General features: G+C 39.6%; 60 protein-coding genes (2 of these 60 running past the window's edge). 41 read left to right on the plus strand and 19 right to left on the minus strand.

Translation table 11 applies throughout. The annotated features are described in order from the left end of the window. Both AC5WOC_RS14665 and AC5WOC_RS14670 read left to right on the plus strand, forming a co-directional pair. Window positions 1–394 carry the final stretch of an ABC transporter ATP-binding protein gene (locus AC5WOC_RS14665; protein ID WP_496056154.1) on the plus strand. Its footprint begins 1,331 nt before the window's first position, so the window shows 394 of its 1,725 coding nt (coding positions 1,332–1,725); its start codon lies off the left edge, out of view; it ends in the stop codon at window positions 392–394. Between the two features lie 431 nt (window positions 395–825). Further along, window positions 826–1,662, plus strand: a complete 837-nt coding sequence (locus tag AC5WOC_RS14670; protein ID WP_496056155.1) for an AAC(3) family N-acetyltransferase — start codon at window positions 826–828, stop codon at window positions 1,660–1,662. A gap of 1,043 nt (window positions 1,663–2,705) precedes the next feature. Here the strand turns inward: AC5WOC_RS14670 and AC5WOC_RS14675 are convergent. Together AC5WOC_RS14675 and AC5WOC_RS14680 are read right to left on the minus strand one after the other, a co-directional pair. Continuing rightward, window positions 2,706–3,020 carry a hypothetical protein gene (locus tag AC5WOC_RS14675; protein WP_496056156.1) on the minus strand — a complete coding sequence of 105 codons (315 nt, stop codon included), beginning with the start codon at window positions 3,018–3,020 and terminating at the stop codon, window positions 2,706–2,708. Window positions 3,021–3,149: 129 nt separating this feature from the next. Further along, window positions 3,150–3,428 carry a hypothetical protein gene (locus tag AC5WOC_RS14680; RefSeq protein WP_496056157.1) on the minus strand — a complete coding sequence of 93 codons (279 nt, stop codon included), beginning with the start codon at window positions 3,426–3,428 and terminating at the stop codon, window positions 3,150–3,152. Between the two features lie 90 nt (window positions 3,429–3,518). Here AC5WOC_RS14680 and AC5WOC_RS14685 point away from each other — a divergent pair, with 90 nt between their 5' ends. Continuing rightward, complete coding sequence (locus AC5WOC_RS14685) at window positions 3,519–4,055, plus strand: CYTH domain-containing protein (RefSeq protein ID WP_496056158.1); 537 nt, start codon at window positions 3,519–3,521, stop codon at window positions 4,053–4,055. A gap of 48 nt (window positions 4,056–4,103) precedes the next feature. On the opposite strand, the gene AC5WOC_RS14690 is transcribed toward AC5WOC_RS14685, so the two are convergent. Together AC5WOC_RS14690 and AC5WOC_RS14695 are read right to left on the minus strand one after the other, a co-directional pair. After that, complete coding sequence (locus tag AC5WOC_RS14690) at window positions 4,104–4,265, minus strand: hypothetical protein (protein ID WP_496056159.1); 162 nt, start codon at window positions 4,263–4,265, stop codon at window positions 4,104–4,106. Window positions 4,266–4,419: 154 nt separating this feature from the next. Beyond that, window positions 4,420–4,659 carry a hypothetical protein gene (locus tag AC5WOC_RS14695; protein WP_496056160.1) on the minus strand — a complete coding sequence of 80 codons (240 nt, stop codon included), beginning with the start codon at window positions 4,657–4,659 and terminating at the stop codon, window positions 4,420–4,422. A gap of 143 nt (window positions 4,660–4,802) precedes the next feature. Between AC5WOC_RS14695 and AC5WOC_RS14700 the strand changes: the two genes are divergently transcribed. From AC5WOC_RS14700 to AC5WOC_RS14710, 3 genes are all read left to right on the plus strand, one after another. Beyond that, the gene (locus tag AC5WOC_RS14700; protein WP_496056161.1) at window positions 4,803–5,675 is read left to right on the plus strand and encodes a diacylglycerol/lipid kinase family protein; all 873 of its coding nucleotides are present in this window, start codon (window positions 4,803–4,805) and stop codon (window positions 5,673–5,675) included. 80 nt (window positions 5,676–5,755) lie between these two features. Beyond that, a complete protein-coding gene (locus tag AC5WOC_RS14705) occupies window positions 5,756–6,004 on the plus strand; it encodes a hypothetical protein (RefSeq protein ID WP_496056162.1) in 249 nt (82 codons plus the stop codon). A gap of 58 nt (window positions 6,005–6,062) precedes the next feature. Next, the gene (locus tag AC5WOC_RS14710; RefSeq protein ID WP_496056163.1) at window positions 6,063–6,380 is read left to right on the plus strand and encodes a hypothetical protein; all 318 of its coding nucleotides are present in this window, start codon (window positions 6,063–6,065) and stop codon (window positions 6,378–6,380) included. Between the two features lie 51 nt (window positions 6,381–6,431). Here AC5WOC_RS14710 and AC5WOC_RS14715 read toward each other — a convergent pair whose 3' ends face one another. The 3 genes from AC5WOC_RS14715 to AC5WOC_RS14725 form a co-directional block, all read right to left on the minus strand. Then, window positions 6,432–6,770 (minus strand): hypothetical protein, encoded by a 339-nt coding sequence (locus AC5WOC_RS14715; RefSeq protein ID WP_496056164.1) that lies wholly within the window; start codon window positions 6,768–6,770, stop codon window positions 6,432–6,434. Between the two features lie 106 nt (window positions 6,771–6,876). Continuing rightward, complete coding sequence (locus AC5WOC_RS14720; protein WP_496056165.1) at window positions 6,877–7,668, minus strand: hypothetical protein; 792 nt, start codon at window positions 7,666–7,668, stop codon at window positions 6,877–6,879. A 352-nt stretch (window positions 7,669–8,020) separates the two neighbouring features. Next, the gene (locus AC5WOC_RS14725; RefSeq protein ID WP_496056166.1) at window positions 8,021–8,791 is read right to left on the minus strand and encodes a hypothetical protein; all 771 of its coding nucleotides are present in this window, start codon (window positions 8,789–8,791) and stop codon (window positions 8,021–8,023) included. A 134-nt stretch (window positions 8,792–8,925) separates the two neighbouring features. Here AC5WOC_RS14725 and AC5WOC_RS14730 point away from each other — a divergent pair, with 134 nt between their 5' ends. The 5 genes from AC5WOC_RS14730 (at window position 8,926) to AC5WOC_RS14750 (ending at window position 15,870) form a co-directional block, all read left to right on the plus strand. Continuing rightward, window positions 8,926–10,293, plus strand: coding sequence for a 3' terminal RNA ribose 2'-O-methyltransferase Hen1 (locus tag AC5WOC_RS14730; protein WP_496056167.1), 1,368 nt, complete (start codon window positions 8,926–8,928; stop codon window positions 10,291–10,293). Beyond that, the gene (locus AC5WOC_RS14735; protein WP_496056168.1) at window positions 10,286–12,886 is read left to right on the plus strand and encodes a polynucleotide kinase-phosphatase; all 2,601 of its coding nucleotides are present in this window, start codon (window positions 10,286–10,288) and stop codon (window positions 12,884–12,886) included. The genes AC5WOC_RS14730 and AC5WOC_RS14735 overlap by 8 nt, the downstream gene beginning before the upstream one ends. 86 nt (window positions 12,887–12,972) lie before the next feature. After that, window positions 12,973–14,574, plus strand: coding sequence for a glutamate synthase-related protein (locus AC5WOC_RS14740; protein ID WP_496056169.1), 1,602 nt, complete (start codon window positions 12,973–12,975; stop codon window positions 14,572–14,574). Window positions 14,575–14,837: 263 nt separating this feature from the next. Next, complete coding sequence (locus tag AC5WOC_RS14745) at window positions 14,838–15,188, plus strand: hypothetical protein (protein ID WP_496056170.1); 351 nt, start codon at window positions 14,838–14,840, stop codon at window positions 15,186–15,188. Window positions 15,189–15,417: 229 nt separating this feature from the next. Further along, a complete protein-coding gene (locus AC5WOC_RS14750) occupies window positions 15,418–15,870 on the plus strand; it encodes a PepSY domain-containing protein (RefSeq protein ID WP_496056171.1) in 453 nt (150 codons plus the stop codon). 115 nt (window positions 15,871–15,985) lie between these two features. Here the strand turns inward: AC5WOC_RS14750 and AC5WOC_RS14755 are convergent, their stop codons facing one another. Continuing rightward, entirely contained in the window at window positions 15,986–16,345 is a 360-nt protein-coding gene (locus AC5WOC_RS14755; RefSeq protein ID WP_496056172.1) for a GIY-YIG nuclease family protein, read from the minus strand. Window positions 16,346–16,380: 35 nt separating this feature from the next. Further along, window positions 16,381–16,860, minus strand: coding sequence for a DUF6530 family protein (locus tag AC5WOC_RS14760; protein WP_496056173.1), 480 nt, complete (start codon window positions 16,858–16,860; stop codon window positions 16,381–16,383). Between the two features lie 221 nt (window positions 16,861–17,081). On the opposite strand from AC5WOC_RS14760, the gene AC5WOC_RS14765 reads away from it, so the two are divergent. The 14 genes from AC5WOC_RS14765 (at window position 17,082) to AC5WOC_RS14830 (ending at window position 32,581) form a co-directional block, all read left to right on the plus strand. After that, window positions 17,082–17,606 carry a PepSY domain-containing protein gene (locus AC5WOC_RS14765; protein ID WP_496056174.1) on the plus strand — a complete coding sequence of 175 codons (525 nt, stop codon included), beginning with the start codon at window positions 17,082–17,084 and terminating at the stop codon, window positions 17,604–17,606. A 167-nt stretch (window positions 17,607–17,773) separates the two neighbouring features. After that, complete coding sequence (locus AC5WOC_RS14770; RefSeq protein WP_496056175.1) at window positions 17,774–18,448, plus strand: response regulator transcription factor; 675 nt, start codon at window positions 17,774–17,776, stop codon at window positions 18,446–18,448. Between the two features lies 1 nt (window position 18,449). Then, window positions 18,450–19,718, plus strand: coding sequence for a sensor histidine kinase (locus tag AC5WOC_RS14775; protein ID WP_496056176.1), 1,269 nt, complete (start codon window positions 18,450–18,452; stop codon window positions 19,716–19,718). Window positions 19,719–19,816: 98 nt separating this feature from the next. Then, complete coding sequence (locus AC5WOC_RS14780; RefSeq protein WP_496056177.1) at window positions 19,817–20,380, plus strand: PepSY-associated TM helix domain-containing protein; 564 nt, start codon at window positions 19,817–19,819, stop codon at window positions 20,378–20,380. A 54-nt stretch (window positions 20,381–20,434) separates the two neighbouring features. Continuing rightward, window positions 20,435–21,118, plus strand: coding sequence for a response regulator transcription factor (locus tag AC5WOC_RS14785; RefSeq protein WP_496056178.1), 684 nt, complete (start codon window positions 20,435–20,437; stop codon window positions 21,116–21,118). Next, a complete protein-coding gene (locus AC5WOC_RS14790) occupies window positions 21,115–22,581 on the plus strand; it encodes a sensor histidine kinase (RefSeq protein WP_496056179.1) in 1,467 nt (488 codons plus the stop codon). The genes AC5WOC_RS14785 and AC5WOC_RS14790 overlap by 4 nt, the downstream gene beginning before the upstream one ends. A gap of 167 nt (window positions 22,582–22,748) precedes the next feature. Next, complete coding sequence (locus AC5WOC_RS14795; protein ID WP_496056180.1) at window positions 22,749–24,950, plus strand: ArnT family glycosyltransferase; 2,202 nt, start codon at window positions 22,749–22,751, stop codon at window positions 24,948–24,950. Between the two features lie 18 nt (window positions 24,951–24,968). Beyond that, the gene (locus tag AC5WOC_RS14800; RefSeq protein ID WP_496056181.1) at window positions 24,969–25,946 is read left to right on the plus strand and encodes a glycosyltransferase family 2 protein; all 978 of its coding nucleotides are present in this window, start codon (window positions 24,969–24,971) and stop codon (window positions 25,944–25,946) included. Beyond that, window positions 25,933–26,343: a GtrA family protein gene (locus AC5WOC_RS14805; protein ID WP_496056182.1), complete on the plus strand. Its 411-nt coding sequence runs from the start codon at window positions 25,933–25,935 to the stop codon at window positions 26,341–26,343. The genes AC5WOC_RS14800 and AC5WOC_RS14805 overlap by 14 nt, the downstream gene beginning before the upstream one ends. After that, window positions 26,333–27,226, plus strand: a complete 894-nt coding sequence (gene galU, locus AC5WOC_RS14810) for a UTP--glucose-1-phosphate uridylyltransferase GalU (protein ID WP_496056183.1) — start codon at window positions 26,333–26,335, stop codon at window positions 27,224–27,226. The genes AC5WOC_RS14805 and galU overlap by 11 nt, the downstream gene beginning before the upstream one ends. Then, window positions 27,223–28,230, plus strand: a complete 1,008-nt coding sequence (gene galE, locus AC5WOC_RS14815; protein ID WP_496056184.1) for a UDP-glucose 4-epimerase GalE — start codon at window positions 27,223–27,225, stop codon at window positions 28,228–28,230. The genes galU and galE overlap by 4 nt, the downstream gene beginning before the upstream one ends. A gap of 19 nt (window positions 28,231–28,249) precedes the next feature. Beyond that, on the plus strand, window positions 28,250–29,959 hold the full coding sequence (locus AC5WOC_RS14820; RefSeq protein WP_496056185.1) for a phospho-sugar mutase: 1,710 nt from the start codon (window positions 28,250–28,252) through the stop codon (window positions 29,957–29,959). Between the two features lie 258 nt (window positions 29,960–30,217). Further along, window positions 30,218–31,576 (plus strand): glycosyltransferase family 39 protein, encoded by a 1,359-nt coding sequence (locus AC5WOC_RS14825; protein ID WP_496056186.1) that lies wholly within the window; start codon window positions 30,218–30,220, stop codon window positions 31,574–31,576. An 81-nt stretch (window positions 31,577–31,657) separates the two neighbouring features. Next, window positions 31,658–32,581: an ADP-ribosylglycohydrolase family protein gene (locus tag AC5WOC_RS14830; RefSeq protein WP_496056187.1), complete on the plus strand. Its 924-nt coding sequence runs from the start codon at window positions 31,658–31,660 to the stop codon at window positions 32,579–32,581. A gap of 182 nt (window positions 32,582–32,763) precedes the next feature. Here the strand turns inward: AC5WOC_RS14830 and AC5WOC_RS14835 are convergent, their stop codons facing one another. After that, on the minus strand, window positions 32,764–33,141 hold the full coding sequence (locus tag AC5WOC_RS14835; RefSeq protein ID WP_496056188.1) for an EthD family reductase: 378 nt from the start codon (window positions 33,139–33,141) through the stop codon (window positions 32,764–32,766). A 148-nt stretch (window positions 33,142–33,289) separates the two neighbouring features. Here AC5WOC_RS14835 and AC5WOC_RS14840 point away from each other — a divergent pair, with 148 nt between their 5' ends. Beyond that, window positions 33,290–34,456 carry a cytochrome P450 gene (locus tag AC5WOC_RS14840; protein WP_496056189.1) on the plus strand — a complete coding sequence of 389 codons (1,167 nt, stop codon included), beginning with the start codon at window positions 33,290–33,292 and terminating at the stop codon, window positions 34,454–34,456. Between the two features lie 51 nt (window positions 34,457–34,507). Here the strand turns inward: AC5WOC_RS14840 and AC5WOC_RS14845 are convergent, their stop codons facing one another. The 3 genes from AC5WOC_RS14845 to AC5WOC_RS14855 all read right to left on the minus strand — a co-directional run bounded on the left by AC5WOC_RS14845 (window position 34,508) and on the right by AC5WOC_RS14855 (window position 38,622). After that, entirely contained in the window at window positions 34,508–34,873 is a 366-nt protein-coding gene (locus tag AC5WOC_RS14845) for a hypothetical protein (protein ID WP_496056190.1), read from the minus strand. 678 nt (window positions 34,874–35,551) lie between these two features. Then, window positions 35,552–37,750, minus strand: coding sequence for a cell wall-binding repeat-containing protein (locus AC5WOC_RS14850; RefSeq protein WP_496056191.1), 2,199 nt, complete (start codon window positions 37,748–37,750; stop codon window positions 35,552–35,554). 395 nt (window positions 37,751–38,145) lie between these two features. After that, window positions 38,146–38,622: a hypothetical protein gene (locus tag AC5WOC_RS14855; RefSeq protein ID WP_496056192.1), complete on the minus strand. Its 477-nt coding sequence runs from the start codon at window positions 38,620–38,622 to the stop codon at window positions 38,146–38,148. A gap of 207 nt (window positions 38,623–38,829) precedes the next feature. Between AC5WOC_RS14855 and AC5WOC_RS14860 the strand changes: the two genes are divergently transcribed. Continuing rightward, window positions 38,830–39,096 (plus strand): inositol monophosphatase family protein, encoded by a 267-nt coding sequence (locus tag AC5WOC_RS14860; protein ID WP_496056193.1) that lies wholly within the window; start codon window positions 38,830–38,832, stop codon window positions 39,094–39,096. A 368-nt stretch (window positions 39,097–39,464) separates the two neighbouring features. Further along, window positions 39,465–40,763: an MFS transporter gene (locus AC5WOC_RS14865; protein WP_496056194.1), complete on the plus strand. Its 1,299-nt coding sequence runs from the start codon at window positions 39,465–39,467 to the stop codon at window positions 40,761–40,763. A gap of 282 nt (window positions 40,764–41,045) precedes the next feature. On the opposite strand, the gene AC5WOC_RS14870 is transcribed toward AC5WOC_RS14865, so the two are convergent. Then, window positions 41,046–42,257 carry an FAD-dependent monooxygenase gene (locus AC5WOC_RS14870; RefSeq protein ID WP_496056195.1) on the minus strand — a complete coding sequence of 404 codons (1,212 nt, stop codon included), beginning with the start codon at window positions 42,255–42,257 and terminating at the stop codon, window positions 41,046–41,048. A 15-nt stretch (window positions 42,258–42,272) separates the two neighbouring features. After that, window positions 42,273–42,929, minus strand: a complete 657-nt coding sequence (locus AC5WOC_RS14875) for a TetR/AcrR family transcriptional regulator C-terminal domain-containing protein (protein ID WP_496056196.1) — start codon at window positions 42,927–42,929, stop codon at window positions 42,273–42,275. 142 nt (window positions 42,930–43,071) lie between these two features. Between AC5WOC_RS14875 and AC5WOC_RS14880 the strand changes: the two genes are divergently transcribed. Further along, complete coding sequence (locus AC5WOC_RS14880) at window positions 43,072–43,197, plus strand: hypothetical protein (protein WP_496056197.1); 126 nt, start codon at window positions 43,072–43,074, stop codon at window positions 43,195–43,197. Window positions 43,198–43,387: 190 nt separating this feature from the next. On the opposite strand, the gene AC5WOC_RS14885 is transcribed toward AC5WOC_RS14880, so the two are convergent. From AC5WOC_RS14885 to AC5WOC_RS14895, 3 genes are all read right to left on the minus strand, one after another. Then, window positions 43,388–43,975: an NAD(P)H-dependent oxidoreductase gene (locus AC5WOC_RS14885; RefSeq protein WP_496056198.1), complete on the minus strand. Its 588-nt coding sequence runs from the start codon at window positions 43,973–43,975 to the stop codon at window positions 43,388–43,390. 56 nt (window positions 43,976–44,031) lie between these two features. After that, the gene (locus AC5WOC_RS14890) at window positions 44,032–44,454 is read right to left on the minus strand and encodes a MarR family winged helix-turn-helix transcriptional regulator (protein WP_496056199.1); all 423 of its coding nucleotides are present in this window, start codon (window positions 44,452–44,454) and stop codon (window positions 44,032–44,034) included. A 278-nt stretch (window positions 44,455–44,732) separates the two neighbouring features. Continuing rightward, on the minus strand, window positions 44,733–45,572 hold the full coding sequence (locus AC5WOC_RS14895) for an SDR family NAD(P)-dependent oxidoreductase (protein WP_496056200.1): 840 nt from the start codon (window positions 45,570–45,572) through the stop codon (window positions 44,733–44,735). A 108-nt stretch (window positions 45,573–45,680) separates the two neighbouring features. Between AC5WOC_RS14895 and AC5WOC_RS14900 the strand changes: the two genes are divergently transcribed. The 7 genes from AC5WOC_RS14900 (at window position 45,681) to qoxD (ending at window position 51,865) form a co-directional block, all read left to right on the plus strand. After that, a complete protein-coding gene (locus AC5WOC_RS14900) occupies window positions 45,681–46,649 on the plus strand; it encodes a helix-turn-helix transcriptional regulator (protein WP_496056201.1) in 969 nt (322 codons plus the stop codon). A 155-nt stretch (window positions 46,650–46,804) separates the two neighbouring features. Beyond that, entirely contained in the window at window positions 46,805–47,068 is a 264-nt protein-coding gene (locus AC5WOC_RS14905) for a hypothetical protein (RefSeq protein ID WP_496056202.1), read from the plus strand. Window positions 47,069–47,328: 260 nt separating this feature from the next. Beyond that, on the plus strand, window positions 47,329–47,637 hold the full coding sequence (locus AC5WOC_RS14910) for a hypothetical protein (RefSeq protein WP_496056203.1): 309 nt from the start codon (window positions 47,329–47,331) through the stop codon (window positions 47,635–47,637). Between the two features lie 403 nt (window positions 47,638–48,040). Next, entirely contained in the window at window positions 48,041–48,970 is a 930-nt protein-coding gene (gene qoxA / locus AC5WOC_RS14915) for a cytochrome aa3 quinol oxidase subunit II (RefSeq protein WP_496056204.1), read from the plus strand. Window positions 48,971–49,010: 40 nt separating this feature from the next. After that, window positions 49,011–50,957: a cytochrome aa3 quinol oxidase subunit I gene (gene qoxB, locus AC5WOC_RS14920; protein ID WP_496056230.1), complete on the plus strand. Its 1,947-nt coding sequence runs from the start codon at window positions 49,011–49,013 to the stop codon at window positions 50,955–50,957. 2 nt (window positions 50,958–50,959) lie between these two features. Next, window positions 50,960–51,568 carry a cytochrome aa3 quinol oxidase subunit III gene (qoxC, locus tag AC5WOC_RS14925; protein WP_496056205.1) on the plus strand — a complete coding sequence of 203 codons (609 nt, stop codon included), beginning with the start codon at window positions 50,960–50,962 and terminating at the stop codon, window positions 51,566–51,568. Then, entirely contained in the window at window positions 51,569–51,865 is a 297-nt protein-coding gene (gene qoxD, locus AC5WOC_RS14930; RefSeq protein WP_496056206.1) for a cytochrome aa3 quinol oxidase subunit IV, read from the plus strand. A gap of 147 nt (window positions 51,866–52,012) precedes the next feature. Here qoxD and AC5WOC_RS14935 read toward each other — a convergent pair whose 3' ends face one another. Continuing rightward, window positions 52,013–52,885 (minus strand): NmrA family NAD(P)-binding protein, encoded by an 873-nt coding sequence (locus AC5WOC_RS14935; protein ID WP_496056207.1) that lies wholly within the window; start codon window positions 52,883–52,885, stop codon window positions 52,013–52,015. Window positions 52,886–53,214: 329 nt separating this feature from the next. On the opposite strand from AC5WOC_RS14935, the gene AC5WOC_RS14940 reads away from it, so the two are divergent. The 5 genes from AC5WOC_RS14940 to AC5WOC_RS14960 all read left to right on the plus strand — a co-directional run. After that, window positions 53,215–53,799, plus strand: coding sequence for a TetR family transcriptional regulator (locus tag AC5WOC_RS14940; protein WP_496056208.1), 585 nt, complete (start codon window positions 53,215–53,217; stop codon window positions 53,797–53,799). 424 nt (window positions 53,800–54,223) lie between these two features. Continuing rightward, on the plus strand, window positions 54,224–55,525 hold the full coding sequence (locus AC5WOC_RS14945; protein WP_496056209.1) for a homoserine dehydrogenase: 1,302 nt from the start codon (window positions 54,224–54,226) through the stop codon (window positions 55,523–55,525). Continuing rightward, window positions 55,522–56,595, plus strand: coding sequence for a threonine synthase (thrC, locus tag AC5WOC_RS14950; protein WP_496056210.1), 1,074 nt, complete (start codon window positions 55,522–55,524; stop codon window positions 56,593–56,595). Before AC5WOC_RS14945 ends, thrC begins: the two co-directional genes overlap by 4 nt. Window positions 56,596–56,612: 17 nt before the next feature. Next, a complete protein-coding gene (gene thrB, locus AC5WOC_RS14955; RefSeq protein WP_496056211.1) occupies window positions 56,613–57,530 on the plus strand; it encodes a homoserine kinase in 918 nt (305 codons plus the stop codon). Between the two features lie 119 nt (window positions 57,531–57,649). Beyond that, window positions 57,650–57,671, plus strand: partial view of a hypothetical protein gene (locus AC5WOC_RS14960; RefSeq protein ID WP_496056212.1) — the beginning only. 209 nt of this gene lie beyond the right edge of the window; only the first 22 of its 231 coding nucleotides appear in the window; the start codon lies at window positions 57,650–57,652; the stop codon falls past the right edge of the window.

Below are 57,671 nucleotides of genomic sequence, written 5' to 3' on the forward strand. Positions count from 1 at the left end.
ATGTCAAGAGGCGCAAATTCTCGATTTTATTCAGCAGCTGCCAAAAGGTTTTGAGACGATCATTGGCGAACGAGGAGTGAAACTATCTGGAGGGGAGAAGCAGCGGTTAGGAATCGCACAAATGCTGTTGCGGAATCCACAAATCATTCTCTTGGATGAACCAACATCAGCACTAGATGCCAGTACAGAAGCATTGCTGCAAGAGCGTTTTGAACAGTTATTTCGAGGGAAAACGAGAATTGTTGTTGCTCATCGGTTAGCTACGATTCAAAAGGCTGATCGGATCATGGTGATGGAGCACGGGAAATTGGTCGAGATGGGTACACATGAGATGTTGATGGAGAGGAGAGGAATTTATTATAAGCTCTATTCAGAGCAGGTTTTACTTATTTGATTTGGCACCAGCCCATTTGGTGACGATATGTATCAAATGGGCTGGCGCTGGTCCATCTGATCATGATAATCAAATGAACCAGTTGTCAATTATTTCGGTATCCTGTATTACTTCTTGCTAAGGATATAATATTTGCCAAGTCTGAAATAAGAAAGGTATACAAGGTCGTTACGTTTCTTTACCGTCTTAAAGATGATCTCTGTGACGATGAGCTTATGCCCCTTTCTTGCCGCTGGGAGTTTGTCAGGGTCAGTGATAACCCCTTCCGGTTCCAACCGAACCGTCTTGGTGCCATCCCTATACTCGATGGTGTCATGCTTAACATGGTTGTGATACTGATGCTGCATCTTTTGTCCTTCATGTAGGATGTTTTTGGACGTTTATAGTTTATCTTACGAATACAATCGTTGTAAATGAAAGGATACAGGTAGATGAGCGAACAAGCAGTTATCCAACAAACAACAAAACTGCACACAAAAAATAGTCTTATCGATGAATTCAGACAACTAGGATTGAAAGCAGGAATGAACCTTATTGTTCACTCTTCCCTCAGTTCCATTGGATATGTAAGCGGGGGAGCGGTGACGGTTGTACAAGCGTTGATGTCAGTGATAACACCAACTGGCACAATCGTTATGCCTACACATACAAGTGATAACTCCGACCCATCCTTATGGGAGAATCCACCTGTGCCTGAAGCATGGTGGAAAACAATGCGCCAGACGATGCCAGCGTTTCACCCTCAATATACGCCAACAAGAGGAATGGGCAAGATTGCGGAAGTTTTTCGGACGTTTCCAGATGTGAAGAGAAGCAATCATCCTACCGTTTCGTTTGCAGCATGGGGAAAATATGCAGAACATATCACAAATAATCACCCCCTTAATAATCCGATGGGAGAGGATTCGCCTTTAGCAAGGTTCTATAATTTGCAAGGGCATATTCTGTTGATCGGTGTTGGCTACGACAGTAATTCTTCGTTGCACCTTGCAGAATACCGAAGCAGACAGCCGATAAAAATCACAGAATCTGCTGCGATGGAACAAAATGGAAAACGAGTGTGGGTGAATTTTGAAAATATTGCATATCAAACAGAGTTGTTTCCGGATATCGGTAGAGATTACGAAGCTAGTAAGGAAATCGTAATAGGGAAGGTAGGAAATGCTGAGGTGCGCTTACTCTCACAAGCAGCGTTAGTAGATTTTGCAGTAGAGTGGTTTAATGAAAAAGGCAGAAATGAGGCGGGACAGGGTCAAAAATATTTTTGACCCTGCCCCCATGCGAGCAGCGTATGCTCACATATGACCAAACCTATCGCTTGAAATCATTTACAATATATACCGGAGGCCTGCCCTTGGGCATATCAACAGTAGAACCTGGAGAGACAACATCGGTTCGTCCCTGCTGCTTGGCTTCCTGACGCACATCATCTTCAACGATGAATACAAGATTCAGCTTAGGATTTGCCTTTGGAATGTCACTCGCCCTCCTAGCATACGCTACCTGAGTGAAATTGCTAAGAGTCCCCTCGTGGAAGTAATGGAGCGGGCTCTCGTTGGTGTAGTTTCGATAGTTATCCAGCATGGGAATCCAATCGTAGGAATGGTCTTGTACATATTTATTTTAAAAGACAACGATAGCTTTGTATACTAAATATTTCGAGACTGATAGATTCATTGCAAAACTATCAGTCTCGAGTAGAGAAACTTATCTTTTGCTAAAAACGAAACATTGATTCAAGATAAATGTTTCTGCCGCGATAGTGGGTAGCTCCGTTCACAAAATCAGGAGTACAAACATCTTTGCGACTAAGCTTTTACGCTACATGATAAACCATCTATGTAACAATATAGATAATTTCTTCTTCTGAATCAGGAAGTCCAACGATGTGTACTACTTGCGCGTGTCCCTGTGATGCGGGTTCTTTTTCTACTCTATTCTCGGAATCGAAGTAAAAATGTATCTGTTGTATAGTAGTTTTAAATTCATTTTTCCTCTGATTCTATAGGAAAAAGGCTTTTTTATTTTATTTTCAAATGAAGTTGTTTGTAAAGTAAATTCAAATAAAGGAAGATATTATGTTGGCAATTGAATATCAAATAGAGTAATTTGCGGATATTGGGATAGATCATGTAAGCAAGTAAGGAGATTGTGATAGGGAAGTTAGTCAATGTAGAGGCGAGCTTGTTTTCACAAATAACATTAGTAGATTTTGCAGTAGATTGGCAAAATAATAGTGAGGTGGGACAGGGGTAAAATATTTTTCAGCCCTGTCCCCATGTGAGCAGTGTATGCTCACATACAACCAAACCTAGCGCTTAAAGCTCCTCGCGGAATAGACAGTAGGATTTCCCGGGACCATATGAACTGCCTTTTCGCCAAGGGAGACGACGTCCTTCCGGTTTTTCTTTTCCTTAAGGAACTTACGTACATCATCAGGAACGATGAAGGTCTGTCCATTGGTGGGATCGGGGAATTCTTTCATCTCCCCATATTCGATCACCTTGACTTCCCCATTGATGATTGTGGCAACGCCTCTGGAGACTGCGGGGCAGAGATCTTTTGATCCATCAACAACGTAGAAGATCAGGCTCTCATCCGCATAGTTCTGAAAGTTATCCGACATGGGAATCCAATCGTAGGAATGTTTTGTACATATTTATTTTAAAAGACATCGATATCTTTGTATACGAAATATTGCGAGACTGATAGATTTTCAAGTATGAGCTATCAGTCTCAAGAAACTTATTTCTTTCTAAAAACGGAACATGGATTCAATATAAATATTCCTGCCGCGATAGTGTGTAGCTCCGTTCACAAAGTCAGGAGTACAGACATCTTTGCGACCTTGCTTTTTCGCTACGTGATAAACCATCTGTGTAACAATATAGATGACTCCTTCTTCCGGATGAGGAAGTCCAACGATTTGCCCTTTTACTACTTGCGCGTGTCCCTTTGAGGAGAGTTCTTTTTCTTCTCCATTCACAGAATCGAAGTAATAAAAGGTATCTATTGTATAGTAGTTTTGATACATTTTTCCTCTGTTTCTATAGGAAAAGGACATTTTTATTTTAATTTCAAATGGAGTTGTTTGTAAAGTAAATTCAAAATGAAAGAAGATGTTATGTTGGCAATTGAATATGAAGCACGGATACTGGAGATTGATCCGGATGACATGAAGCAGCGGATTTTATCCCTTGGAGGAGAAGCGATTCGCGAATCGCTGATGCGGCGTTATGTATATGCTGTTAACCAGCATGATTTGAATAAGTTCATTCGCCTTCGTGATACTGGTTTTGAAGTGACACTTACCTATAAAGTAATTCATCATGATGGGATTGATGGTACAGAAGAAGTGGAACTGATTGTTGATGATTTTGCAAAGACAAACGAATTTTTAGGACAATTGGGGTATCAAACAAAATGGTATCAAGAAAACTTTCGCTCTAGTTTTCGCATTGGAAAGGTACGAATCGAAATCGATCATTGGCCGATGATCCCTCCGTATTTGGAGATTGAAGCAGACTCCTATACAGAAGTAGTAGAAATGGCACAGCAATGCGGTTTTCATGAGGAACAGTTGGTAGGGGAAAATACGTTAAAAATATATCGTAAATATGGTATCAATTTAAAGGAAATACAAGACTTGCGGTTTCCATAAGAGGAAAGTTCGGTGGCTCTATCTCAAGGGATAGAGCCACTTGCCTGCCTAGGAGTTGTTTTTCTCACCCAGTGCTGCTCGAAGCAGAGCCAGCTTAGTACTTAGCTCAGTAGAACGGGCTGCAAGGGTATCCTTGCGCTGAAGGGCTTCGATTCCCTCGATCTGCTCCTTCAGTTCCGCTTCGCTCAGATGGGTATAAGGGTTACTCATGATGCTCCTTAGAGGCAGGGTTTGTTTTTCTAATTTTAAAATACCAGAGGTGTCAATACATCACAATCTTTTTTTATTTTTCTGTGTATTTCTCGTTTGCGTTTTTTGCGATGTTTGTCCAAATATGGAACCCATCGCTTTTGTGAAAATGGTATTATTTTTTTGGTCCATAAGCTTCAGGAGTGTTTGGATCGACTACTTCTGATTTTGCATTCTTTGCGTTAAATACTTCCTCAGCAATCATTTGAAATAGATCTGGATTATAATCTCTGTTGATTGCTTTGTTGCCTACAAAAACGCGAAAAGGAGATCTGTTCTTCTGTTCTTGTTCTTCAATGGCAATTACCGTAAGGTTGCGTAGTGTATACCTGCGATATATGAACCGTGAACTCACTTTCTCTCCCTTTGATCGAATCGATAGACAACTATATTATATAGAATATTCAGAATGAAATATATAAAAAATTGATTTTGTTACTGCTTTTCTCCTTTTGCCCTTATAATAAAGAAAAGGCTTCCTGGGAAAGGGAGAATATGGTGTATTTATTTATTGTGAACCCACATGCTGGGAGAGGGAAAGGGCTTAACGTCTGGCAGCAAGTGGAAGCCATAGTCAAAAAGGAGAATATTCCTTATGTCGTTCAGTTTACAAAAGGAAAAGGAGAAGCGGTTACGCTGACAAAAGATGCTGCTGGTAAACAATCATGGACTGCAGTTATTGCTGTCGGTGGAGATGGAACAGTGCATGAAGTAGCAAATGGATTATATGGCAGTGATTTCCCGCTTGGTTATATTCCTGCTGGTACAGGCAATGATTTTGCAAGGGAATGGGGGATTCCATTTGACCCAGTTGCTGCATGGCAGCGAATTGTGTTACATGAAGTGAAAAAAGCGGATGTTTTTTTATCAGGAGAACGTGTTGTCTTAAGTTATATCAGCGCTGGCTTTGATGGATATGTTTCCCGTCGTGTTGATGCGTCACGTTGGAAGAAGATTCTGGGGAATGCCAGTTATTTTGTCGGTGCGCTGCTTTCATTAAATAGCTTTCGACCATTTCATTTGCAGTTACGCGTAGATGACACGGACTACGAATTTGCAGATGTATGGTTAGTGACTCTATCAAATGGCAAAAGTTTTGGTGGAGGCATGATGATCACGCCTCATGCAAATCCAACGGATGGATGGATAGATATATGTATTGTTCACAAATTATCGAAACTGGATTTTTTACGTGTATTTCCGAAAATTTATGCTGGAAAACATGCCAAACATAAGGCGGTAACGTTTGTAAAAGGGAAGAAATTAGCAGTGAAAACTATTCCAGCTATGTGGGCTTTTGCGGATGGTGAAGAAGTTGGCAATCATTCGATGGATGTGGAAATAGTACCAAATGGACTTTTTCTTCTATAATTCATTAAATAGAGAATTAATTTACAAATAATAATTATTATGTTAATTTGAATGGAGCAGTCTCATTTTTGGAGGGTTCGTTGTCTCAAAAGTCAGCAATGACCGAGTACCGTGGCAAGCTCACTGTAAAGCAGCAACGAAGCGGAGAGGAAGTTATTGAAGTAATTTCCGAACAGCGGCTGCCTCAGTACCGCAATAATGGTGTGCGGGTGACTGCTGTTGACAATCCGAAAGAAGAGTATCTCCTTTATCACGAGGAGATTATCAACGTCGAACGTGATCCGCGTTCTCCATTTAAGGTGAAGATCACCTTCCGGCTTCGAGCTTGACTGCTGCCCCTTCACGTAGAAATACGTGGAGGGGTGTCATTTCTTAGAGGTGATATCTGTGATTATTTGGCGTGGTTGGGGTATTTTGGTTTTACTGATTGCTGCACTCTTTCAATTTATTGGTTATGGAATCTTTAACTTGTTTGGAATGGACGCTGCTTCTGATGCCGCAAAATTTACGGGGTATCTACTGTTTTTACCCGCGGCTGTAGTATTGTGGTTTGTTGGCAAGAAGTTGAACAAGCCAGTTGTTTATCATGATCAAGCTGGGCAGCCAGTGGTTTCCAAAGGAAGACATTCATTGTTTTTTATCCCCATTGAATACTGGGCGTTTATTTATGTTGTGTTATCCATCGGTTTGATCATCGCACTATAAGTTCAATAAAGGAAAACCCCTTTTGTTCTTTTGACAAAAGGGGTTTTGCTATTATGCATTCAGCGCCTTATTGATCTCCACAAGAGAGACTATGATGGGAACAATGATAAATACAATGCCAACAAGACCGATGCCAAAGCGGAAAAGACCATAGTTTTTATCGGTTTCGGGCAGTGCTTGGTGAATCGCCCAGCGGGTAAAGATACTGTATTGTTGAATGGATACTTCATGCACACTTCGGGTGCGCAGAGCGATGCCTAAGTATTGGAATCCGAGTATAAAGAGAAAGAGAAATACGATAATAGCAACAATCACATTGATAATAGGGATTTTAGAAAGAATTTCGAGAATTGGTTTGATCAGTAAGTCTGCTAGAAGTGGGTAATGCATGATTTGCTCCTTTGGTTTGTAACCCAAGATGTTTAGCCTTTAGAAAATTAGTGAGCGGTAGATGTATTGACATCTACCGCTCGTCGCACTGCCTATTCAGGCAGTACTACCTTCTGTTCATACAACTGCCGTGGCCAGGGCTTCGACAGGAGTGACAGATACCACAATCTACATTTGGATCAGTAGTGCTGGCATATCGAGTCTGCACTTTCCAAACGCCATACTGATAGCCAGCTTTCAAAGCCTTACCAGCGAGCTTAGCTCCTGGTGCAGTAACGACATTCATTCCGACAGAAATAATGCCATCGATGAGGTGGAAGAAGTACCAATCAAGAAATTGTTCAACGATGGTCTCAGTAACCTTATCGGTAGCTTGTTCAATTGCTGTGTCTTTTGCCCATGTTTTTGCAACAATGACCTTCGTTCTAGCTTTTTCGGAGAGGCTGACTGCTTTTTTCTTTCCCCCGATTCTGCCGAGCGCATTGTCTGCTTGCTCAATAGAATTTTTTGCCTCGTTGTTTGCGGAAGTTGCAAAATGAACTGCTAGGGAATCCGCTGTTGCTTTATCCCAGACCTTGGCAAGTTCGATTTTAACTTCCGCGAGACTAAGGTATTTTTTAGCTTCTCTTGCATCCTTACTAGGACGGAACAAGCTATTTTTGTTGATAGCAATTTCGGCTTTAGAGATGTCCGCAGAAGCCTGATTCATCAAGTCTTTTGCGTTTTTCTGGGCTATTTCAGCAGCTTTCTTTTTGTTTGAAGAGTAGGCATTTGCTATATCTTTCCGAGCTTTACCTATTTCTTTTTCCGCATTTCCATTTCTCTCTAGAATACGCTGGGCTGTTGCTATATGTTTACCAGCGGAATTCATTGCGTTTTCTGCGGCTTTTTCAAACAAAGGTTTCTCCCCTCAATGAGGTCATTAAAATATTACGTACATCTATATTAACATATAGTAAATTATTCACTCAATAACTGCTATCTAGAAGATATTCGATCCGATTTGACAAAAGCAGTAAGTGCTCTCTATTTAAGTTAAAGCAGTCAAAGGGGTTTACCATAGAACATCTTTATGATGCAGGTTTCCAGGAATTTAATAGTTTTGGATATATTTTAAATAGATATGAAGACATAAAGAAGGTTGTTGCATATAGATGGGGATTTTGTTTAAATAAAAGACTTTATAAACCACAGCGAGCAGCAGACCTTTGTCCACTGCCCACAATTGAATCACAGAGGATTGTGATTCATTATCGTTCATTTAGGCAGGTACCATTACCGCCAAGACAAGCATGGCAGCGGCATGCAGCATGCCTGTTTTTGACTTTCCTTAAACTGTACTTGATTCCAGCTGCTGCTGCCTTTGCACCAAGCTTAGCGCCAGGAGCTGTTGCAATATCGAAACCAACAGAAATGACACTATCCATGATGTGATCAGTGCCCCATTGAAGGAGTTTCTCCATAATCCGATTTGCAAGTTCTTGCGAACCTTCTTCGATTGCAGTCTGTTTTGCCCAAGAACCAGCAGCAGAAAGCCTTGCTCCAGCTTGATTGGAGAGATCTTTCTTTTTACCAAAATGAGCTTTGGCCGCTTTTTCGTAAAGATTTTCTGCCTCGGATTTTGCTTTTTTGGCATTATTCATCGCAATGGACTCTGCTTCGTCATAATTCCAAATATATGCGATTTCAATTTTTATGTTTGCAAGTTGCATATACCTCGCGGCTGCTTCTGCATCACGTTTGTTTCTACCAGTCAAAGCTTTTCTTTCTGCTTGCACCATATCTTTATAGGCAAGATCCATCATTTTTTTCGCACGTTCTTTTGTAAGCTTTTCCATTGTCCGTCTCTGAATTACGCTGGCATCTGCAAGGGTGTAGATTGCTTTATCAATGTTTTTCTCCGGATCACGGTCTTTTTCCATCTCTTCCTGCGCTTTTCGGAGAAAATGTTCTGCTCTGCTCATTGCGAGATTTGCAATCATAACAATCCTTTCCAAACGAGCAATAATCACGGCGATCATCAATCTATTTATCTTATCATAAAGCAAAATATTCATTCCATAAATGCGGAGAGACAAGTGTCGATAGATTAATATACAAGTAAATGATAAAATTCTCATCAATCCAATTTTTTTACGGAAAGAAAGGGAGTTTTATGCAGCTTACGATTAACATAAAAGGTGAAAATGCGAATGTAACGTCTCATTTGCTGGCCAAAAATCCAGCTAATCGCTATGAACGCAAAGAAAAAGAAGCAGTAGTACGTTTGATATATACGAAATTTACAGAAAAGGAGGTAAGCTTTTTGGTGTATGCAGAGCCAGATCCACTGGAACTGATCCGCAATGCACCTGATGCTTATGATATTACGAGTTATATCAATGACCGCGAGTTTGCCGTCAGCAGTTTGTTTCTTACTTATATAAAGAGTGCGCTAAGCACCGCGATAAATGGCAAGCCAAAAGCGGAATACAGTAAATGGGTAGGGCACCCCTTTACAATGGAAATACAGTTTGGTCCAGTGGCAACCAATTTAAGTGAAGAGACGATGGAGGCATTGTTCGCTCCGATGGGGTATCAAGTGATATTTGAATATGGTGACAATGACTATAACACTCCATTGAAGGAGCGTTCATCTGCGAAATTTATCACGATTCGGGCAAAACAAACATTGCAGCATGCATTGAAACATATTTCTGTTTTAATTCCTGTACTTGATAATTACAAACACTATTTTTTGGATGAAAGAGAACTAGAGAAACTAGACCGGCATGGAGAAGGATGGCTGGAGGATCATCCTCTGCGCAATTTGATTTTAAAACGAACTTTGCGTTTTTCCCCTTTGATCAAGAAATCAAAGTTTCAGTTGCAGAAAAGGGTAGAACCAGCGGAAGAAGCGACTATTCCCAAAGTAAGGCTGAATGATCTGCGTTATGAAGCGATTATAGATCAAATAAACCATCAAGCAGCCAAATCAAGTATTGTCGATTTTGGTTCAGGAGAAGGGAAGCTGTCCACGCGGTTAGGATTTGTCGCAGGGGTACAAGAAATATTGGCTGTAGAACCTTCGCAAAAGGCACAGCTGCATGCATTGGAGCGTTTTGAAAAAGCAAAACGGAAAGCAGGATTTGTTGCACCGACACCGATCTTTGGTTCGCTATTTTATACCGATGACCGCTTGTGCGGCAAGGATGTTATGATCCTATGTGAAGTGATGGAACATATTGATGAGCATCAACTGCCTTCCGTATTTCAGACGATATTTGCCTATTATCAACCACGAATGTTGATCGTAACGACACCAAATCGAGAGTATAACGAAGTGTATGAAATGCAAAAAACGTTCCGCCATAGCGATCACCGTTTTGAGTGGACAAGGGAGCAGTTTGCTGAGTGGTGTATCGCTTGGACAGAGCATTATCCTTATTCCGTTTCTACGACTGGTATTGGTGAGAAACATGAATCCTTTGGAAAGCCAACACAAATGGCGATTTTTCATCGAGAGGAGAAGGAAAATGCCTAGAAAAATATCGCTGCCGCATGCTGGGATCGTTTTGATGATGGGGCCTTCTAGCAGTGGGAAAACGACGCTGTTACATCGTTTGATTAAAGAAAGAGTGCTGTTAGCTTCGGAAGTAGTCAGCTCCGATCAGTTCCGGACTTTACTTAGTGATCTAGAATTTATGGATTGGAAGCACCATCCGAAAGAAGAAGCGGATGTGCTTTATGAACAATACCAACAAATCTCCAAAGAAGCCTTTGCAGCTTTGGATTATATGGTAGAAAAGCGCTGTGAGCTGAATAAATTAACGGTTGTCGATGCGACTCATCTTCAATCCGATGACCGGCTGCGTTTTGTCCGTATTGCTCGGAAACATCATGTACCTGTATCTGTCATTGCGATTGAAGCGCAAGAAACAGATTTATTGAGATGGGACGAAGCAAGAGATTATCCGCGTGGGAAGAAGCGTATTCGCCAACAGCAATTTTCTTTTTCGAAGCAAGTGAAGTACTTGAAAAAAGAAGGGTATTCTGCGCAATATGTTCTTCCTGCTGAAGAGTTGTCGAAAGTGAGTTTTGTACGAAAAGCAAATCGTTTTGTACTGAATATCGACAATGGATTGGATATCATCGGTGATATTCATGGATGTTATGATGAATTTCTCGAATTACTCACAAAACTAGGATATGTGCAAAATGAAGAAGGACTTTTTATCCATCCGGAAGGGCGAAAGCTTGTATCTGTCGGAGATATTATGAGCCGGGGACCCAAATCGATGGAGACAATGGAATTCTTTTACCATCATATCCAAGCTGGCTTGGCGTATATGGTTGATAGTAATCATGGTTGGAAGATCGCCAGATGGCTGGACGGCCGCAAGGTCAAAATGCAGCATGGGGATGAAAAAATGGTTTCAGCATTTGAACAGATGGAGCAAGAATATGGATTGGAATACTCCAATGCCAAAAAAGAAGCTTTTAAACAAATGCTCCTTCAAGCACCTTCGCATTATGTGATCCGTCAAAATGACGTGAATGTAGCTGTAGTTGCCCATGCTGGGATCAAAGATGAGTTTATTGGCAAACATTCCAGCGAAATCAGTGATTTTTGCCGTTATGGAGATGTGGAAGGTTTTGATGAACAGGGAAAACCAATTCGCAAAGATTGGTTCCATCATCATCGCAACAGTCAATTGATTATTTGGGGGCATGATCCAAAACCGCAGCCGATTTTTATGCATCATACTATAAACATCGATCAAGGAGTGGTATTTGGTGGACATCTGACCGCACTGTGCTTACCGGAACGAAAGGTTATGAAAGTAGCCGCTAAAGAAGATTATGCTGGTGTTTCTGATAATCCATTACATAAATGGGAAAAGCAGCGGCTTGCTCCTCCCAATTTAAATGCATTGATCGATGGATTTACTGTTCAAACGGAGCATCTTGGGGATGTAAAGATACCGAGCAGAATGGTCAAAACAGCGTTAGATGATCTTTCTCATTTTACTCTTCCTTTGGAAGAACTTGTCTATATTCCACCAACAATGAGTCCGACACCGCAGGTTTCCAAATTACCTATGTATTTGGAGCATCCAGCAGAAGCTTTCGCGTATTATCGTGCACATGGTGTAGAGGAGATGATCGCAGAGAAAAAGCATATGGGCAGCCGGGCAGTATTGCTTTTATTCCAAGACGATGAACTCGCAGTTAACTATGTAGGACGAAAAACAAAAGGAGTTATTTATACACGTACTGGTCGTCCTTTTTTCAACAAATTCATGAGTGAACTAGTGCTGCAAAAGCTTCAAAGGGAATTACAAGCCTATTTTCGTAAGTATCAGACATCGTTTGTGCTGCTGGATGCAGAGATTTTACCTTGGAATTTGAAGGCAAAAGAATTAATCCAAAAACAGTACATGCATGTAGGGGAAATGGCACTGCTGGATCGCTCCAAACGCTTGGATCAACTTAACTTGGCACAGCAAAATGGAGCTTTTGTAGATGACTGGATTGCAGAGACGAAAGAACAGCTCCAACGCACGCAAACGTTTCGTTCCAGTTTTCAGCCCTATCTATGGGAAACAAATGAGCTTGATGGAATACAAATCGCTGCTTTCCATCTGTTAGCGCATAGTGGAAAGACTTTTTTTGATCAGACACATCGATGGCATATGCAGCATGCGAAGGAACTAGCAGCCTATTCTCCCCTATTTATCCCGACAGATTATCGCTTGATTAATGATGAACAGTCTGCACAAAAAGCGATCGATTGGTGGACAGAAATCACAGGTGAAGGTACAGAAGGTTTTGTCATCAAACCGTTGAATTTTTTGCAGCGGGATCAAAAAGGCTTTTTCGTACAGCCAGCCATCAAAGTAAGGGGAAGAGAGTATTTGCATATTATTTATGGTATGGATTATTTGCATTCCTCGAATCTAGAACGATTGAAACAACGAAATACAAACAAAAAACAAAAGAAAGCACTGCGGGAGTTTGCCCTTGGTATCGAAGGGATTGAGCGGTTTGTCCAACGGCAGTCACTTGGCAGAATTCATGAATGTGTTTTAGGTACATTGGCAATGGAAGCTGACGCTGTTGATCCACGTCTATAAATTTTCCCGATTTTCATCTTTCCTTTCGTGTTACTATTATGGGGAATAAGAATACTTCTTTTTCTCTTTTCGAATGGAGGATATTTATGTTTTATTTTTTGGTTGTTTTACTAGTAGTTGTATTTATCGCGATTGGACTATTTGTATTGATGCATTTTATTTCTCGCAAGCCGCAGCATTCTATTATCCGTTCTCATCCTTTCTTGGGATGGATGAGATATTTTTTAGAAAAATTAGGTCCGGAATTTCGGCAATACTGGTTTGATGATGATCGCTCTGGTAAGCCTTTCTCCCGTTATGAATTTATCGGTCTCATTTTTTCAGCCAAGTATCGTACAGATTTATTAGGATTTGGTTCCAAGAGAGATTTTGATCAATCAGGTTATTATATTGCAAACTCGATGTTTCCTCTGTTGCAAGAAGAACTGCGGGTTAACAATGAAGAATTGGTAGAATCCAAAAAGTATCAAATTTTGAAGGAAGGCGTGTTTACACGAAAAGAAAAATTAATGGACGATAAGACATCCAAATGGTTATATCCCGAAGAAGATCAAATTATTGTTGGTTCTCGGCGGAAATATCCTTGGAAATTGAGTGGCATGTTTGGTGCTTCCGCTACTTCTTATGGTTCCATCGGTGAAAATTACATTTTATCTACAGGTGCAGGCGCAGCGATGGCAGGTGGTTCCTGGATAAACACGGGAGAAGGCGGTGTGATAGAAGAGCATTTGCAGACAGGTGCAGATGTGGTAGCTCAGATCGGCCCAGGGATGTTTGGCTATCGTGATGAGCATGGACAGTTTTCGTGGGAAGCATTTGGGAAAAAAGCAGCAGAAAATAACATTAAAGCATTTGAACTAAAGTTTGCCCAAGGAGCAAAGATCCGAGGAGGGCATCTAGAAGGCAAAAAAGTAACAGAAAAAATAGCCCAAGTAAGACATGTACCGGTTGGCAAAACAATCAATTCTCCCAATCGATTTCCTTTTTTAAAAACGCCGGAAGATGCACTTTTATTTGTCCGTGAACTGCAAGAAAAAGGCGGCAAGCCAGTAGGTTTAAAACTAGTAATTGGGCAGCAGCATATTTTAAATCAATTTTTTGAGACAATGATTCGCTTAAATATTTATCCAGACTTTTTCACCATCGATGGTGGAGAAGGTGGATCTGGTGCAACGTATAAAGCAATGACCGATTCGATGGGATTGCCGCTGATTCCAGGTCTGATCACATTTGTGGATACTGCTCACCGATATGGTGTTCGGGATCAATTTAAGATTTTTGCTTCCGGAAAATTAATTTCTCCGGATAAGGTAGCGATCGCTATAGCGATTGGTGCTGACGCTGTCAATTCTGCACGTGGATTTATGATGGCAAATGGTTGTATCATGGCTTTGCAGTGTCACACGGGACATTGCCCGGCAGGAGTTGCGACTACCAATCCGAAGTTACAAGATGCTTTGGTGCCGGAAGAGAAAAAATGGCGAGTGATGAACTATATCATCAGCATGCGATTTGGACTGTATACGCTTGCTGCTGCAACCGGTTTGGATAGCCCAAAACAATTTACCCGTGAGCATATTATTTATAAAAATGATTCAGGACGTACGGTTACATTGAGTGAAATGTTCCCAATTCCGGAAGTAGAACCAATAAAAACGGTAGTACCTCAAGGAGAAAATGTTTCTTAACATAAACAATAAGCAAAGGAATCACTCCATGGAGCGATTCCTTTTTTATACTGTTTTTTGTTGATTCGCCATCATTTGAAGATAAATCTACATCTGCCAATTGAAAACGATTAATCCGTTTGTTCAAGTTACTGGACAGTTCATGAGATTATATAACAGCATATTTCATAATTTTTATAAAAAAATACGATTTACAGAAATATGTATTTTCACATATAATCAATTATAAGAAGTATCCGTCACTCACAGATTGGAATTTTCTCATGCTTGGTACGATGGAGAAGCCGCAGACTTCGGCCAACCGCCGTGTTGGCGTCGAATTCGCGTTCTCTGACGAGAAGGGCGGCAAGTTCATCCTTCAGGGAACGGCGAACGCACAGCAGATCTGTGGTTCACTCGTTCGTTTCGAGTCTTTCCATGGTTCAATCGTCAACGCTCGCACGGGTAGGGGACGGACGATCCGGCCGCGTAAGATTCTGGTCGCCTGTACCCGCTCTGGCCTGATCCGAACCTACATGGAGAAGGAAGAGCTTGACACACAGGGTACCCGCGTGAAGCGCATCGCCAAGGGTGCCAGGTTCATGCCTCAGCCTTTCATCGATGGATTGCGGTAAGTGAAGTGACTGGGGTGTGTGTGGATGATTGTTATCCGCACATACCCAGCGAGAATAATGGTAGAAACATATAGCGAAGCTTCCTTATGCAGGAAGCTTTTTTTCATTCTAATAAAAATCAAATGATTATCTAAACAAAATCAAATCTCCATCCAATCAGAATCAAATACAACTCAGGCATAATAATCACTGTAAAGCAAAACAAACACATTTCAAGGAGGAAACAAAAATGAAAATCAAAAAAATACTATTTAGTTCTACATTAGGAGCGGCAATTGCCTTCGGTGCTATTACTTCCGCCTTTGCTGCAGAACCGGCGAAAGCAGATCATTCACAAAATACAGTGCCTAAAAAAGTGGTACAGCAAGTGAAACAAACACCGAAAAAAGTAGTGCAGCCGGTAAAACAGGCTCCGAAAAAAGCAAGGGCGATTTCTCAAGCCCAAGCTAAGGATATTGCACTAAAAGCTCATGCGGGTATAGTGAAAAATATCCAATTAAAAAAAGAAAAGAACAACGAAGCATACTTAGTTCTCATACATGCGAAAAATCACAAAGATTACTTAGTAAAAATTGATGCGCATTCAGGAAAGATTTTAAGCGATACATTGCAAAAACAAGCAAAGACACCAGTGGAAAAGGCATCAACAAAGGAACAAATGGAAGCACCAGTGAAAAAATGATAAGCTGATAAAGAATCAACTATCGCATGCCTATCTCCCTAAAAAAACTCTCATCACAAAGATGAGAGTTTTTATTTGCTGGTCTTAAGATGGAGTTATTACAAAATGACGTAAATTAGTCTCTTGGCTTTGGATTATATCCGCTATTTTCATATGGCTGTAATTTATCGAGCCACTTTCTTTTCATTTTTTTTAGTTCCCAACGTTTGTCTAGTACTTTGTCTGCTTCCTTTTGTTCTAAAACCTCATACAAGAATGAATCGCTTCCAAGTTCTTTCCAATCTTTTTGCAATCCTGCATTTGCGAACTTTCCCATATCCAATTGCCACTGTAGGGTCATCCACTTGTTCTTTAAGTTGGGATAGCTATTGATAAAAATTTTCCCATTGTTTTTATTTGTTATTTGGATGACACCCATATATGTTTTTATTTGTTTGTATTCCTCTTTTAATTCTTTCCGCTTGTTGTTTTCCATGTAGCAAATATCTCCTTTTTAGAAGTGGAATATGATTAATAGCCCATATCTTTTAATATTTTAGATAGGACACGCAATCTTTCGCCAATTAGCTCATCATCTTCGCTGAGCACTTGGGTGAACAATTTGATATCCTCATCAATCATTTCATTATCGGTACAGACTGCTACAGTCATGGCATCGCCTTGCAGCCCGACTCGATCAATCGTGGGTTTCTCTGTATCGTATAGATTCTCATATCGATAAGCCTCGCGAAAATGAAGTTTTGCTCTGCATATTAAAATAGCAAGATCAAGCACACGGTGCAGTGGCAATTCTTCCGATTGTCTCGACCATTTTCCTCCAGTATGTCGCCACACTTTTGCTGAAATATCTACTTTTCCTCTATCATTCCATTGAGCTAATCCCAAAGAAAGTCCTTTTGCATCTGAATGGTAAGCGTTGCGGCCATCTATATTTTCGTAATTATCGGAAATGATTACAGGTTTATGTTTTAAAGTTGTTGGTATTTTCAATTGCTCTCCTCCTAGGATCATAATAATTTACTTGCTTAGTAATTTAGTAAATCACTAAATATTGATTTAAATCTACCATTTCCAAAAAGAAAATGTCAAATTTTTCAGGGCTGAAATCTAATGAAAATCAAATGTTTATCCAATGAGATTCAAATGATTGGAAGTCATAATAAATGTTGTAAACAAAAAACAATGAATTGAACTTCTAGGAGGAAGCAAAAATGAAGCTTAAAAAAGTATTATTTAGTTCAACAATAGGATCAGCAATCGCCTTTGGTGCAGTCACTTCGGCGTTTGCTGCAGAAGCGCCGAGAACAGCCCCAATTGCTGTTAAAACGGTTCAATCGCAGCATGCAAGTATTATTACTGTCAATCAAGCCAAACAGATTGCACTCAAAAAGCATCCAGGCATTGTGAAAAGTATTACGCTCAAAACGGAGTCGGGTAAGAAGGTGTATTCCGTGTATATTCAAGGCAAAAAAGATCACAAAACGTATTTGGTCAAAGTAGATGCGAAAACAGGGAAGATCACCCATGCACAGGTACAAAAAGTGTTATATCTGATTTCTGAGGCAAAGGTAAAACAAATAGCATTACAGAAAGTGCCTGGCAGTGTGAAGTCAGTTTCACTCAGTAAAGTATCTGGCAAAGACTTCTATACCATAGTGATTGTTGGGAAAGCGGACGGACAAGTTCATACAGTGAAAGTAGATGCAAGAACTGGCAGTGTCTGGAGTGTGCAATAAATCGTTATCAACCAAATAATGTGTACTTTCGTATACATCGCTATCTTATTTTCCTCGAATAGACGACTCCCTTTTACTTTTTGTAACAGGGAGTTTCCTGTATTCAAATAATGTATAGAACAAAGGGCAAAATAAGGCAGACAGGTTGGTCAGATGGAGGCAGTAATATGAAAATTTTAGTGGTCGAAGATGACAGCTTGCTGCGGGACGCAATTGTCAGGATATTAAAAGCGGATAATTACAAAGTTGATCAAACCGGAGATGGACTAGAAGGGCTCATTCTTGCGGAACAGGGTGAATACGACCTATTGTTACTGGATATTATGTTGCCGGAAACGGATGGATTATCCATCATCAAAGCGTTGCGGGAGAAAGCGATTTTAACACCAGTATTATTTTTAACAGCACGAGATTCAATTGAAGATCGAGTGAAAGGTCTTGATTTGGGTGCTGATGACTACTTAGTGAAACCATTTGCTATGGATGAGCTGCTGGCGAGAATCAGAGTTGTTTTACGTCGACATGGGAAATCTCCTGTGAAAAATGAGTTGGAATATGGTCCGATCACATTAATCAAAAGCAAATACGATGGATTTATCAAGGAACAGAAACTCAATCTTACGGTTAAAGAATATGAATTACTAGAACTGTTTTTATCAAGTCCGGAACAAATATTTACGCGTGAACAGATTTTTAATCGTATTTGGGGATTTCATTCCGAATCAAATGTTTCCATCGTCGATTTATATGTGCATTATCTCCGCAAAAAGTTAGGTGAATATGGATGTGAATCATACATTCGTACCGTTCGAGGAATTGGTTATATGCTAGGGAGTGATTAACATGTTTCAACACACTCGAATGAGACTGGTATTGATCAACGCGATTGTATTTATCATCATGTTTAATCTATGTGGAGCAGTATTATATTTTTATGCAAAATACAATTTATTTCATGGTATTGACCTAACATTGGAGCAGATCGGTGAGAGAATAAAACATAAGAGTTATCAAGCGTTTGAACAGACATGGGATCAAGAAAGACAGGGAGATCAATTGATTTTTTTCTTGTTGACGGATGAACAAGGAAATATATATCAATACCCTCCCGATGTCAGCCCTGAAGATATCTTACCCACAAATATAAAGCCAGGTTCTCCCAAAAATAAAACAATAACAAGTTTCCAAAAAGGCCCTAGGCAGTATCGTGTTTTAAATATACCAGTTAATATGCCAACAGATGGACAAGTGATCAAGGGGAAAATAGTGTCGATTCAGATTGTTCGCAGCCTTTATCCAGAACAGACGCTTTTGGGACACCTGAGCGAAGTCATGCCAATCGTAAGCATTATTGGCGCGATTATTGCGATTATTGCTGGTTTTTTCTTGGCAGGAAAAGCTTTGGTGCCAATTCGAAGGGCGTGGGAGAAACAACAACGATTTGTGACAGATGCCTCTCATGAATTGCGTACACCACTAGCAGTTATGCAGATGAATACGGAATTGATGTTACGTTATCCAAAACACACGATTGAGGAAGAGAGCGAAACTATTTCTGTTATTTTGAAGGAACTAAGAAGAACAAGCAATTTGGTTTCTCATTTGCTCACTTTAGCACGATCAGATAGTAATCAATTGCAAATTAAACAGGAGAAGTTTGCTCTAAATAAAACGGTTCAAGAAATGGTGGAGCATTTTCGATTGTTTGCAGAGATCAAACATATCACCATTCATGCTTCGATAGAAGAAGATATCCCTTTTGTTGGGGATGAAGAAAGAATTCGTCAATTGTTAGTGATTTTATTGGATAACGCGATTAAATACACCAAAGAGAACGGCAAGATAACCGTCAGCTGTAACAAACGGCAGCATCATATTGATTTGGTAATAACGGATACTGGAATTGGTATTTCCAAAAAAGATTTGCCTCATGTTTTTGACCGGTTTTATCGAGGAGACAAAGTACGATCGCGGGCAGAAGGAGGGACAGGACTCGGATTGTCTATCGCAAAATGGATTGTTAACGCACATCATGGAAAAATAAATATGTTGAGTACATTAGGAATAGGTACAAGTACCTATATCACATTTTCGCAAAAAGGTAAGAGCTGAAGTTTTCATTTTCAGCTTTTTTTCAGTTTGGATTCATGGTGAATTCAGCTAATTTGATTAAAATGTGTGCTAAATCCAAATGAAAAAGGTGAATAATCGTGAAACGTACAAGACAATGGCATTTATGGATTGGATTAATTAGTTCTGTTTTTATTTTTGTTCAGGCTGCAACTGGGTTAATTATGTCAGAACCATGGATCATTGGTCAGTCGCAAAATGAGCGCGGGATGATGCCAAACGTGCAAAATTCCCAAAGTGATACACAGCAAAATAATGGAACAAATAGCAATTCAAGTACAAGCACAAACACAACCAAAATCGCAAACAGTACCAATACAAATGGCAGCACAAATGGTAACACTTCGAATAACGGACAAGATTCACAGAATCAAAGTGGGAATTTTCAATCTCCAAATGGATTTGGAAATCAAAATGGACAAGCTGGATTTAGCGGCAGAGGCGGAGAACAAAGTGGTATCATGGGATTTATTAAAGGACTTCATGAAGGTAAAATTGGCAGCGTGAATTTAAAAATATATATCGATATATTAGCGATTTGTTTGATGGCTCTTACTGCAACTGGGGTTGTTCTGTCTATCCGAGTATTAAAAGCGCAAGCCAAGCGCAATAAAAATCGTAAAATAGCATCTAGTCTCGAATGATGATACAGTATACTTGTTTATACTGCATCATGCTTTAGAAAGCGGGTAAAGGCCATGCAATCCCTGAAGGGAATTAAAATTTTGGTTGTAGATGATGAACCAAATATTGTTCAATTTTTGGAACTTGGATTAATAAACGAAGGCTATGATGTGAAGACAGCACAAGATGGAATGGAAGCTTTGACACTCATGAAAGAATTTCAACCTTCTGTTGTTGTCCTAGATGTGATGATGCCTGGAATTGATGGGTTTGAAGTATGTAAAATGCTGAAAAAGATGGATAATGTAGCAGTTATTATGTTAACAGCAAAAGATGAAGTCGATGACCGGGTCAAAGGTTTGACACTTGGTGCGGACGACTACATGGTCAAACCATTTAGTTTTGAGGAACTGCTAGCGAGAATTCATGCTAGATTGCGTAATCAGTTTCCAGATTTGTTCGGGAAAGTGGTCATTGGACCATTTGACATTGATGACAGGCGCAAAGAAATCAAATACAAAGCTACTATTTTGGAGTTATCGCCAACCGAATATGAATTGTTGAAATTTATGGTTATCAATCATGGACTAGTTCTTAGTAAGACAATGATTTTGGACAAAGTTTGGAACTATGATTTTGGAGGAGATGAAAACATTGTGGAGGTGTATATTCGTTTGTTGCGTGGAAAATTAAACGATAAAAATCATCGTTTGATTCGGACATTACGGGGATCAGGTTATCGAGTGGATTTACCATGAAATTAAAATCACGTATACGTTTGCTGTTTAAACCTCATTCTCTTCAAATTCAGTTATTATCCAGAACCTTTTTGATCCTTGCCCTGCTATTGTCCTTGATCGGTTTGTTGCAATATTTACTTATGCGTGGTGTTGTCTATGACAGCAAGACTACAAGTCTTCAATCGCAAGTTTTAGCAATTCCTCCATTTGCTTGGAAAAGGCTTGGTATGCATTCGAATAACGATCAAGAGGAACAACAAAATAACTTTTTCTTTATTCCTGATGCGAGTTTAGCTTTTATCGACCAAGATGGAAAATATACGATACTGTCTACAGGCAGAAATGGTGCAGATCCACCGAAACTAGAAGACTATGTGTACTTTGACAGACAACAAAACAAACATCAAAAAATGGATCAAATAGTAGCGAAAGATAGCAAAGGCGAAGAGCAGCTGGTTGTATTGCAGCCACTTTCATTTGGAGAAAACGGGAAATCGAATGCTGGACTTGTGCAAATCAGTACACCGACAGGTCCATTAAAAGAACTTTTAATGAGACAATTGCTTACGTTTTTTATTTTGTCTCTTTTGGCGATGATTATTGGATTGTTTGGTTATCTGCCTATTTTGAGAAAAACGCTCATTCCGTTGTCCAATATGGTAGAAACAACGGAGCAGATTGATGCCGGAAATCTAGATCGGCGTTTTCCTACCAAACAAGGACAAATGGAGATTGACCGATTGGCAGATTCGTTTAATGGAATGCTAGAAAGGCTTGAAGCATCATTTGAAGCAGAAAAAGAAACACAAGAAATGATGCGGCGTTTTGTAGCAGATGCATCCCACGAACTGCGTACTCCATTAACTTCCATCCATGGATTTTTAGAAGTATTGCTGCGAGGTGCAGCAAATAAGCCAGAGCAGCTAAACAAGGCTCTGCAAAGCATGTATAGTGAATCCAATCGCCTTCATAAATTGATCAAAGATCTGCTGCTTTTAACGAAAATGGATCAATCTCCCCCACTTACTTTAGTAGAGGGATATTTAGATGAACTCTTTTCTGAAATGGAACCCCAACTCCAAATTCTTGTTGGCGACAGAAAACTTATTTTTGAGTTGGAACCAAATCTGCGGTGCATATTTGATGCGGATAAATTGAAACAAGTGATACTCAATCTCATCTATAATGCAGTGCAATACACAGACTCGAAAAAAGGTGTCATCCAAATTAAACTTCATTCTTACTATAAAGGTGTTCAATTATCGATTGAAGATAATGGAATTGGGATAAGTAAAATTCATCTTCCCCATATTTTTGAGCGTTTTTATCGCAGTGATTCTTCCCGTACACGGAAGGTAGGAGGAGCTGGATTAGGTTTATCTATCTCCAAAGCAATTGTCGATGCCCATGGAGGAACTATTCGAGTAGTGAGCACAGAAGGAAAAGGTACTACGTTTCACGTCTGGCTTCCTTGCAGTTAGAAAGGCACATTTACCTAAGCGTAAATGTGCCTTTTTTATGTCTGCTGACAAAGATTCAGCTACTTCTCAAGTTACATTCAGGAACAATTCAGGTAAGAAAGTTATCCTAGTTTCAGTTAGCGAAAGCAACAAAACGCTTTTGAAGTGGAATGGAAAGGAAGAAAAAAATGACAGAGGTAATAAAGCAAAGGAAGCGCGTGGATTGGATTTTAGTCATCATCGCGATCTTATCAGGTTTTTTGAACTACTTTAATGTCTGGAATCAAAATAGTGACAATTCGTATTACACATCCGCAGTTACAAGTATGCTGCAAAGTTTTCACAACTTCTTTTATGCATCGTTTGATCCAGGCGGGTATGTAACTGTCGATAAACCTCCAGTTGTGTTTTGGATACAGACTGCTTTTGCTTCTGTGTTTGGAGTACATAGCTGGAGCGTTATTTTACCCCAAGCACTAGCTCAGGTAGGTTCTGTACTCTTACTTTATTTTCTTGTAAAACCCACTTTTGGGAAAACAGCAGCACGTCTTGCCAGTTTGATCATGGCGGTTACACCTGTTGCTGTTGCCGTAAGCCGTACAAATAACATCGACAGCATGCTCGTTTTCACTTTATTGCTGGCGACTTGGATGCTCGTAAAAGGGATCAGCAGCAAAAAAGTGGGTTGGGTAGTCGGCGCATTTGCAATGGTAGGTGTTGGCTTTAATGAAAAAATGCTCCAGGCATACTTTGTCGTACCAGCTTTTTATCTCTTTTACATCATTGCTTTTAAAGCAAAAGCGAAGAAAAAATGGATTGCTTTAGCAGTTTCTACTGTAGTAATGGCAGTTGTTTCACTCTCTTGGGCACTCGTAGTAGATTCGGTTCCAGCGAAAGATCGCCCGTATATGGGAAGCAGTCAAACAAACTCTGTTTTAGAGCTTGCCTTTGGATACAACGGTGTATCACGTCTGACAGGAAACCAAGGCGGCGGAATGGGTGGAGCACCAAATCAACAATCGAAGCAAACAAATAGTACCACGCAAAATCAAAAACAACAAAGTAACAATACTGACAATAATAATCAACCAAATGGCAGCTTCCAAGGGATGCCTCCTAATGGTGGAGAGCAAGGGAAGATGAATGGAGGACCTGGTGGTCAGAGTGGAGGGATGTTTAACACTGGTCAAGCTGGATTGCTACGCTTATTCCAAAAGGAACTCTCCGGTCAAATAAGCTGGCTCTTACCTTTTGTCATCATTGCTTGTATCGGATTGTTAGCCGGAATTCGTCGTAGACCGTGGAATGACAAGCAAAAACAAACATTATTTTGGTTAGCATGGCTGATTCCCGGATGTGTATTTTTCAGCATAGCAGGTTTCTTCCATCAATATTACTTGATAATGCTTGCCCCGCCGATTGCCGCTATCGCTGGAGCAGGCTGGGTAGAACTGTGGAATCACTACCGAAATTCAGAAGGATGGAAAAAATGGCTATTGCCAATCGGAATATTGATTACAACACTCTTCGAACTGTATATTCTTTATCCCTACCAAGATCAGATCGGGATTGGCTGGTCGATTGTGATTGGCTTAGTAGGAATCGTTTTATCACTTGTTTTATTTTTTGCAAGCAAACAGGAACAGCTGTCTGCATTTTCCGCAATTGCAGGTTTGCTCATTTTGTTAGTAGCTCCGCTCTACTGGGCATCTACTGGTGTTATCAGTGGAGTAAATAGTGTTATGCCAGCGGCTGGACCAAGTGGGAGTCAAGGATTTGGCGGCGGAGGTATGCCAAATATAACAACAAATACAGAACGATCAGGACCTGGAACGGGAATGAATATGCCAAATGGCAATGGTTTCCCTGGTAATGGTAATGCTCCTCAGATGGGAGAGTTCAATCCAAATAGTACACAGGGGAATAACACCGCGAAGAACCGACAACAGGGTGGAAGAGGTGATTTTGGCGCTTCTCAAATTAATACCAAATTGTTTAATTATGTAACCAAACACAACACAGGTGAAAAGTTTCTCTTTGCTACAACCAGTTCACAAGGTGCTGCACCATACATTATTAAAACGGGAAAAGCAGTCATGGCAATGGGTGGATTTTCTGGTTCTGATCCCATCTTGACGGTTGCAAAACTAGAAGAAATGGTGAAAAACAAACAAGTGAAGTTTTTCTTAATCCCTTCAGGCTCTGAGTCGGGTTTCCGTGGAGGAGATAGAGGCAATAGTGAGGTTTTAAACTGGATTCGTTCTCACAGTACGAAAGTGGCAGAATCTGAATGGAAATCTAGTCAAGATACCGGTACAGGAATGAAAATTGTCATCAATGGTGCACAGGTCGGAGGATCAGATGAAGCACTTTATGAGATCAAACAATAACAAAGGGAGGGAAGAAAAATGAAATCGTTTATTCGTTACTCAGTAATCATTCCGATGTTTAATGAAGAAGCAGTCATACAAGAAACTTATTATCGGCTTACTCAAGTGATGAAATCAGTAGAAGAACCTTATGAACTTCTTTTTGTAAATGATGGCAGTAAAGATCGTACAGCGGAAATCGTAAACACTTTATCTCTAACAGATTCAAGTGTTAGATTGCTAGATTTTTCACGTAACTTTGGTCACCAGATAGCAATTACTGCGGGCATGGACCATGCCCGTGGTGATGCCATTGTAATTATCGATGCAGATTTGCAAGACCCCCCTGAGTTGATTCCGCGGATGATAGATAAATGGAAAGAAGGTTTTGAAGTAGTTTATGCCAAGCGGGAAAAACGAAAAGGGGAGACTTGGTTTAAAAAATGGACAGCTTCGCTTTTCTACCGCACCTTGTCGGCATTAACGGAAATTAATATTCCTCTGGATACAGGTGATTTCCGTTTGATGGACCGGGAAGTAGTTCAAGCGATGCAGCGGATTCGCGAGAAAAATCGATTTGTCCGAGGTTTAGTCAGTTGGGTTGGTTTTCGACAGACAGCAATCGAGTATGTGAGAGAAGAACGGTTTGCAGGAGAAACGAAGTATCCATTAAAGAAAATGCTTCGTTTTTCGATGGACGGGATTACTTCGTTTTCTTATAAACCATTGAAATTGGCAACTTATCTCGGCTTTTCCATTTCTTTTATCAGTTTTGTTTACCTGCTCATCTCTTTGGCGCAAAAATTGTTTTCGACGAGTACCGTTGCTGGATGGGCTTCTTTAATCGCATGTGTTCTTCTGCTAAATGGAATGACATTGATGCTTGTTGGCATGCTTGGGGAATATGTAGGAAGAATTTACGATGAAACTAAAAATCGACCCTTATATATCATTCGTGATCATGAAAAGGCTAGACGGATCGAATCCAAAGAGGTGCAATGGGATGCACCCCAGTAAAAATTTACTCATCCGCTTTTGTGTCGTCGGATTTTTAAATACTATCGTCGATTTTGGAATGTTTTCCGTACTCGTGTTTGCAGGTTTTCCTTATTGGATCTCACAGATTTTCTCTTATATAGCGGGTGTAACTAACAGCTTTATTTTCAATCGTACATGGACTTTTCAGATGAAGCAAAAGACAAATTTTTATGAAGTTGCGAAGTTTATTATCGTCAATACCGTTTCTTTACTCGGATCATTAGGATTGTTATATATCTTTCACGATAAGATACAAATTTCTTTGTGGATAAGCAAAATTTTCGCATCGAGTTTTGGGATCATTATCAATTACTTCGGAAGTAGGTTATGGGTCTTTGCTAATACCAAACAAGGAGTGATCATCGATGAAGATTAGAAAAGCAGTTATTCCAGCAGCAGGGTTAGGTACACGTTTTTTGCCAGCTACGAAAGCATTACCAAAAGAAATGCTTCCTATTGTCGATAAGCCTGCCATTCAATACATTGTCGAAGAAGCAGTTCAATCCGGCATTGAGAGCATCATCATTGTTACGGGCCGCAACAAAAGATCGATTGAAGATCATTTTGATCGTTCCATTGAATTAGAACAAATCTTGCAAGATAAAGGCAAGATAGATGTCCTTCAAGAGATTCATGGCATTACGAATATGGCATCTATCCATTATATTCGTCAAAAAAATCCACTTGGATTGGGACATGCCATTTTATGTGCAGAACAATTTATCGATGACGAACCATTTGCGGTCCTGCTAGGTGACGATATCATGATGTCGCAAAAACCAGCTCTTCAGCAATTGCTCGATGTGTACGAAGCAACGAATCATGCTCAGGTTATCGGTGTAAAACCAGTTCCTAAGTCTGAAGTAAATAAATATGGCATTATCGATCCTGCAAAACCTAGGGGAAGAGCTTATCCTATTCTTGACTTAATTGAAAAGCCGACATTAATGGAGGCGCCTTCCAATCTGGCAATTATGGGACGGTATATTTTAGATTCCTCTATCTTCCCCATTTTGCGAACGATAAAAAGAGGTGCTGGTAATGAAATACAATTAACTGATGCCTTACGTGAAGCACTAAAAAGCCAGCCTATTTATGCTCTTCAATTAGAAGGAAATCGTTATGATATCGGAGATAAATTAGGTTATTTAAAAGCAAGTATGGAAATGGGATTGCAACGCAAGGAAATGAGAGAACCGCTTTTAACGTATCTCGAAAGTATTGTCAAACAAGAGTGGAAAAGGAGTGTTAACTTATGAAATCCGTATTGGTGACAGGTGGAGCAGGCTATATTGGGAGTCATACGGTTCGTTTATTACAAGCAAATAATATGCATGTAGTAGTGTTGGATAATTTATCAACTGGTCATGCAGAGTCTGTACAAGTAGCGAATTTTTACCAAGGAGATATCGCGAATGATCGGTTGGTTCGGGAAATTATCCATAAACACCAAATCGATGCGGTCATTCATTTTGCCGCAAAAAGTCTCGTGTCAGAATCAATTCGTTTTCCAGAACTTTATTATCAGGAAAATACATCTAAATCGTGCAAATTATTTGAAAATATTGTTCGTGAAGGAGTAAGAGAAATCGTCTTTTCTTCTACTGCCGCTGTGTATGGAAATGCGTCAAGCGATCCTATATTGGAAAAGGATAAAGAATATCCTATCAATCCATATGGCGAATCCAAATTAATGATTGAAAAATACCTGTATATGCTTGGCAAAGTGCATAAAGTAAAGTGGATTGCACTGCGTTATTTTAATGCGGCAGGTGCTTCTTTAGATGGGACAATAGGAGAAGATCATCATCCAGAAAGCCATCTCATCCCGCTTGTTTTGGAAACAGTGCTCGGAAAAAGAGAGTACATTTCGATTTTTGGAGATGATTATCCAACAAGAGATGGTACTTGTATTCGAGATTATATACATGTTTTGGATTTAGCACATGCTCATTTGCTTGCTTTACAAGCACTGCAAGCAGATTATGCCCTTCGGCAAAACATTTACAATGTGGGAACGGGTCATGGCCATTCCGTAAAAGAAATTATTCGTACAACAGAAAGAATTACCCAAAAAAAAATAAATCAAAAAATACGGGGGCGAAGAGCAGGAGATCCACCTGTACTAATCGCAAACAGTAATCGATTACAAACAGATATCGGATGGACTCCTAGATACAGCGATTTACAAACGATCATTGAATCTGCATGGAGATGGCATCACTCCCATCCAAATGGCTATAGACACACTACTCATGCATAAAAGAAAGGAGAAACTTATTATGAATTATATAGAGGAATATGAACAGTGGTTGGAAGAAGCATCTTTGGATATAGAGCTCAAGCAACAATTGCAGCAAATGTGGGGAAATGATACCGAAATCGAAGATTGTTTTCGGCAATCACTTGCTTTTGGAACTGCGGGGATACGAGGTGTGATGGGACCCGGGCCAAATCGAATGAATATTTATACTGTGCGAAAAGTTGCACAAGCAATAGCACAATATATAACAAAGTTAGGCTTGGAAAATAGAGGTGTAGTGATTGGATATGATTCGCGGCATCAATCTTTTCCATTCGCAAAGCAAGCAGGCTTAGTTTTCGCACAAAAAGGTATAAAAACATACGTATTTGATAGCATTCGACCTACACCAGAGTTGTCCTTTGCTGTGCGTAATTTACAAACAGCTTTTGGAATGATGGTCACCGCAAGTCACAATCCACCAATGTACAATGGAGTAAAAGTATACGGTTCAGATGGGGCTCAGATAACTTCTGATTTAGCAGATGGAATTTTGCAAGAAATTGCAAAAGTAGATGTTGGGTGGAAGATAGAATTAGCAGAATTGGAAGAAGCAAAGCGTCAAGGGTTGTTTCAATGGATTGGCACGCATGTCGATCATGCGTATCAAACAAAATTACGCACATTAGCAATGCAACCTCCTTGTAACAATCAAGAGTATCATATTGTTTACACGCCATTACATGGGACTGGAAATCAACCAGTTAGAAAAGCGCTGCAAAATGTCGGTTTTCAACATGTTTCCGTTGTTCCGGAACAAGAGCAGCCCGATCCAAATTTTACGACTGTTTATTCTCCAAATCCAGAAGAACAACAAGCATTAGAGTTAGCAATAAACTTAGCAGAGGAAAAAGGGGCTGATATGGTTTTAGGTACAGATCCAGATGCAGATCGAGTAGGAGTTGCCGTAAGAGATTCCAACGGAAATTTTCAAGTGTTAAACGGAAATCAAATCGGTGCACTTTTATTAGATTATCTTCTATCTCAATATAAGAAAAAAAATATACTTCTTTCTGATGGGGTCATACTCAAAACAATTGTCACATCTGAGATGGGCAGAGCTGTTGCTGATTTATATGGTGTGCAGACATATGAAACTTTGACAGGGTTTAAATATATAGCGCAGAAGATACGTCAGTGGGAAGCGGATAAAAGTAAGAAATTCCTTTTTGGCTACGAAGAAAGTTGTGGTTATTTAATCGGTGATTTTTGCCGGGATAAAGATGCTGTACAGGCCTGTATGTTAATTGCTGAAATGGGGGCATATTACCAGCGTCAAGGATTCACTCTTTATGAGAAACTGTTTCATTTGTTTAAACAAATTGGTTATTTTCAGGAAAATCTTATCTCTTTGACTTTTTCAGGAGATCAGGCTCAGCAGGAAATGGAAAGAGTAATAGCACAGTTAAGAGAAAATCCGCTTAAGCAAATAGCAGACATTCCAGTACAGCAAGTGAAAGATTACTTGCATCAAATAGAGAATTTGCCAAAAGCAAATGTTGTAAAATACTTATTACAAGATGGTTCTTGGTTTGCGATTCGTCCATCTGGAACCGAACCCAAATTAAAACTGTACTTTGGGGTGCACAGTCAAAGCTTGACTCATTCTCAGCAAAAACTTTCCTTGATAAAAAATGAAGTTACACATCTTATTTCCAAAATAATGTCTCAACAGATTATTTGTTATTAAGTTGGTGAGCGTATGGAAATCTATTCAACTAATAAAAGGCTGAATATTTTGTTAATAATCATGCCGATAATCGCTTTTTGTTTTTGCATTTATTCCCTTTGGAATATTCCTAACACAACTAACAACACACAAAAAGAGGGACAACCGAATTTCTCCCACAAATTTCAGGAGGGAAATCAGGGAAATAGGACTACTTCCCAGCAGGATCAAAAGAAATTTCAAACAGGCAAAAAAATATTTCCAAGTAATAGTGGGAACATGCCTTCGTCTGCGGGGCCGCCTGGCAATGGAGGTAATCAGCTAACTTGGGAAAATCAACCAAAATCAGAGTTAAATGAACAATTACTTCTTCTATTCTATGCAATTTTATTTTTTATGATTCCATTTGCACTGCATCGGATATGTATACGGAAAAAGTTAAATATACCTCCTGCACAAAATAAAATCTTTCTCTGGTCAATACTTATCACAGCATTCTTTCTGCGAATTGCGATCGCACCAATGGTAGATGGTTTTTCATCCGATATACGACTTTTTCAAAATTGGGCATCTTCTGCTGCCAGTAGTATTACATCATTCTATGAAAGTGGGTCAAGTGATTATCCGCCATTTTATATTTATATTTTGGCTTTAATCGGCAAATGGAATGCAGTTATTGGCAACAATTTCTACTTTGCACTGCTCATAAAACTTCCATCTATTTTAGCAGATATGGTTACGTCATACTTACTCTATCGTCTGATAGTAAAGTATACCAATCAGAAAATGGCTTTTATCTTAACCTTATTTTATTTGTTTAATCCAGCTATTTTTATTAATTCTACCTTCTGGGGACAAGTAGATTCCTTCTTTACTTTGATCGTAGTTGGTAGTTTGGTGCTTTTCACCGAGGGAAGATTATATGTATCGGTAATATTATTTACTATAGCTGTTTTAATGAAACCGCAGGGTATCATCTATTTACCTGTTCTTTTCTTTGAACTCATTTCCCGCAAACAAATCAGAAGTTATTTTTATACCATCGCTGCTAGTATTTTGACATTCGTTCTTGTTATTTTGCCGTTCACTTTAAAGCAAAATTGGTTGTGGATCTACGAGTTATATACGAAAACAATTGGAGAATACCCATATGCTTCTGTAAATGCTTTCAATTTGTTTTATTTGCTTGGAGCCAATTACACACAAGATGCTACAACACTATTATTTTTGTCTTATCACACATGGGGAATGATATTTATAGTGCTGACCACTGGTTTTGCAGGAATCATCTATTGGAAGGCAAAACGCATGGATATTGCTCCTTTCATTGCTTTGCTGCTGATTTCCGGGGTATTTACGTTTGCAAGTGGCATGCATGAAAGATACTTGTTTCCAGCTATAGCTTTATCACTTCTTAGCTATATATTTTTAAAACAAAGAGCTTTTTTATGGATAGCTGCTGGTTTCAGTATTACGGTATTCTTCAATACGTTTATGATTTTGTATGGAACAAACGTAACAAATGGAGCAATACGCTTTATCACTGATCTTTTGTCCCTTCTCAATATTATTATATTCATATATGTTGCCAAGATCGGATGGGCTTTGAGCAGAACGAAAGAAATAAATGCAGATTAACATTTGGCTGACTTGTTCAAAGCTCATTACAGCACTACAATAATATTTAGAAGTGTAGACTTTAGATCGGTGAGGTGTAAGATGAATCAAAATCAGCGTCTAGGCGGCTTGTATGGATTATTAATTGGGGATGCAGTAGGCGTTCCTTATGAATTTCATACGGCTGATCAACTTCCTCCCATGCAACAAATTGATATGGTTCCTCCACATGGTTTTATGCGTGCACATTCGGGAGTGCCTGTTGGCACTTGGTCGGATGATGGTGCTCAAGCATTGTGTTTGTTAGCATCGCTGCTGGAATGTGATCAAATGGATTTATCTCATTTTGCGGATAAGCTCTGGTCTTGGTATGCGAAAGGACTTTGGGCAGTTGATGGACATGTGTTTGATGTAGGAATACAAACACAAGCTGCTTTGCAAGCTTATCATAATGGATTGTCTCCTGAGAGATCAGGATTTGTTTTTCCAGAAGGAAAAGGAAATGGTGCTTTGATGCGAGTACTTCCACTAGCTTTATGGCATCGAGGTAGCGATGAAGAATTAGTAGCTGACAGCCATATTCAATCACTTGTTACCCATGGTCATTTGACGAATCAAGTTGCATGTGCTCTTTACTGTTTATGGGTCAGAGCAGTATCTAACGGATTAGAAATAGAGGCAGCATATCATTTAGCGGTAAAAAAATTAAGAGAAATATATGGACCAGCAAGTGCGGAGTTTATCGAGTTGGAACAGACTATCCGTCCTGAGCAGGAGCCAGTTAGTACGGGAAGCGGTTATGTGGTGGAAACCATTCAAAGTGTACGAATTGCCACAAATGAATCTACCTTTGAGAATGTAATCAAGAAGGCGATTTCTTTAGGAGAAGATACGGACACCAATGCTGCTATTGCTGGGGGATTATTTGGTGTGAAAGTGGGGCTGGATGGAATTCCAAAGAAATGGATGGAACAGCTCCGTGGAACAGCGAAGGTAGAACGATTGGTAGAGAGCTGGTTAGGTTAAGAATAAAAAGGAGATAGTATTATGTTTGCCAAAGTCGACGCGCTGCGGGAAAAATTGCAAGAGTTACGTGACGAAATCAAATTCATCCAGATACCGAAAATAGTATTTAAAACAAAAGGCTAACTTAGTTGTTAGCCTTTGTAATTTCAGAACACGACTAGAGAACCATCCCCAATGTCGCATTATGATATAGAATCCCAAGTTGGTCTAATTAAGGTTTTCAGATTTACGCTTTTTGGGTTATAGGTTTTTTGATATCCAAATAAATAAAATATCTCTCCAGGAGATTCTTCTTCGATGGTCTTCATCAATTTTTTCCCCGCTGGCGTCCGCAGTACTTCCGACATGGAATCTTCGGATTCAAAGAATAATTCTAATATAAATTGAATGCCTGCGATCGATGCAGTGATTTTTTCGCTTACCTCTTGAGCAATGTTGGTTATCTTGATACCCATAATTCCTGTTGTTTCTTTCGCAATAGGAAAAATTTTATTGGTGTAAAATTCCCGAAAATCTGCGGGTTTGTCCAGATTCTTATAGACAATCATCGATTTAATCATCCAACTGTTCCTTTCCATATTCATGTTGTTCTAAGGAGTACTATAGGAAATATTTAATATAATTCAGCTATTTCAACTTTCTATCATTTCACCAGTAAAATATAATATAGTTGCTAGTTAAAATTATTAAATAAATGGAGGGATTACTTTGGAATATTCTTCTTTTAACCCATTTCCTTGGTATAAAAAGATGGCAGAAGAAAACCCAGTGATGTATGATGCAAATTATTTACACTATCATGGTCCAAAGGGAACATGGCATGTTTTTCGTTATGATGATGTGCAAAGAGTACTAAGTGATTATGAACATTTCTCCAATCAGTACATGCCGAAAATTGAAGAAAATCCCTCATCTAATAGTCTTGCATTGAGTGATCCGCCACGACATAAACAACTACGCATGCTCGTTTCCAATGTATTTACTCCAAAAACGGTTGAAAATATGAGACCTTGGATAGAGGAGACTACAAAGAAATTAATGAAGACATTGGAAGACAAGGGTGAAATGGATGTACCATATGATCTGGCAACTCCTATACCAATTCAGGTTATTGCAAAATTATTAGGTATTTCTCCCGATGATCAAGAAAAATTTCGAGAATGGTCTATCATGATCTTAAAGCAGCCTTCTGAAATAGAAGGTGGAGAAGAGACTTTTCTACGCTCGCAAAAAGAAATGGCACAATATTTTTTACGTTTATTTGAACAACGTAAAGCGGAACCAAAGGATGATATCATTTCTCGACTGGTCGAAGCAGAAGTAAATGGGGAAAAACTATCCAACAATGATTTGTTAGGTTTTTGTATTCTTTTATTAGTGGCTGGAAATGAAACAACGACAAATCTTATTAGTAGTGCTATTCTCACCCTTATCGAAAATCCAGCGGTACAAGAACATTTGATAAATCATCCCGAAGATATCCCGAAAACAATCGAAGAAGTTCTCCGTTATCGTTCTCCTCTCCAATATGTCAATCGAATTGCGGCAAAAGATATTGAATTAAGAGGGAAACAGATTAAAAAAGGTGATCTCATCAATGCTTGGATGGGATCAGCGAATCGAGATGAGTCCGTTTTTTCAAATCCGGATCAATTTGATATTCATCGTACTAATTTAAAACATACTGCTTTTGGACATGGCATTCATTTTTGTCTAGGAGCACCGCTAGCTCGATTGGAGGCGAGTGTTGTACTGAAAGTGCTATTTGAACAATTCCATCAATTGGAGTTGAAGGATAATAAGGAACCCGTGATGAATCCGATCTCTTTAACATACTCGATAAAAGAAATGCCAATACTTTTTAAAAGACGTTAGTAAGATAATCGAATTTTGAGGCAGTTTCAATCTTCAATTTTTCCGATAGAGTTAGTCGTTACTCAAGTTTGGTGTATCGATCGAATCAAAATATGTATTCTTATGTTGCAAGTCGATATATTCTTCCTGCCCTACAAAAAAATAGAAATCGGCAACGAAACTATAGTTTACTTTATTCATGAGTTCAACAGCTTCTGGCAAACGCATTACTTTTTGCATTGCTTCTTCGGACTCATACAATGTTTCAAAAATGAGCTGAACTCCACTCTGATCTTGATCTTTTTCAAATATCTTTGTGACGTTTGTTTGAATTACTCCAGGAAACTCATGGATTTTTGGAAAAATGCTTTCATAAAAAGCTAGGAAGCGATTCGGATCTGCTATATTCCGAAATAAGGTCATTGTTTTAATCATCATGTTTCCCTCACAAAATTTGGTAAAGTCTTATGCAGTAGAAACTAATTTCCCTCAATACGTAAAAAATAGAATTATATAGTATTTTATATTAATTTATGGGCACTCGTCTACTATTCTAATCGAAATATTTGGCTTTTTATAGTGAAATTTGAAAAAAGAAGCGTTGTCTAAAACAAAGCTTCTTTTTTCTTTATGGGTTGAGCATGTTTTGGACATAACCGAGAATCACCAGCTTGGCGGTAGATAACTTGGTTATATCAACTTAGTTAAAATGCAATTGTTCAGGCTGCAGTGTAACAACAGGAAGAGAAAAAACGGCAAATAATCTGAATTGATTATCTCGTATGAAGTGTTGTTGTTATACATGTCAGTTTACATACTGACGGTCTGTATATAACAAGTTGTCTTTATGTGTTAGGAGATGGGGAGGGTAAAATGAAAGTTTGGTTATTTATTCATTTACAACCAGTATTTTGTGGTTATTTTTACTAATTCCTTTACATAAGAAAATGATAAGATTAAGCGTTCAGCCTCTGGAAGGAAACAAATATCAGAAAACATCTCAACTCTGGGCTGTTTTTGGAACAATTGCTACCATACTGCCTCTTGTTATTTTGTATTTGATGATAGCAAAGCCGTTTAAATAAGTAAAAGCATTGTCTGAGACAATGCTTTTACTTATTTAATATAATTTCCTAACTTACTTTCTATCGCAACAGAAACCGCACCAGAACCTCCTAAAATATAACCCTTTTGGAACTCGCCTTGTTTACTGGAAACAAAAGTTTCTGTCTCTGTCGGCAAGACCGATGGTTTGGTTAACAAAATAGGAGAAGCAGTATAAGCAGCAAGAGGTCCGCCAGACAGGGCATCAGGAAATGATGTTCCATCTGCGAATACAAGTGATGTTGCACTCATATTAAACTGCTTTGCAATGTTGACTGCAGTTTCAAAGCGATTGATGCCGCCGATTCGAGTAACTGTCCCATACGTTTGTAAGTAATTTTGGACATTATCCGAAACGACACCTGACCCGCCGACGATATAATAATTTTTTATTTCTGGGTGTGATTGGATGAATGCTTGAATCTGGGATGGAACAAAATCAGTTTTCACAAGTAGAATAGGCCATCCTTTTTGTGCTGCAACACTCGATGCTGCTAATGCATCCGGGAAGTTCAATCCGCTGGCAATAAATGCGGTATCGGTATTTGTCCCCGAAACTGTTTGTTCTGCTGTTATCGCTGCACCTTCATAACGATCTGCTCCAGCAATACGTTGGACAGTACTAATACCAAGTGCTTTCAACTGATTTTCCACATTTACGGAAACGGCTCCTGTCCCACCAAGGATGATGGCTTTTGTAGGTTTACGACGTTGGATTTCCGCTTGCGTTTCGGTTCGCAGACCATTTGGATCTGTGAGCAAAATGGGAGATTTCGTTTTTGCTGCGATTGTTCCACCAGCGAGTGCATCTGCAAATAAATCGCCACGGGCAATAATCACCGTATCAGATGTGTTTCCAAGTGCATCAATTTCTTTGCTTATTTCTGCAGAAGTAGCATAACGGTTTGCACCTGATAAACGCTTTAAGTTGGGGTTTAGAACCGGCGTATTTAAAGCTGTTTTCACAGCAGTACGAATACTTGCCAAGTTATTGTATACATAATCCCCAGGACACAAAGTACCTGGTGTATATTTTGAATCGCGATGTCCTGCAATATTTGGGACATTATAATCAACCTTTGGCACAGAAGGATCCGATATGGTGTAATCCCGTACAAAATCAGATTTACCACTAGGATCAATGCCGTGTATGCTCGATTGATAGGTTAATAGCGTTATTAATGTCGACTTCATATTTGCAGGTAACGGATTCGTCTCATAGTTACCCATTAATGCGATGGCGTAACCGCCCTTATTAAAACCATAAGTACCGGCTCCCACCACATTCGAGGTAAGTACATCATTGTCATTACCTTTTCGACCCTCGTAGATTTTACCATCTGGCCCAATGAGGGCATTATAAGCAATGTCTCCCCAGCCTTTGGTCACAGCATGGTAGTAGTAAATACCACGAATCATCGCTGCTGGATCAGTGGAACTACCGCCTTCCGTATCCGTATGGTGTATAAACAAGTGAGATACGGAATGATATTCTCTCGGCCAAGTTTCTACACCATTTTTAAAGCGAAGTGTCTCATCTGCGCCCCATTGTTGACGAGATACCACATTTGGTTTAGGAGAATCTGCATTTGCTTTGTCACTAATCAATCCCCATAGGGATTGTTTGACAGTTACTTTTTCTCCATCTTCGGAATTTATCACGGTTACTTTAATATCTTTCAAACGCGGTTTGATTTTTTTCTTCCCTTGCAGCTCCACACTGTATTGGACATAAGAGGATTTATCAGTAAAAATCAGATTGCTAAAAGTCTCTTCTTGCTTGGGGTTTGGTCCTGTATCGTTACTTGCAGATGCGTCTATCCAATTAGACCATTTTTCTCCATCCGTAGAAACTCTTACTTTTACATGGATATAACCTTCAGTCTGAGCTCTGTTAGCAGATCGATTTTTCCAATGTAATCCAACAGCATGAAAAGGAAACTTTGTCTTCATTATTGGGGAAAGATAAGTTGCGTTTTGATTATCGTTATCTGGTGTTAGAATGGATTGTTTCCCTTCTGTCTCCATCTTCACATTTTTGCTTTTTCCTTTGGAAAAATCTTTGCTTGTTTGACTTCGAAAATCTTCTGCTTTTATTTTTACAGCAGAAGGTTTCGCCCAACTCGATGGATAAATGGGTAAAGAGACTGCAATTCCTGCCACGATTCCTGTTATAACTAGGTTGCGAATACTAAATATTTTTGGCGGCATGCATGTCCTCCTTAAAGATAAAATGATTGAATGCGGAAAATTACGAAAAGGATAAAAAGTATTTTTTCGGAAATTCGCCGACTGTTTGATCCTATCATATAAAACTATTCATATATCACAATGTTTATGGATTTTTTATGATTAAATTTTGTTTTTTTCTTAAAGGATTGAGGATATTTTGGCAGATAAAATTTCTTAAACAGTAATGGGATTGATAGTAGATGAAAGAAAGCTGAGTGAGGTAGGAGGAAATAATAAAGTGTATTTATAACAGAAGCGGGGTTACATATAATAGAAGGGATTCGGCGGTGTCTGATCAGGCACCGCCGAATTTTTACGAGTTTAGTATATTCTCGTAATTCCAGCGTTATAACCTAGAAGGTATAGCGCTATGGTTAGGAGAACAGACTGCGATCGATAAATGCACACGTATCTGCACCATTGTTTCTACTGTGAATCAATGCCTGTTTCTCGGTGTAGTAGTTTTTAAAAGGCATGTCACGGGAAAACTTAATACCTTGTTCGGGAACATAATCCCCAAAGTATGCAAAAATGATATGGCGATTTTCCATGTTGTGATACCACATGGATTTAATCAGCACAGCACTTGCATCAAACCCCAAAAGTGCGATTGGAGCAGGCTCTTTAAGTGCTTTCTTGTACGCATGCAGGACAATAGAGATTTGCTTTTCACTAGTATCTTCATCAAGGATGGTTGCTTCGCTGAGACCCATATCCATGTCGATCATTTTCAGACTGCACATCTGCTCCCGATATGTTGTGGCAAACTCGCCTTGTACGAGCAGAATAGAAGGCTGCCCGATGAGCTTAGCTGAAAGTTCTGACGGTGAAGGGTTGCGGAGAATATTCACCTTATGTCTCCTCTGATTGTTCCCGATAAGTATCGTTGCGATGACTGCTCTGTATTTATTGATAATATCCTTTTTCTATTTAGCTATCGTTAAATAATTGTAAAGAATCAGCAATTATTTCTTTCTGTTGAATTATTTTATACAATAAAAATGGATCATTTCATTGATCCATTCATGTCGTAGCGAAAGATCGCTGAAAGAGGAGAAATGACAAAAAATCGATACACAGATGAGCTTCGCTTTGCGCAAGATGTAGCTCGAGAAGCTGGAGCTACCATGCTTCGTTACTTTCGCAAAAAAATCGGCTATGCAAACAAAGCTGATGGAACTCCCGTAACGGAAATAGATAAGAAAGTGAACCGGTTTGTAACCAAGATGGTACAAGAAAAGCGTCCTGGCGAAGCTATGATTGGGGTACTGATGGTGAGAAAAGGATCATCGTTTTATGCAATTGTAAAGTGGTCTACGAAGTAATTCATTCTAATTCAATAAAGTTAATAGTGAAAATGATATTGGCAGAGGAAAGTTAAAATAATATAATTATATCTGATAATATATTTTTATACAGAGAAATAGGAACAAAATGAGGATGATTAAAAGCGGCATTGCTTGTTAATTTTAAAAATTTTAAGCTGATTGAATAGATGATAGACAATTGGTAGATCGATCTGAATAGCTGGTCATTATATCGGATTATTTGCAAAATATTACCTGAATCGTTAAAACAAAAATGACTCTCATGATTGTCCTTTAAAATGGAAACGCTCTCTGTATAAAAATGAAATTGTATCATAGCAGCAAAAGTGTTTTTTTTACTTCAAAACTCATAAGGGGATGTGACAATGGCTCAAACGAATGATCAGGTAAAAACACGTAGCATTGCAAGTAACATCTTCAAAGGTTCGGTTGGAAACCTAATCGAATGGTATGATTGGTACGTCTATGCAGCTTTTTCGGTATATTTTTCAGAAGTGTTTTTTCCAAAGGGAGATCCAACAAGCCAACTGCTTAACACATCGGCAATCTTCGCTGTCGGCTTTCTGATGCGTCCATTAGGAAGTTTGTTACTAGGTCGCTACGCTGATCGCCATGGACGTCGTGCTGCATTGACGCTTTCCATTACAGTCATGGCAGGTGGTTCCTTGATTATTGCTTGTACACCTGGTTATGGCACCATTGGCGTGCTGGCTCCCATCATTCTCGTTCTCGCTCGTTTGCTTCAAGGGCTGTCGCTGGGTGGAGAGTATGGAACATCAGCAACCTATCTATCTGAGATGGCTAATAAAGGTCGGCGCGGCTTTTATTCCAGTTTTCAGTATGTAACATTGATTGCTGGACAGTTGGTCGCACTAGGTGTTCAGATTATTTTGCAACAAATGCTCACCGAACCGGAAATGAAGATGTGGGGTTGGCGCATTCCTTTTGTTATCGGAGCAATGGGAGCATTGGCGGTATTGTGGCTTCGTCGTACGATGGACGAATCAGAGCAGTTCTCAAAAATGAGTTCTAAAAACAAAGAGAGTGCTGGAACGATTCGAGCTCTGATGAAGCACCCGAAAGCAGTACTGGTAGTCGTTGGTCTGACACTTGGAGGAACCGTTGCGTTCTATACGTACACGACATATTTACAAAAGTTTATGGTGAATACTGTTGGGCTTCCAAAAGATATTGTCAGCTGGATCAACTTTGCAGCTCTGTTGGTATTTGCTTTGCTCCAACCGCTGGCGGGTTTGCTGTCTGACCGAATTGGACGTCGTCCATTACTGATTGGTTTTGGTATTTTTGGAACGTTACTGACAGTGCCGCTCTTCCTCATTATGGAACATACCAAAAACCCATATGGTGCTTTTCTTCTCATGATGGTTGGTCTAATTATTGTTACTGGTTACACTTCAATCAATGCAATCGTGAAAGCTGAGCTTTTCCCAACAGAAATTCGGGCGCTTGGTGTAGGTTTTCCATACGGAGTAACGGTTGCAATCTTCGGAGGGACAGCAGAGTTCATCGCTCTATGGTTTAAGAGCATAGGGACGGAAAGTGTCTTTTACTACTATGTAGCCGCTTGTATTTTCGTTAGTTTCATCGTTTACTGGCGTATGGGTGAGTCTTCAAAGAGTTCTCATATCGACGCTGAAAAATGATAGCCTGATACGGATTGTATAATACAAGGGACAAAAGGATGTTTCTCTTTTGGTTATAAAAAATTCATAAGAAGCAATGATATTACTTTTCTGATACAGTAATGCGACAGAAGAACCGTTCCGAAATTATTAACTTAAGAAACCTCCTTTCACTCCCCTAACGATTCATTTAAGGAGTGAAAGGGACTTCTTAGTATTTATTTTAGTAAACATTCCATGTTTGGCATAAGTCGAAATTCATTCGTTTTTCATTTCCATTTCGCTTCAGATAAAAGAATACTCCTATTCTTCGTTTAAGTTATAATCTTGAAGGTTAATCGTATTTGCCGCTTGTTCAACCTGATCTATCATTTTTCCAAGAATAAGTTTCTTTCCTGGTAGGTAGGGCAGAAGCCGGATCATTTGGCTGCGGAAAAATATTTGTGTTTTTGATTTGGGAATAAAATCACCGATGAGGTCTAATGCTAACTTTTGATTTTTTTGCACAAAATCTCGCATTTTATTCTCATAACGTGTGAAAGCCAAACGATAATCTACTGATGATGAAGCCAGTTCACCAGCTAGAATATATGCTCCTACAAGTGCCATGCTTGTCCCTTGACCAGAGGCAGGCGATCCACAATAAGCAGCGTCTCCAAGCAGTGCAGTTCTGCCGATGGACCAATGATCCATCTTAATTTGACTCATCGAATCAAAGTAGAAATCTTCTGCACCTTTCATGTGCATGAGAAGTTGGGGAATCTGCCAACCTACACCAGAAAAGGCATCTGCAAGAAGGCTTTTTTGCTGCTCTTTGTCATGGTGATCATAAGATAGCACTGGTGATTTAAAAGCAAAAAAACTTTTGGCTTCAGCCTGTTTTTTTGTACTATAAATACTTACTACTTTGTCGGGAGCATGAAAATAGAGTTCCCATTGATCAAGGTTTAAGTAGTTTGGAATGGTAAAGATAGCAACATAAAATCCGAGATGGTTGATAAACTGTGACTCATCACCAAAGACGAGATTGCGGACGTTGGAATGTAGCCCGTCAGCACCTATCACAAGATCGAATGTTCTTGGTTCACTATGTTCAAAAGTTACTATTATTTCGTCATCTTCTTCTATAATGGAAGAAATAGAATCTCCAAAAACATATTCGACCTCATTTTTCGTATGGTCATAGAAAATATTTGCCAAGTCTCCTCGCATCACTTCTGCATCACCCTCACTGCGAAGATTAAAGATATCAGCAGACATTGTAGCAAGGGGTTTATTTTTCTCGTTTACATAGGTTCCACCGCGCATATTTGTATCGTTTTGCCGTATTTCTTGCATCAATCCCATTTTTTCGATAACTTTTATCGCAACTCCACGAATATCTACTTTATATCCACCGCTGCGAAGAATGGGTGATTTCTCCACAATAGTAGGTTGAAACCCATATTTTTGCAGCCAGTAAGCCAACACAGGACCTGCGATACTAGCACCAGATATAAGAATTTTTTTATTCATTTTATTTCTCTCTCCTTAATTCGAGCATTTGGGGTCGTGTTTTAACATGTTTTGTAATAGTGCTTGTAATCCAAAGTCAAATTCACGATCAGGATCCCAGTTTTTCAGATCAGCAATCGAATGATGGAGGAAAGGGTAGTCTTCTTCCAAAAGTTGATTCCATATCGACATATCAGTAGGTTTGGCTGGAATACTGGTTATGGGTACTGATTCATTGGTGAGTAACTCATGACCGATGATAAAACCTGCCATACTGTTAATCGCATATAGTGCCTGAAGTCCAGATACATTTGCTCGATGGAGAGCAGCCATAAGGCGCTCGAGTATGGATAGGGAAGCTAGTGTACGCAGTGGACGGGTTGCCACTAAAGGCAGTACTCGCGGATGAGCGCGCAGGACATCTCGATAAACATGTGCAAAGTTCCAAAACTCATCATAAGGCGTCATGTCAGCTTTAACCGGATAAGGGACTTCAAGCATTAAGTATTCGATTATGCCATCAAATAATGCATCTTTGTTGTCGATGTGGTTATAAATCGACATAGCTTCTACACCAAGTTCTGTGCCGAGTTTTCTCATGCTAAAACCTTCTAATCCTTCTCTATCAATCAATTCTAGAGCGGATTGCAAAACTTTTTTACGTGAAAGTGATTTCGTTCCTTTACGTTTCATAAAAAACACCTCAACTTACAATGTAAACTTACAACGTATGTTTACATTGTAAGTATGAGAGTGAAAACTGTCAAGAATAATGTTGCATAACTTCTAACCATATTTAAGTGGTCGGAATTTCAATTATTGTGTGGAGAAGGGTGTGGAATCTACCAATGCCTATGGAGACATAGATGAACGATTTTACAATAGTATCGAATCCATGTATCGAAAAGTGATTCAAATGTTAATTGATGCAGATAATAGGAAATGGCATGATTTATTTTGACAACCTGTCAGTGCTGTTGTGGAAAATACAGAGGCTATTGGGTGGGGGTTGAAAATGAATCCTTAAAGGCTCCAAATCATCGAAATTCATTCTGGACCTTCTGTCTGGCGAAAAGCAATATTAATTTCTGCTGATGAAAATGAACTGACACTTATAGAAAAAAAGCTGTCCTGAAAAGGACAACTTTTCATTAGAGTTGAATACTTGCTTCCTCAAGTTGTTTTAAATAGTTGCGAAAGCGGATTTTTGGGTTCAATTCTTCATTTGTAATATGTTCTGTATATTGCTTTGCGCTATCCATGATCTCCTGATCACTAATTTTATTTGCACGGTATTGTGCAAAAGGTGGAAGATAGGTCATTCCTACTAAATTAGCAGATGCTTGAAACGGTTTTGTCAGTTCACTTAGAGAATAGGTGTTATATCCGCCAGCTTGATAAGAATGTTCAGGGGAACCGATAGAAGTCGCAATGACCCATTCTTTTCCGTTCAATTTTGTTCCACCAGGGCCGTGTGCCCAGCCATAAGTAAAGACTTCATCAAACCATTGTTTTAAGAGGGCAGGCGTGCTGTACCAATACAAAGGAAATTGAAAAACAATCCGATCATGAGCAAGAAGTAGTTTTTGTTCGAGTTCTATATCTATTGGTTGATCGCGGTATTTTTCATATAGATCATGAACAGTTACATCAGATATATTCATGACAGCTTCTTTCCATTTTTTATTTATTCGAGAAATATTTAAGTTTGGATGTGTTACAATTACTAAAATTTTCAAGGTATATCTCTCCAATCGATAATTGTTTGTACAAGCAAATATACGGGCAAAATTTTTTACTTTGCTAATTGCCGACTTGCCTCTAATAATTGGTTACTCATCTGATCACCAAGTTCTTTTCCAAGAACAGCAGAATATCGATGATGTAAATCATCCCAGCATGCTTGAATCTTTGGTTGGAATTGTTCTCCTTTTTCTGTTGGGTATAGTTTCGCTAGTTTTCCTTCTGTTTGTCGCTCTACCAAGCCTTTTAAAATAAGTTTATCAATAAAGCGGGTAATAGTGGATGGTGCAACATGCAGTACTTTTCCTAGATCTGTTGATGTAATCCCAGGCTGTTCAATGACGACGAGAACAATAAATGCGTATGTTGGAGATAAGCCAATCGGAGCAAAAGCTTCGTCAGCCATCTTTCCGATTTCACGCGATAAATTTTGCGCTGTAAAATAGAGACAGCCATTTAATAGTTTCTCTATCATAAACTATCCCTTCTCAATCGTTATTTGCTTGCTCAAGCAAATGATAAAGCGAATGGAAACCAAAGTCAATCATTTAATGTATTAGAGGTTGCTGCATAAATAGATTTGAACACCTTAAAGTCGCTTGATGTGTGTGTCCGTGTCTGTTGTTAAAAAAACACAAAGGACGCTCTACCCACACATCTGCGCTTTTGTGGCGAATAATGCAGCAGGTAATATTAGAAATCATGTTGACCGAAAATCAGAAACAGAAGTCATCACAGGAATTATTCCTGTGATCATATGGTGAACGGGGGAATATATCTCCCGTCTATATCCGTAAATCCATATTCTTTTGCCAGATCACCAACTTGGAGTACATTTCCACTTTTTTTCATGATATTTGTATCACTTGCTAGTGCAGCAATAGCTCTACCGATATAATAAGGACTTTCTGTATTTTTCAGGGCTTCTACTTCTTGCCAGTGCTGTTCATTGGTTTGAAATGTTAATAAGACTAATTCTGTTCTCATCCATCCGGGCGATACCGCAATTACAGCAATATTATCTTGTTTTCCTTCTATAGATAAACCATATGCCATCCGTGTCAACGCATTTTTGGCCAGGTCGTAATAAAAGGTGCCGGTATATTTATCATGATCCCAAAAGGTAGTATGCACAATAAGTCCTTGTTTGTTTTCTCGGAGCAGCGGGATAGCAAAATGATTCGTAGCCAATTGTGCTCGTACTCCTGCAGTAAACATCGTATCCCAATGTTTTAATGAGAATTCCCAAAAAGGCTGGTCTTTGGGGTTCGTCCAAAGATCGTGACCTCCCCAAACATTATTTACGAGAACATCAAGTTTCCCTTGTTCTTTTCGAATCCGATTGATTAATGCTTCCGTTTCCGAGTCATTGGTGTGATCACAGCGGACAGCAATTCCTTTTCCGCCGCTTGCCTTTATTTGTTTTACTGTATCATCGATTGTACCTGGCCACCCATTGGTAGATTTTCCTTTGGTGCTCCTTCCCGTAACATATATGGTTGCCCCTGCTTTACCTAATTCAACAGCAATAGCCCTTCCAGCACCTCTGCTTGCCCCTGTTACAAGGGCAACTTTTCCTTCCAGTGTTTTCATGTAATCATCCTTTCGAAATCTGATCATTTTCATCATAATGGAGAAAAGTTGACATCCTATGTCATAATTACAAGAAAAAGATCAAGCTGTTGAAAGGGACGAAAAGGGATGAGAGGAGATCGGTTAGTACGTATTCTTTTATTATTGCAGTCACATGGACAACTGACAGCCAAACAATTGGCAGATAGACTGGAAGTATCCGAAAGAACCATTTATCGAGATATGGAAGCTTTAAGTGCTGCTGGCATACCTATCTTTGCGGAACGGGGGAAAAATGGAGGATGGTCTCTATTAGAAGGATATGAAACGAAATTGACAGGCTTAAAAGAAACAGAGATTTATGCTTTACTTCTTACTCCGTCGTCCCAACTGCTGGATGATTTAGGCTTAACCAACTCATCAAAAGAAGCTAGAGATAAGCTGATTGCTTCTATTCCTTCCTATTTTCGTGAAAACGCAAAGGAAGTTTGGAATCGAATCCATGTGGATACAAGTACATGGAGGGCTCAAAAAGAGCAAATGAATTGTTTTGAAGTACTTAAAGATGCTATCTGGAAAGAAAACAAACTGCAAATAGAATATCAGTTGGCTAATGGAGAGATGAAAGTTTATGTAGTAAAACCACTAGGTCTAGTAGCAAAGGGAAGCAGATGGTATTTTGTTGCGATGAAAGAAGATGATGATATTCGAGTTTTTCGCGTATCACGGATTCAATTGGTAGATTGCATGCAAAAAACATTTGAAAGACCAAAAAATTTTAATCTAGCGGCGTACTGGAAAGCATCGACAAAATCTTTTATTGATAAAATGCCAAGCTATGAAGTTCGGGTGGAAGTCGCACCTGCTATTTTACCAAGAATGACTTTTACGGATCGGTTTGTACAAATAGTAGAAGTTAACGAAGAGGAAAAGAAAAACTGGATTTCTGTTAAACTATCTTTTCAAACAGAAGAAGAAGCAATAGCTTACATATTGGGATTTGCAGATAGCATGAAAGTGATAGAGCCTGAAGTACTGCATGCTAGGATACTTGAGAAAGCAGAAGCAACAGCAGCATTTTATAAACAAGGGAAATAGTTTGAAATTTGTCTTTGAGACATATTAGGTGGCTAGATTGCTGATCATGCAACTGGATGGTAGCTAAGTACTATTAGTAGTAAACCCCTTGTTTCCAATAATAAAGTATCATACGATAACGATGTACTCAGTAATCTAGTGTAAGGGAATTAACTATGTCTATGGCTGGTTACAGTTTTGATGATTCCAAGTACGATCCTCATTTTGAACGAGTAGCAGAAAAGGTGACAATTGTAGAGGGAAGTGTCAGAACTAAACTGAAGCAAGCTGGTAAAAATAGTAACGGCACTCTTTTCACAGACACTCCTACCACTGAGGAAAATGGATATCTAGTCACCAGAATCTCTAGCTTTGCCTCCGGAGCTTCATCAATCCGAGTCGAAATGGAGGTTCGTACACCGCTTAGTGAGCTAAAATAGGGATAAGGCGGCGGTTTAAAAAAGGAAACTCACCAGTCATTTCTCTCTGTATGAGAATCTAATTCTGATTAACATACAGGGAGATATGCTTTATTGATGGTTGTTTTATTGTAATTATTGGTTTCATTTTTACTATATAATGTTTGGAAGAACAATTTGCACAAATCAATGAAAACCTATATCTATTGATTGACGCTCCCATTTTCTAAATTTAAAATAAAAAAGAAATTCGCCTTTCGTCTGGAAATTATGGGGATACTATGCTTCGCAGGACGTCGAAGAAACTCTCCAAAGAAATTGATCAGGACTGGAAAGATCAGCAGGATGTTGATAACTTTTCCGCAGGGAGAAAGCAAGAAATTCAAGAAATTCTACCAATGGTAAAAGATTACCTAAAGAAAGCTAACCCTTCGCAAAAGAGACAACTAGAGAAGATTATCCAAGAGTTGGAAGGACTTGAACGATGGTTCCGCCTTGGACGACGCGCTGGTGAAGTTCGCCAAAAGATGGAAGAATTGAATGGCACAGTGAAGCGGCTGGTGCAACTGCAAAAGACGCTCTCACTCTAAAATTTCTGGATTTGTATGACTGATACTATATGTCATGCACTGGAACACTCTCTAAGAAGGGTGTTCCAAAACAACAAAAAAAACAAGAGGAATGATCCCTTTCATTGATCACTCCTCTTTTTTATTGGAATAACAGCAAGTGAATAAAATGGGACAGAATTATTGAGTTTTATCCTTCCGCCGTTTAACGTGAAAAAGTGCATTATCTAGGATATGTAAGGGATTACAGCGCTGTGCTCTTTTTTTGTTGGTAATAATTTTAGTTCATTTATTCACAAACCTGTCACGGACGGCTCAACTTTATAAAAAAAATGGTTCTATAATTCAATAGTGAAGGTTGTATGTCTTATTTATTAAAAATTATGGTCAAAAGTATTTGGAAAAGGGAGTAGGTGACCAAAAGATGCGATTAAAATCAGTGTACGTGGCGATTTTTCTTACTATGACCTTTTTACTCTCAGGATGTTCGTTAAAAACAGGAGTTCTCAATCCACAAGGACCTGTTGCTCAAGAACAATATGGCTTGATTATGTGGTCAATCGTTTTAATGTCCATTGTATTTATTGCAGTTATCGTGCTTTTTGTGTATATGCTTGTGAAATATCGAGCAAAGTCAACTGATGAAGAATATGTAGAAGTAGACCAAAAAGAAAACAAATGGCTAGAAGTTTTATGGACAGCGATACCTATCGTCATCATTATTGCATTAGCTATTCCTACAGTAAAATCAACGTTTAAGCTAGAAAAATCTCCAAGTCCAAATCAAAAACCTATTACGATACAAGTTACATCTGCTAACTGGAAATGGATATTCAAATATCCGGAGCAAGGAATCGAAACGGTCAACTATGTGAATATTCCTGCAAACGTTCCTGTACGATTTCAATTGAACGCAGTAGGACCGATGAACTCCTTTTGGGTTCCTGAATTAGGCGGTCAAGAGTATACCATGCCGGGAATGACGATGTACCTTTGGCTAGAAGCAGATAAACCCGGAACGTATCTTGGAAAAAGCGCAAATTTCTCTGGGAAAGATTTCACACATATGCAATTTAATGTGCATTCGATGAATCAGTCTCAGTTTGATGCATGGGTTGCAAATGTGAAGAAAACTGCTCCAAAACAGACGACAGAAATGTTTAGAGCTTTGCTGAAACCAGGAGTAGTGAAAGAACAAACGTATTCCTCCTATCCAAATGTTGATGTCAATCGACTGGATGAGAACGGAAATCCGATAGTAGAACCAACAAATCCATCTCATCAGCATGGATCAAAGGATGATGAGAAGATGAACATGGATATGAATTCACATATGAATATGGATCACAAGTAAAGGAGGTAAAACCATGAAAGACTTTTTCTTTAACTTTAAAATGCCAGAACATTTTTTTGTCACCGGCGACCCTCTGATATATGGAGCGGATGTATCGATTGTATTGGTTTCACTAGCGATTCTCTTTGTATTTACGTATTACAAAAAATGGGGCTGGCTCTGGCGTGAATGGCTGACAACGGTCGATCATAAAAAGATTGGCATCTTGTATCTATTAGCATCTTTACTCATGTTATTCCGAGGTGGAGTAGACGCGATTTTAATGCGGATGCAGTTAACTGCTCCAAATTTAAATTTTTTAAATGCAGAGCACTACAATCAGATTTTCACCACGCACGGAACCATTATGATTTTGTTTATGGCAATGCCGTTTATTATTGGTCTAATGAACGTTGCAGTACCATTGCAGATCGGGGCAAGAGACGTTGCTTTTCCAGCATTAAACGCAGTTAGTTTTTGGATGTTTGCAGTTGGATGTTTCTTATTTAATATCTCCTTTGTTATTGGGGGCTCTCCTGATGCTGGATGGACTAGTTATACTCCATTAGCAGGGAATGAACTAGATCCAGGTGTAGGACAAAACTATTATTTATTAGGTTTGCAGATTGCTGGGATCGGTACCTTGTTAACAGGAATTAACTTCTTGGTTACCATTCTCAAAATGCGTGCTCCAGGAATGAAATTGTGGCGGATGCCATTGTTTTCATGGTCAACGCTGATCACTTCCGTCATTATCATCTTTGCGTTTCCAGTACTGACCATTGCTTTAGCACTGCTAACGCTTGATCGGATATTTGGTTTCCACTTCTTTACCCTTGTTGGCGGGGGAAGCCCGATGATGTGGGCGAATCTGTTCTGGATTTGGGGACATCCAGAAGTATACATTGTTATTTTGCCGGCATTTGGTCTGTTCTCCGAAATATTTAGTACATTTGCACGGAAAAAGTTATTTGGTTACAGCGCAATGGTCTACTCCATGCTGGCGATATCAGCATTGAGCTTTTTGGTCTGGGTTCACCACTTTTTCACCATGGGATCAGGACCTTGGGTTAATTCGATTTTCTCAATCTCTACGATGTTGATTGCGATTCCCACTGGTGTGAAGGTATTTAACTGGTTATTTACGCTTTATAAAGGAAGAGTTGAGTTTAAAACGCCAATGCTGTGGGCCTTAGGTTTTATTCCTATCTTCCTAGTTGGCGGGATAACAGGTGTCATGTTGTCTGTAGCTCCTGCTGATTATCAGTATCACAATAGTTATTTTCTCATCAGTCACTTCCATTATGTATTGATCGGTGGAACCGTTTTTGGCTGTATCGCAGGATTGATTTATTATTGGCCAAAAATGTTTGGTTTCTTATTAAATGAACGTTTAGGAAAATGGGCTTTCTGGTGGTTTATTGTTGGATTTAATCTCTGTTTTATTCCCATGTATATTCTTGGTCTCAAAGGTATGACGAGACGTGTATACACTTATCCAGCAGGATTAGGATGGGAATCGTGGAACTTAATCGCGACGATCGGTGCATTTGCGATGGGAATTGGGTTTATCATATTAGTTTGGAATATGATTTATAGCTTCCGCAAAGGAGAAAGAGATACCACTGGAGATCCTTGGAATGGACGTACATTGGAATGGATGACCACATCTCCTGCTGCAGAGTATAACTTCGCTGTTATTCCAAAAGTAAAAGGTTTGGATGCATTCCATCTGATTAAAAAAGAAAGAGCCGAAGGAAAAGAAGAACCGATCGAATTAAAACCGATTCATATGCCGAAAAGTGAAGGTTTCCCTGTATTTATGGCAGGATTTATGTTTATAGCTGGTTTTGGATTTGTGTTTGAATGGTTACAAGTTGGAGCGTTTGGTCTGCTTGGTGCGGTAATTGTTATGATCTGGCGTTCTTTTAATGACTATGACCGTGATTATTATATTCCAGTAGAAGAAGTGAAAAAGACGGAACTAGCAGCAGGAAGGAGGGTGTGAACATGGAAACGACTACCCAAACGAAAGAATATCAACCATTGGAATACAAATCAGAAGAAGGAAGATTAAAGATTTTTGGTTTCTGGATATTTCTCGGTGCGGAGATCGTGCTGTTCTCGACTCTCTTTGCTACGTATTTTGTACTAGTACATCAGACAGCGGGAGGTCCAGCTGGAAAAGATTTGTTTGAGATTCCAATCTTTGCTATGGAGACATTTTTCTTATTGACTAGTAGTTTTACGTGTGGACTAGCTATTTTAGCAATGCGAAAAAGTTCCAAAAAAGGTTACTTGTTCTGGACGATTATCACCTTATTATTGGGACTTGGATTTTTGATCTTAGAGATTAAAGAGTTTATCACACTGGTAGAAATGGGCGCAGGTCCAACAAGGAGCGCATTTCTCTCTTCCTTTTTCACGCTTGTAGGAACACACGGATTACACGTAACACTCGGGATCATATGGATTACAGGAGTGATGATCCAGGTAAGCAAGCGCGGTTTTACGCCTGTAACAGCAAGAAAAATCTTTATGACTGGATTATACTGGCACTTCCTTGATGTAGTCTGGATTTTCCTCTTCAGCACGATTTATTTGTTGGGGGTGGCATAAATGGAACAACATCATAGTGCAAAACCACATATTGTCGGCTACATTTTTTCTTTGGTGCTAACTGTTCTCGCCTTTGTCGACATGTTATACACATCATTGCCTATGTCGATGAAAATAACTGTTCTTTTGGTCTTAGCAGTTTTACAGTTTCTCGTGCAGCTCATCTATTTCATGCACATATGGGAAAGCAAAGAGCGAGTTTATCAAGTGATTAATATCGCATTTGGTGTATTTGTAGCCGTGACAATTGTAGCTGGTTCGATTTGGATTATGTTATACAATACCATGTTAATGTAATGAAACAGGCATGCCTACAAATGAGGCATGCCTGTTTTTTGTTGATGAAAATATGCAAAATACTTAGTTGCTTTATTCGCTCTTGTTGAAATCTTCCCACATCTCCAGTTCAAATTTTATTAGGAAGCTTAAAGCTTGCTCTTCACACTAGGACAGGACGGCTGGCTTGAGCACTTCCTCACACCATTGACGGAAACTGGTAGAGGTGGTGGATTCAGAGGTGCGTGGCTCGGTGTTGTAGAGACCCCCATCAATCGCTACCAGCAAATTAACCAGCCATTGTGCTGATGCCTCAGTCGATCCGTTCTGCATCAGATTGGTTTTGTATGTTTCGCTGGAAACCTGCTGATAGCGGATAGGTCGCTGGAGCACCTCGGACATGATCTGAGCCATTTCATTGTAGGACAGATCCTCGTAGCCAAGGATCGGGATGTAGTCCTGCCCGCTCCAAGAATCGTCCAGCAATAGTCTCGCCGCGACGGCGGCGATATCGCGAGTGGCACAGGTAGGGAGCTTATGATCTCCAGAAATGGGGTAGAAGAACATACCTTGATGCTTGATCGGTTTGATCTGCCAAAGGAGATTTTCCATGAACGCCGGCATCCGCAGCACTCGACAGCTTACACCGGTTTTTTCGATCATCTCATCCATCACTTGTCCTGTCGAATCCGCATATGAGGCTTCCTTGTGGCCCAGTCCTGCAACGTAGATCAAGCGCTTGATGTTCGTCCTTGTGATGGCCTTACACAAAGGACGGGTGAATTTCTGCATGTGGCTATTGAAGCTCGCTGCATTAGGGTTGGGAGGCAGCAACCAAAAAACGGAATCGGTGCCCGTGAACGCCTCGGTGAGGATATCGATGTCAGTCATTGATCCCTGCACTACTTCGACACGCCCGCGAGCCTTCAGGGACAAACGGGAGGGATCACGCGTGATCACACGGATCGGCATGTTGCTATCAAGAACGTTATCAAGTACTTGATGGCCGATCTGTCCGGTAGGAGTGGTGATGACGATCATATATACCACCTCCAAGAAAAAGCGCTATTGACACTGGGTTCTCCAAATTGTGCTTTCATCATTTCTTTCACATCCAACATCCTTTCTTGCATTTTTCCAGTCTTAAATGACTTATCTAAACCTTCAAGATAAAAACATAACAGTGTTGCTTAGACAACACTGTATAATGAATATAAGTTGTTTGAACAATCGGGGGCAATCAGCAAATGGTCTTTATCGTTGTATAGACAACATTCATGCGTTTTTGTTGTCTTTGAGTTTCGAATTTTCATGGTTTTATGTATGCAGTGAAATCCTATGTCATCTTAAATTGAGGAGTGTAGTGGAACATGCCAGTAAACGCAAATGATCCTCGTGTGAAACGCACGCGTCAGTTGTTAATGCAGTCCTTTATGGAGTTGCTTGAACAAAAGAAAAATATTTATTCTATTTCGGTGCAAGACATTACTGATCGAGCGACTGTAAACCGCGCCACATTTTATGCGCACTTCGAAGATAAATATGCATTTCTTGAGTGTTGGATGAGGGGGAAATTTCAGAGGAAACTGAGAGAGTCTTTACCAGATTTCTCAATTTCGGATATTAGTAGCTTGAAAACCCTAATTCTAACTGTTTTCGTTTTTCTTGCTCATAATCGACAATATATGATTCCAGCGAACAGTCAGTTTGAACCGCTGTTAGAAATTGCGATGCAAAAAGAAATTTATCAAATCCTGTTCAAATGGTTGAGTGAAGATTCGAATACTCCTGTTTCGCCTGAGATTGTGGAAACCACGGCCCTTGTCATAAGTTGGGGCATATTGGGGTCAGCTGTACAGTGGAGTCGAAATCCTCAAAATCGCAAGGCAGAAGCGATGGTGAAAGACGTGTTAGTGGTTGTGGCGGCGGGCCTGGCACCCGTAATGGGTGGCTAAACATATAGCCATCAACCTAAAGGAACAGAATGATGGGGAATAAAATAATTAGCATTCATGAGGTATGATATCTGTAACACGAATATTGGTCCCTTTCGTGATATGAATCCTTTCCTGAATGGAGGGATTGATGGCATCTTGTACTTTTTTATTTGATCCAGACGTTTTACAAGATCAAAACTTCTCCAATAATATTACGAGTATCAATGGAGTTAAATCCGTTCATTATTTAATACTTCTGAGTTTTTGTTCGTTTTTATAGAGTGTGAAAGAGCTAAACGCTAAAAACTATATTTTTCCTGTTCCTAAAAAGGGTTGGTTGTTCCATATATATCCTGATATAATGGTAGGAATTAGTTTCGCTCCTTATTAAAATTTTTCAGGAGCGAGTTTTTATATTTTGATCATAGGAGGGATAGAAGTGATGGAGAAGAGTTTAGTAAAAGTAGGATTGCTGGGATTGGGTACGGTTGGAACAGGTGTCTACCGAATTATTCGCGCCCATCAAGAAGATTTATGGAAACAAACCGGATTGCACATAGAAATTCATCGTATTTTTGTGAAAGATCTACATAAGTCGAGAGACATTTCTACCCCTGCAAATATGTTAACTACCAACATAGATGATATTTTATTGGATGATGAAATTGATGTAATTGTGGAAGTAATGGGCGGCATTGAGCCTACTAAAGCATATATATTAACCGCGTTGGAGCAAAACAAACATGTCATCACAGCAAACAAAGATTTGATGGCATTGCATGGCGGAGAGATTTTGCGCAAAGCACAGGAAAATAGCTGTGATGTTTTTTATGAAGCTAGTGTTGCCGGTGGAATCCCGATTTTACGGACACTGGTTGAAGGACTTTCTTCTGATCGTATCAATAAAATGATGGGCATAGTTAATGGTACAACCAACTACATGCTCAGCAAAATGAGTAAAGAAGGCATGGATTACCAAGAGGTATTGGCAGAGGCGCAAGCTTTAGGCTATGCAGAAGCGGATCCAACTGCTGATGTCGAAGGATATGATGCTGCCAGAAAGATGGCAATTCTCTCGACGCTTGGTTTTCGTGTTGCTATGAATTTAGATGAAGTAGATGTAAAAGGAATCAGCAGTGTTACCAAAGAAGACATCGCATATGGGAAATCACTTGGTTATGAATTAAAGCTGCTGGGAATTGCTGAACGCAAAAATAACAAAATTGAAGTGAGTGTACAGCCGACGATGGTGCACAAGTCCCATCCTTTAGCGTCCGTCAATGATGTTTTTAATGCTGTTTATATTTATGGAGATGCAGTGGGGGAAACGATGTTTTATGGACCGGGGGCAGGGGAGTTACCGACCGCTACTTCCGTTGTTTCTGATCTTGTTGCTGTCGTGAAAAATATGAAACTGGGAACCAACGGACTTGGCGTGGTGGCTCCTTATGGGGAAAAGCAGCTCAAATCTGATGAGGAAAAATATTCAAAATATTTTTTACGGATGATCGTTGCTGATCAGCGCGGCGTGTTGGCGAAGGTGACTCAGCTTTTTGCAGATCACAATATCTCTTTTAAACAGATTGTTCAACAGCCCTATAACGGTGGAAAACAAGCAGAAATAATCCTTGTTACCCATACCTCTGCAAAAGCGGATATGGATGAAGTCATCAAAAAGATGGAATATATCGATATGATTTATGAGTTGAAAAGTACCTATCGCTTGGAGGGAGAGAGCAAATGAGCGCTATAACAAAAAGGGAGAAAAAGTTTGGTATTATCGAACGCTATGAACAATTTTTACCTGTAAACGAACAAACACCAAGATTAAGTTTACATGAAGGGGATACTCCTCTCATTCATGCTGCTTCTCTCTCCAAAGAATTGGGTATTAACCTTTATGTCAAATATGAAGGATTAAACCCCACTGGATCGTTTAAAGACCGCGGTATGGTAATGGCTGTTGCCAAAGCAATCGAAGAAGGCAGCAATACGATCATGTGTGCATCCACAGGCAATACTTCAGCTGCCGCTGCTGCATATGCTGCGCGTGCTGGTCTGCGTTGTATTGTGTTGATTCCGAGTGGAAATATTGCCCTTGGTAAGTTAGCACAAGCAATTATTTATGGTGCAGAAGTAATTGCTATTGATGGGAACTTTGATGAGGCATTAAATATTGTGCGTGATATCACCGCTGAAGAGCCAATTACCTTAGTGAATTCCGTTAATCCCTATCGTATTGAAGGACAAAAAACATCTGCATTTGAGATATGCGATGTACTCGATCAAGCACCAGATATTTTAGCAATCCCCGTAGGGAATGCTGGGAATATCACCGCTTACTGGAAAGGCTTTAAGGAATATAAACAAGCAGGCATTATCCATTCTTTACCGCAAATGTACGGTTTCCAAGCAGATGGCTCTGCACCTCTCGTCTATGGTAAAACGATTGAAAATCCAGAAACAGTAGCCACTGCAATTCGTATTGGCAATCCTGCGAGTAAAGAGGGAGCACTGAATGCATTAGAGGAATCCAATGGCTTGATCGATGCAGTAACGGATGAAGAAATCCTCGCTGCTTACCAAAAGCTAGCAAGTACAGAGGGTGTTTTCTGTGAACCGGCATCTGCTGCTTCTATCGCGGGAGTGATGAAACAACGCAAAGCAGGGAAAATCGCCGATAACGCAACAGTAGTCTGTGTCCTCACAGGTAATGGGCTAAAAGATCCAAACAATGCCTTGAACACAATCGCCGAGCAGCCTGAAACAGTCCCGGCTACACGAGAGGCAGTTATGTCGTTGATATCGAAATAGAGAGGGTAAGAAAGAGCATGAGTCAACAGGGAATAACAGTAAAGGTACCAGCAAGCACAGCAAATATGGGGCCAGGTTTTGATTCCGTTGGGATGGCTTTTGGACTCTATACAGTCATTCACATGGAAGTTGCATCAACTACATTGATTCAAGTACATGGAGAACATTTAGCAAAACTTCCAACCGATAAATCAAACCTCCTCTATCAAGTAGCTGCACATTTATATCAGTTGGCAAATTTACCAGTTCCAGAACTGCGAATAGAAGTAAACTCAGAAATCCCTCTTACTCGTGGGTTAGGAAGTAGTGCAGCAGCCATTGTAGGAGCGTTGGTTGCAGCGAACATATTGGCAGATAAACCTTTTACAGATGATGAACTTTTTGCCATTGCTGCAAAATGGGAAGGGCATCCCGATAATGTCGGTGCTTCTTTGTTTGGTGGGATTATTGTTTCTGTCATGCCGGAAGATGTTACCGTACCTATTCCTTACGTTCGTTTGCCTATTCCACCTGCTTTGCGTGTTTTAGCAGTAATCCCAGATTTTTGGCTGTCAACAGACAAAGCTCGATCTGCTTTGCCGGCTGTGTATGAAAAACAAGATGCTGTTTTTACAATAGGACATAGCAGTTTGCTTGTAGCGGCTCTTGCCCAAAATCGATTGGATTTATTAGCGGAAGCAATGAAAGATAAAATTCATCAGCCATACCGTGCTGATCTGGTGCCCGGTTTGTCTGAAATTTTAGCTGACGCTTCTTCGCATGGAGCACTTGGTGCAGCTTTAAGTGGAGCAGGACCAACGATGATTTGTTTTTATGAAACAGAGGAGCAAAGAGAGTCTCTTTCTCGTTTTTTAACTGGAGTAATGGAAAAACATCAAATGGGCTTCCAATTGCTCGATTTGGTGTCAGATATGACAGGTGTGCAGGTTTCTTGATGTTATTGTAGACCAATGTTCCTTGTAAAGGGACATTGGTTTTTTCATTTTGTTTCTTGACTACAATAGGAAGAAAGATTACGTTAAATAAGATCAGCTACGACTGCCTTGGAGGGAACATGGCTGCCTTTGGTGAAGTTT

Source organism: Shimazuella sp. NTD247 (genome assembly GCF_059510415.1).

Coding starts and splice junctions, on each gene's coding strand:
- AC5WOC_RS14670 (WP_496056155.1), top strand. CDS start 826: ATGAGCGAACAAGCAGTTATCCAACAAACAACAAAACTGCACACAAAA.
- AC5WOC_RS14675 (WP_496056156.1), bottom strand. CDS start 3,020: ATGTCGGATAACTTTCAGAACTATGCGGATGAGAGCCTGATCTTCTAC.
- AC5WOC_RS14680 (WP_496056157.1), bottom strand. CDS start 3,428: ATGTATCAAAACTACTATACAATAGATACCTTTTATTACTTCGATTCT.
- AC5WOC_RS14685 (WP_496056158.1), top strand. CDS start 3,519: ATGTTGGCAATTGAATATGAAGCACGGATACTGGAGATTGATCCGGAT.
- AC5WOC_RS14690 (WP_496056159.1), bottom strand. CDS start 4,265: ATGAGTAACCCTTATACCCATCTGAGCGAAGCGGAACTGAAGGAGCAG.
- AC5WOC_RS14715 (WP_496056164.1), bottom strand. CDS start 6,770: ATGCATTACCCACTTCTAGCAGACTTACTGATCAAACCAATTCTCGAA.
- AC5WOC_RS14725 (WP_496056166.1), bottom strand. CDS start 8,791: ATGATCGCCGTGATTATTGCTCGTTTGGAAAGGATTGTTATGATTGCA.
- AC5WOC_RS14730 (WP_496056167.1), top strand. CDS start 8,926: ATGCAGCTTACGATTAACATAAAAGGTGAAAATGCGAATGTAACGTCT.
- AC5WOC_RS14735 (WP_496056168.1), top strand. CDS start 10,286: ATGCCTAGAAAAATATCGCTGCCGCATGCTGGGATCGTTTTGATGATG.
- AC5WOC_RS14740 (WP_496056169.1), top strand. CDS start 12,973: ATGTTTTATTTTTTGGTTGTTTTACTAGTAGTTGTATTTATCGCGATT.
- AC5WOC_RS14745 (WP_496056170.1), top strand. CDS start 14,838: ATGCTTGGTACGATGGAGAAGCCGCAGACTTCGGCCAACCGCCGTGTT.
- AC5WOC_RS14750 (WP_496056171.1), top strand. CDS start 15,418: ATGAAAATCAAAAAAATACTATTTAGTTCTACATTAGGAGCGGCAATT.
- AC5WOC_RS14755 (WP_496056172.1), bottom strand. CDS start 16,345: ATGGAAAACAACAAGCGGAAAGAATTAAAAGAGGAATACAAACAAATA.
- AC5WOC_RS14765 (WP_496056174.1), top strand. CDS start 17,082: ATGAAGCTTAAAAAAGTATTATTTAGTTCAACAATAGGATCAGCAATC.
- AC5WOC_RS14770 (WP_496056175.1), top strand. CDS start 17,774: ATGAAAATTTTAGTGGTCGAAGATGACAGCTTGCTGCGGGACGCAATT.
- AC5WOC_RS14775 (WP_496056176.1), top strand. CDS start 18,450: ATGTTTCAACACACTCGAATGAGACTGGTATTGATCAACGCGATTGTA.
- AC5WOC_RS14785 (WP_496056178.1), top strand. CDS start 20,435: ATGCAATCCCTGAAGGGAATTAAAATTTTGGTTGTAGATGATGAACCA.
- AC5WOC_RS14790 (WP_496056179.1), top strand. CDS start 21,115: ATGAAATTAAAATCACGTATACGTTTGCTGTTTAAACCTCATTCTCTT.
- AC5WOC_RS14795 (WP_496056180.1), top strand. CDS start 22,749: ATGACAGAGGTAATAAAGCAAAGGAAGCGCGTGGATTGGATTTTAGTC.
- AC5WOC_RS14800 (WP_496056181.1), top strand. CDS start 24,969: ATGAAATCGTTTATTCGTTACTCAGTAATCATTCCGATGTTTAATGAA.
- AC5WOC_RS14805 (WP_496056182.1), top strand. CDS start 25,933: ATGCACCCCAGTAAAAATTTACTCATCCGCTTTTGTGTCGTCGGATTT.
- galU (WP_496056183.1), top strand. CDS start 26,333: ATGAAGATTAGAAAAGCAGTTATTCCAGCAGCAGGGTTAGGTACACGT.
- galE (WP_496056184.1), top strand. CDS start 27,223: ATGAAATCCGTATTGGTGACAGGTGGAGCAGGCTATATTGGGAGTCAT.
- AC5WOC_RS14820 (WP_496056185.1), top strand. CDS start 28,250: ATGAATTATATAGAGGAATATGAACAGTGGTTGGAAGAAGCATCTTTG.
- AC5WOC_RS14825 (WP_496056186.1), top strand. CDS start 30,218: ATGCCTTCGTCTGCGGGGCCGCCTGGCAATGGAGGTAATCAGCTAACT.
- AC5WOC_RS14830 (WP_496056187.1), top strand. CDS start 31,658: ATGAATCAAAATCAGCGTCTAGGCGGCTTGTATGGATTATTAATTGGG.
- AC5WOC_RS14835 (WP_496056188.1), bottom strand. CDS start 33,141: ATGATTAAATCGATGATTGTCTATAAGAATCTGGACAAACCCGCAGAT.
- AC5WOC_RS14845 (WP_496056190.1), bottom strand. CDS start 34,873: ATGATGATTAAAACAATGACCTTATTTCGGAATATAGCAGATCCGAAT.
- AC5WOC_RS14850 (WP_496056191.1), bottom strand. CDS start 37,750: ATGCCGCCAAAAATATTTAGTATTCGCAACCTAGTTATAACAGGAATC.
- AC5WOC_RS14860 (WP_496056193.1), top strand. CDS start 38,830: ATGACAAAAAATCGATACACAGATGAGCTTCGCTTTGCGCAAGATGTA.
- AC5WOC_RS14865 (WP_496056194.1), top strand. CDS start 39,465: ATGGCTCAAACGAATGATCAGGTAAAAACACGTAGCATTGCAAGTAAC.
- AC5WOC_RS14870 (WP_496056195.1), bottom strand. CDS start 42,257: ATGAATAAAAAAATTCTTATATCTGGTGCTAGTATCGCAGGTCCTGTG.
- AC5WOC_RS14875 (WP_496056196.1), bottom strand. CDS start 42,929: ATGAAACGTAAAGGAACGAAATCACTTTCACGTAAAAAAGTTTTGCAA.
- AC5WOC_RS14890 (WP_496056199.1), bottom strand. CDS start 44,454: ATGATAGAGAAACTATTAAATGGCTGTCTCTATTTTACAGCGCAAAAT.
- AC5WOC_RS14895 (WP_496056200.1), bottom strand. CDS start 45,572: ATGAAAACACTGGAAGGAAAAGTTGCCCTTGTAACAGGGGCAAGCAGA.
- AC5WOC_RS14900 (WP_496056201.1), top strand. CDS start 45,681: ATGAGAGGAGATCGGTTAGTACGTATTCTTTTATTATTGCAGTCACAT.
- AC5WOC_RS14905 (WP_496056202.1), top strand. CDS start 46,805: ATGTCTATGGCTGGTTACAGTTTTGATGATTCCAAGTACGATCCTCAT.
- AC5WOC_RS14910 (WP_496056203.1), top strand. CDS start 47,329: ATGCTTCGCAGGACGTCGAAGAAACTCTCCAAAGAAATTGATCAGGAC.
- qoxA (WP_496056204.1), top strand. CDS start 48,041: ATGCGATTAAAATCAGTGTACGTGGCGATTTTTCTTACTATGACCTTT.
- qoxB (WP_496056230.1), top strand. CDS start 49,011: ATGCCAGAACATTTTTTTGTCACCGGCGACCCTCTGATATATGGAGCG.
- qoxC (WP_496056205.1), top strand. CDS start 50,960: ATGGAAACGACTACCCAAACGAAAGAATATCAACCATTGGAATACAAA.
- qoxD (WP_496056206.1), top strand. CDS start 51,569: ATGGAACAACATCATAGTGCAAAACCACATATTGTCGGCTACATTTTT.
- AC5WOC_RS14935 (WP_496056207.1), bottom strand. CDS start 52,885: ATGATCGTCATCACCACTCCTACCGGACAGATCGGCCATCAAGTACTT.
- AC5WOC_RS14940 (WP_496056208.1), top strand. CDS start 53,215: ATGCCAGTAAACGCAAATGATCCTCGTGTGAAACGCACGCGTCAGTTG.
- AC5WOC_RS14945 (WP_496056209.1), top strand. CDS start 54,224: ATGGAGAAGAGTTTAGTAAAAGTAGGATTGCTGGGATTGGGTACGGTT.
- thrC (WP_496056210.1), top strand. CDS start 55,522: ATGAGCGCTATAACAAAAAGGGAGAAAAAGTTTGGTATTATCGAACGC.
- thrB (WP_496056211.1), top strand. CDS start 56,613: ATGAGTCAACAGGGAATAACAGTAAAGGTACCAGCAAGCACAGCAAAT.